Source organism: Burkholderia alba, from assembly GCF_034721475.1.
GTDB lineage: Bacteria > Pseudomonadota > Gammaproteobacteria > Burkholderiales > Burkholderiaceae > Burkholderia > Burkholderia alba.
In genome coordinates this window covers 113918-171043 of the sequence record NZ_JAWJWL010000011.1, presented here as the reverse complement: position 1 = coordinate 171043, position 57126 = coordinate 113918, and the positions used below count along the sequence as shown (strand labels likewise).

General features: G+C 68.3%; 49 protein-coding genes (2 of these 49 only partly in view). 15 read left to right on the top strand and 34 right to left on the bottom strand.

The window, feature by feature from the left end; all coding sequences use genetic code 11:
- The 5 genes from RZR99_RS14970 to RZR99_RS14950 form a co-directional block, all read right to left on the bottom strand.
- Positions 1-129 carry the start of an RbsD/FucU family protein gene (locus RZR99_RS14970; RefSeq protein ID WP_323120558.1) on the bottom strand. It extends 327 nt beyond the left edge of the window, so only the first 129 of its 456 coding nucleotides appear in the window; the start codon lies at positions 127-129; its stop codon lies beyond the left edge, outside the window.
- Between the two features lie 89 nt (positions 130-218).
- On the bottom strand, positions 219-1928 hold the full coding sequence (locus RZR99_RS14965; RefSeq protein ID WP_323120557.1) for a lactate permease LctP family transporter: 1710 nt from the start codon (positions 1926-1928) through the stop codon (positions 219-221).
- A 485-nt stretch (positions 1929-2413) separates the two neighbouring features.
- Positions 2414-3073 (bottom strand): LutC/YkgG family protein, encoded by a 660-nt coding sequence (locus RZR99_RS14960; RefSeq protein ID WP_323120556.1) that lies wholly within the window; start codon positions 3071-3073, stop codon positions 2414-2416.
- On the bottom strand, positions 3070-4512 hold the full coding sequence (locus tag RZR99_RS14955; RefSeq protein WP_323120555.1) for a LutB/LldF family L-lactate oxidation iron-sulfur protein: 1443 nt from the start codon (positions 4510-4512) through the stop codon (positions 3070-3072). The genes RZR99_RS14960 and RZR99_RS14955 overlap by 4 nt, the downstream gene beginning before the upstream one ends.
- Complete coding sequence (locus RZR99_RS14950; protein WP_323120554.1) at positions 4509-5291, bottom strand: (Fe-S)-binding protein; 783 nt, start codon at positions 5289-5291, stop codon at positions 4509-4511. Before RZR99_RS14950 ends, RZR99_RS14955 begins: the two co-directional genes overlap by 4 nt.
- A gap of 330 nt (positions 5292-5621) precedes the next feature.
- Here RZR99_RS14950 and RZR99_RS14945 point away from each other — a divergent pair, with 330 nt between their 5' ends.
- Positions 5622-6341: a FadR/GntR family transcriptional regulator gene (locus RZR99_RS14945; RefSeq protein ID WP_323120553.1), complete on the top strand. Its 720-nt coding sequence runs from the start codon at positions 5622-5624 to the stop codon at positions 6339-6341.
- A 149-nt stretch (positions 6342-6490) separates the two neighbouring features.
- A complete protein-coding gene (locus RZR99_RS14940) occupies positions 6491-7060 on the top strand; it encodes a hypothetical protein (protein ID WP_323120552.1) in 570 nt (189 codons plus the stop codon).
- A gap of 470 nt (positions 7061-7530) precedes the next feature.
- On the opposite strand, the gene RZR99_RS14935 is transcribed toward RZR99_RS14940, so the two are convergent.
- The 3 genes from RZR99_RS14935 to RZR99_RS14925 all read right to left on the bottom strand — a co-directional run bounded on the left by RZR99_RS14935 (position 7531) and on the right by RZR99_RS14925 (position 10135).
- Complete coding sequence (locus tag RZR99_RS14935) at positions 7531-8118, bottom strand: hypothetical protein (protein ID WP_323120551.1); 588 nt, start codon at positions 8116-8118, stop codon at positions 7531-7533.
- A gap of 775 nt (positions 8119-8893) precedes the next feature.
- Positions 8894-9199 carry an H-NS histone family protein gene (locus RZR99_RS14930; protein WP_323120550.1) on the bottom strand — a complete coding sequence of 102 codons (306 nt, stop codon included), beginning with the start codon at positions 9197-9199 and terminating at the stop codon, positions 8894-8896.
- 768 nt (positions 9200-9967) lie between these two features.
- The gene (locus RZR99_RS14925; protein ID WP_323120549.1) at positions 9968-10135 is read right to left on the bottom strand and encodes a hypothetical protein; all 168 of its coding nucleotides are present in this window, start codon (positions 10133-10135) and stop codon (positions 9968-9970) included.
- A 314-nt stretch (positions 10136-10449) separates the two neighbouring features.
- Here RZR99_RS14925 and RZR99_RS14920 point away from each other — a divergent pair, with 314 nt between their 5' ends.
- Positions 10450-11058 carry a helix-turn-helix domain-containing protein gene (locus RZR99_RS14920; protein ID WP_323120548.1) on the top strand — a complete coding sequence of 203 codons (609 nt, stop codon included), beginning with the start codon at positions 10450-10452 and terminating at the stop codon, positions 11056-11058.
- On the opposite strand, the gene RZR99_RS14915 is transcribed toward RZR99_RS14920, so the two are convergent.
- The 3 genes from RZR99_RS14915 to garD all read right to left on the bottom strand — a co-directional run bounded on the left by RZR99_RS14915 (position 11048) and on the right by garD (position 14875).
- A complete protein-coding gene (locus tag RZR99_RS14915) occupies positions 11048-11980 on the bottom strand; it encodes a VUT family protein (RefSeq protein WP_323120547.1) in 933 nt (310 codons plus the stop codon). The two genes, RZR99_RS14920 and RZR99_RS14915, sit on opposite strands and share 11 nt — an antisense overlap.
- A gap of 199 nt (positions 11981-12179) precedes the next feature.
- Positions 12180-12800: a cupin domain-containing protein gene (locus RZR99_RS14910; protein ID WP_323120546.1), complete on the bottom strand. Its 621-nt coding sequence runs from the start codon at positions 12798-12800 to the stop codon at positions 12180-12182.
- A 521-nt stretch (positions 12801-13321) separates the two neighbouring features.
- Entirely contained in the window at positions 13322-14875 is a 1554-nt protein-coding gene (gene garD, locus RZR99_RS14905; protein WP_323120545.1) for a galactarate dehydratase, read from the bottom strand.
- Between the two features lie 232 nt (positions 14876-15107).
- On the opposite strand from garD, the gene kdgD reads away from it, so the two are divergent.
- Positions 15108-16022 carry a 5-dehydro-4-deoxyglucarate dehydratase gene (gene kdgD / locus RZR99_RS14900; RefSeq protein ID WP_323120544.1) on the top strand — a complete coding sequence of 305 codons (915 nt, stop codon included), beginning with the start codon at positions 15108-15110 and terminating at the stop codon, positions 16020-16022.
- A gap of 1166 nt (positions 16023-17188) precedes the next feature.
- On the opposite strand, the gene RZR99_RS14895 is transcribed toward kdgD, so the two are convergent.
- Positions 17189-17866, bottom strand: a complete 678-nt coding sequence (locus RZR99_RS14895; protein ID WP_323120606.1) for a DJ-1/PfpI family protein — start codon at positions 17864-17866, stop codon at positions 17189-17191.
- Positions 17867-18103: 237 nt separating this feature from the next.
- The gene (locus RZR99_RS14890) at positions 18104-19681 is read right to left on the bottom strand and encodes an aldehyde dehydrogenase (NADP(+)) (RefSeq protein ID WP_323120543.1); all 1578 of its coding nucleotides are present in this window, start codon (positions 19679-19681) and stop codon (positions 18104-18106) included.
- A 277-nt stretch (positions 19682-19958) separates the two neighbouring features.
- Between RZR99_RS14890 and RZR99_RS14885 the strand changes: the two genes are divergently transcribed.
- The 3 genes from RZR99_RS14885 (at position 19959) to RZR99_RS14875 (ending at position 23372) form a co-directional block, all read left to right on the top strand.
- Positions 19959-21317, top strand: coding sequence for an MFS transporter (locus RZR99_RS14885; protein ID WP_323120542.1), 1359 nt, complete (start codon positions 19959-19961; stop codon positions 21315-21317).
- A complete protein-coding gene (locus RZR99_RS14880; RefSeq protein ID WP_323120541.1) occupies positions 21314-22411 on the top strand; it encodes a lactonase family protein in 1098 nt (365 codons plus the stop codon). The genes RZR99_RS14885 and RZR99_RS14880 overlap by 4 nt, the downstream gene beginning before the upstream one ends.
- Positions 22412-22631: 220 nt before the next feature.
- Positions 22632-23372 carry a hypothetical protein gene (locus RZR99_RS14875; protein WP_407655452.1) on the top strand — a complete coding sequence of 247 codons (741 nt, stop codon included), beginning with the start codon at positions 22632-22634 and terminating at the stop codon, positions 23370-23372.
- 38 nt (positions 23373-23410) lie between these two features.
- Here the strand turns inward: RZR99_RS14875 and RZR99_RS14870 are convergent, their stop codons facing one another.
- Positions 23411-23641, bottom strand: a complete 231-nt coding sequence (locus RZR99_RS14870) for a type II toxin-antitoxin system Phd/YefM family antitoxin (RefSeq protein WP_323120539.1) — start codon at positions 23639-23641, stop codon at positions 23411-23413.
- A 347-nt stretch (positions 23642-23988) separates the two neighbouring features.
- Between RZR99_RS14870 and RZR99_RS14865 the strand changes: the two genes are divergently transcribed.
- Both RZR99_RS14865 and RZR99_RS14860 read left to right on the top strand, forming a co-directional pair.
- A complete protein-coding gene (locus tag RZR99_RS14865) occupies positions 23989-24873 on the top strand; it encodes a bifunctional helix-turn-helix transcriptional regulator/GNAT family N-acetyltransferase (protein WP_323120538.1) in 885 nt (294 codons plus the stop codon).
- Between the two features lie 180 nt (positions 24874-25053).
- Positions 25054-26118 (top strand): alpha/beta fold hydrolase, encoded by a 1065-nt coding sequence (locus RZR99_RS14860; RefSeq protein WP_323120537.1) that lies wholly within the window; start codon positions 25054-25056, stop codon positions 26116-26118.
- Positions 26119-26223: 105 nt separating this feature from the next.
- Here the strand turns inward: RZR99_RS14860 and RZR99_RS14855 are convergent, their stop codons facing one another.
- From RZR99_RS14855 to RZR99_RS14835, 5 genes are all read right to left on the bottom strand, one after another.
- The gene (locus RZR99_RS14855) at positions 26224-27432 is read right to left on the bottom strand and encodes an acyl-CoA dehydrogenase family protein (protein ID WP_323120536.1); all 1209 of its coding nucleotides are present in this window, start codon (positions 27430-27432) and stop codon (positions 26224-26226) included.
- A gap of 356 nt (positions 27433-27788) precedes the next feature.
- On the bottom strand, positions 27789-28445 hold the full coding sequence (locus RZR99_RS14850; protein WP_323120535.1) for a methionine ABC transporter permease: 657 nt from the start codon (positions 28443-28445) through the stop codon (positions 27789-27791).
- Entirely contained in the window at positions 28438-29610 is a 1173-nt protein-coding gene (locus RZR99_RS14845) for a methionine ABC transporter ATP-binding protein (RefSeq protein ID WP_323120534.1), read from the bottom strand. Before RZR99_RS14845 ends, RZR99_RS14850 begins: the two co-directional genes overlap by 8 nt.
- A 19-nt stretch (positions 29611-29629) precedes the next feature.
- Positions 29630-31015, bottom strand: coding sequence for an LLM class flavin-dependent oxidoreductase (locus RZR99_RS14840; RefSeq protein WP_323120533.1), 1386 nt, complete (start codon positions 31013-31015; stop codon positions 29630-29632).
- Positions 31016-31026: 11 nt separating this feature from the next.
- On the bottom strand, positions 31027-31857 hold the full coding sequence (locus tag RZR99_RS14835; protein WP_323120532.1) for a MetQ/NlpA family ABC transporter substrate-binding protein: 831 nt from the start codon (positions 31855-31857) through the stop codon (positions 31027-31029).
- Positions 31858-32205: 348 nt separating this feature from the next.
- Between RZR99_RS14835 and RZR99_RS14830 the strand changes: the two genes are divergently transcribed.
- Positions 32206-32820, top strand: a complete 615-nt coding sequence (locus tag RZR99_RS14830; protein ID WP_323120531.1) for a spherulation-specific family 4 protein — start codon at positions 32206-32208, stop codon at positions 32818-32820.
- On the opposite strand, the gene RZR99_RS14825 is transcribed toward RZR99_RS14830, so the two are convergent.
- Entirely contained in the window at positions 32796-33938 is a 1143-nt protein-coding gene (locus tag RZR99_RS14825) for a hypothetical protein (RefSeq protein ID WP_323120530.1), read from the bottom strand. The two genes, RZR99_RS14830 and RZR99_RS14825, sit on opposite strands and share 25 nt — an antisense overlap.
- A gap of 533 nt (positions 33939-34471) precedes the next feature.
- Here RZR99_RS14825 and RZR99_RS14820 point away from each other — a divergent pair.
- The 3 genes from RZR99_RS14820 to RZR99_RS14810 all read left to right on the top strand — a co-directional run bounded on the left by RZR99_RS14820 (position 34472) and on the right by RZR99_RS14810 (position 37446).
- The gene (locus RZR99_RS14820; RefSeq protein WP_323120529.1) at positions 34472-35383 is read left to right on the top strand and encodes a LysR family transcriptional regulator; all 912 of its coding nucleotides are present in this window, start codon (positions 34472-34474) and stop codon (positions 35381-35383) included.
- Positions 35384-35587: 204 nt separating this feature from the next.
- Positions 35588-35833 (top strand): hypothetical protein, encoded by a 246-nt coding sequence (locus tag RZR99_RS14815; RefSeq protein ID WP_323120528.1) that lies wholly within the window; start codon positions 35588-35590, stop codon positions 35831-35833.
- Complete coding sequence (locus tag RZR99_RS14810) at positions 35830-37446, top strand: hypothetical protein (protein WP_323120527.1); 1617 nt, start codon at positions 35830-35832, stop codon at positions 37444-37446. Before RZR99_RS14815 ends, RZR99_RS14810 begins: the two co-directional genes overlap by 4 nt.
- Before the next feature lie 326 nt (positions 37447-37772).
- Here RZR99_RS14810 and RZR99_RS14805 read toward each other — a convergent pair whose 3' ends face one another.
- The 4 genes from RZR99_RS14805 to RZR99_RS14790 are packed head-to-tail and all read right to left on the bottom strand — an operon-like array spanning position 37773 to position 44679.
- The gene (locus RZR99_RS14805; RefSeq protein ID WP_323120526.1) at positions 37773-39302 is read right to left on the bottom strand and encodes an efflux transporter outer membrane subunit; all 1530 of its coding nucleotides are present in this window, start codon (positions 39300-39302) and stop codon (positions 37773-37775) included.
- 19 nt (positions 39303-39321) lie between these two features.
- A complete protein-coding gene (gene ceoB / locus RZR99_RS14800; protein WP_323120525.1) occupies positions 39322-42507 on the bottom strand; it encodes a multidrug efflux RND transporter permease subunit CeoB in 3186 nt (1061 codons plus the stop codon).
- Positions 42508-42566: 59 nt separating this feature from the next.
- Positions 42567-43784, bottom strand: coding sequence for an efflux RND transporter periplasmic adaptor subunit (locus RZR99_RS14795; RefSeq protein ID WP_323120524.1), 1218 nt, complete (start codon positions 43782-43784; stop codon positions 42567-42569).
- A 43-nt stretch (positions 43785-43827) separates the two neighbouring features.
- Positions 43828-44679: an alpha/beta hydrolase gene (locus RZR99_RS14790; protein WP_323120523.1), complete on the bottom strand. Its 852-nt coding sequence runs from the start codon at positions 44677-44679 to the stop codon at positions 43828-43830.
- A gap of 184 nt (positions 44680-44863) precedes the next feature.
- Here RZR99_RS14790 and ceoR point away from each other — a divergent pair, with 184 nt between their 5' ends.
- Complete coding sequence (gene ceoR, locus RZR99_RS14785; RefSeq protein ID WP_323120522.1) at positions 44864-45868, top strand: putative multidrug efflux transcriptional regulator CeoR; 1005 nt, start codon at positions 44864-44866, stop codon at positions 45866-45868.
- Positions 45869-46094: 226 nt separating this feature from the next.
- On the opposite strand, the gene RZR99_RS14780 is transcribed toward ceoR, so the two are convergent.
- From RZR99_RS14780 to RZR99_RS14740, 9 genes are read right to left on the bottom strand one after another with little or no spacing between them, the layout of a single operon-like run.
- Positions 46095-47450, bottom strand: a complete 1356-nt coding sequence (locus RZR99_RS14780) for a UDP-N-acetylglucosamine 2-epimerase (protein WP_323120521.1) — start codon at positions 47448-47450, stop codon at positions 46095-46097.
- Entirely contained in the window at positions 47438-48277 is an 840-nt protein-coding gene (locus tag RZR99_RS14775) for a glycosyltransferase family 9 protein (RefSeq protein WP_323120520.1), read from the bottom strand. The genes RZR99_RS14780 and RZR99_RS14775 overlap by 13 nt, the downstream gene beginning before the upstream one ends.
- Positions 48274-49458, bottom strand: coding sequence for a 2-deoxy-scyllo-inosose synthase (locus RZR99_RS14770; RefSeq protein ID WP_323120519.1), 1185 nt, complete (start codon positions 49456-49458; stop codon positions 48274-48276). The genes RZR99_RS14775 and RZR99_RS14770 overlap by 4 nt, the downstream gene beginning before the upstream one ends.
- A 3-nt stretch (positions 49459-49461) precedes the next feature.
- The gene (locus RZR99_RS14765; RefSeq protein ID WP_323120518.1) at positions 49462-50697 is read right to left on the bottom strand and encodes a DegT/DnrJ/EryC1/StrS aminotransferase family protein; all 1236 of its coding nucleotides are present in this window, start codon (positions 50695-50697) and stop codon (positions 49462-49464) included.
- 13 nt (positions 50698-50710) lie between these two features.
- On the bottom strand, positions 50711-51505 hold the full coding sequence (locus tag RZR99_RS14760) for a glycosyltransferase (RefSeq protein ID WP_323120517.1): 795 nt from the start codon (positions 51503-51505) through the stop codon (positions 50711-50713).
- A complete protein-coding gene (locus tag RZR99_RS14755; RefSeq protein WP_323120516.1) occupies positions 51486-52190 on the bottom strand; it encodes a PIG-L family deacetylase in 705 nt (234 codons plus the stop codon). Before RZR99_RS14755 ends, RZR99_RS14760 begins: the two co-directional genes overlap by 20 nt.
- On the bottom strand, positions 52187-53287 hold the full coding sequence (locus RZR99_RS14750; RefSeq protein WP_323120515.1) for a glycosyltransferase: 1101 nt from the start codon (positions 53285-53287) through the stop codon (positions 52187-52189). Before RZR99_RS14750 ends, RZR99_RS14755 begins: the two co-directional genes overlap by 4 nt.
- A 1-nt stretch (position 53288) precedes the next feature.
- Positions 53289-54107: a class I SAM-dependent methyltransferase gene (locus RZR99_RS14745; RefSeq protein ID WP_323120514.1), complete on the bottom strand. Its 819-nt coding sequence runs from the start codon at positions 54105-54107 to the stop codon at positions 53289-53291.
- A 12-nt stretch (positions 54108-54119) separates the two neighbouring features.
- Positions 54120-55178 carry a radical SAM protein gene (locus RZR99_RS14740; RefSeq protein WP_323120513.1) on the bottom strand — a complete coding sequence of 353 codons (1059 nt, stop codon included), beginning with the start codon at positions 55176-55178 and terminating at the stop codon, positions 54120-54122.
- Positions 55179-55457: 279 nt separating this feature from the next.
- Here RZR99_RS14740 and RZR99_RS14735 point away from each other — a divergent pair, with 279 nt between their 5' ends.
- The gene (locus RZR99_RS14735) at positions 55458-56327 is read left to right on the top strand and encodes a glycosyltransferase family 9 protein (RefSeq protein WP_323120512.1); all 870 of its coding nucleotides are present in this window, start codon (positions 55458-55460) and stop codon (positions 56325-56327) included.
- Between the two features lie 13 nt (positions 56328-56340).
- Here RZR99_RS14735 and RZR99_RS14730 read toward each other — a convergent pair whose 3' ends face one another.
- Positions 56341-57126 carry the 3' portion of an Ldh family oxidoreductase gene (locus tag RZR99_RS14730; protein ID WP_323120511.1) on the bottom strand. Its footprint extends 252 nt past the window's final position, so 786 of the gene's 1038 nt are visible here — the last part of the coding sequence; the start codon falls outside the window, past its right edge; it ends in the stop codon at positions 56341-56343.

The window sequence follows — 57126 nt, the reverse complement described above, 5'->3', positions numbered from 1 at the left end:
CGCGGTGCTGCGCGCGACCGAATCCGCCGGGAAATTGGCATCGCAGATCACCAGATCGTCGCCGTGCCCCATCGCGCGCAACGCGTGCAGGATGTCGGCATTCAACAGCGGATCGAGATTCTTCAGCATCGGTACGGCTCCATGATTGGGACACAAGGTGCATAACGCTACCTGAATCCTCGGCGTTGCGCACCCGCTGGAGCGGGCGCGCCGCCGCGCTAATGGACGATCATGCCGGTCAGCCAGTACGCCTGCAGATAGGTCAGCACGCCGACCAGCGACGCGAAGAACACGCTGTGCTTCAGCGTGAAGCGGAACAGGTCCGCTTCGCGGCCGACCAGCCCCACGGCCGCGCACGCGACCGCGATCGATTGCGGCGAGATCATCTTGCCCGCCACCCCGCCCGTCGAATTGGCCGCGACGAGCAGCGTGCTCGACACGCCGATCTGCTGCGCGGTGGTGGCCTGGAGCGCGCTGAACAGCGCGTTCGACGACGTGTCGGAGCCGGTCAGGAACACGCCGATCCAGCCGAGGAACGGCGAGAAGAACGGGAACGCGGAGCCGGTACCCGCGAGCAGCAGCGCGAGCGTCGTCGACATGCCCGAGAAGTTCTCGACGAACGCGAAGGCGAGCACGAGGCCGATCACGAGCACCGGGCGCCGGAGATCGCGCAGCGTCTCGCCGAAGGTCCGCGCGCCGACCCGCGCGGACACGCGCAGCACCAGCATCGCGATGAGCGCCGACAGCAGGATCGCCGTGCCGGTCGCGGCGAGCAGATCCCAGGTGAACACCGCCGGCACCGGCGTCGGGTGCGCGACGACGGGGGCGATCTTCTGCGTGAGCTTGTCGAGATAGGGCACGTGAAACGGCAGCGACGTGAACGCGAGCGCGCCGCCCTTCGCGAACAACGCCTTGAACGGCTTCACGCTCCAGAGCGTCACCATCACGGTCAGGATCAGGAACGGCGACCACGCCTTGAAGATCTGCGCGATCGGGTAGGGCGACGGCTCGCGGCCGGCGTCTCCCGCCTCGAACCGGTAGGGCGCGGCGGCCCCCCCGAACGCGGCGGTACCGCCGCCCACGGCCGCCCCGGCCGCCGCCACCGCCGCGCGCTTCGGCTGCCAGACCTTCAGGAACCCCGCGAGCGCGACGAGGCTCACCAGCGCGGACGTGACGTCCGGCAGCTCGGGGCCGATGTAGTTCGACGTGAGGAACTGCACGATAGCGAAACTGCCGCCCGCGACCAGCGCGGCCGGCCAGGTCTCGCGCACGCCCTTCCAGCCGTCCATCACGAACACCAGCCAGAACGGCAGGAAGAACGACATGAACGGCAGTTGCCGCCCGGCCATCGCGCCGACCTTCATCGGATCGATGCCGGACACCTGCCCGGCGACGATCACCGGGATCCCGAGCGCGCCGAACGCGACGGGCGCGGTATCGGCGATCAAGCACAGCCCGGCCGCGTAGAGCGGATTGAAACCGAGGCCGACGAGCAGGGCCGCCGTGATCGCGACCGGCGCGCCGAAGCCCGCCGCCCCTTCGAGGAACGCGCCGAACGAGAAGCCGATCAGCAGCATCTGCAGCCGCTGGTCGTTGGTCAGCGCCACGATCGAGCTGCGGATGATGTCGAACTGGCCGCTCTTCACGACGATCTTGTAGAGGAACACCGCCGTGACGATGATCCACGCGATCGGCCACAGACCGTAGCAGAAGCCGTAGACGGCCGCCGCGAGCGCGCGCTCCGCCGGCATCCCGTAGACGACGATCGCGATCACGATCGCCAACGCGAGCGTCAGGCCGCCGGCGACGTGCCCCTTGAGCCGCAGCACGGCCAGCGTGACGAAGAACAGGATGATCGGGGCGCCCGCCGCGAGCGCCGACCAGCCGATGCCGCCAAGCGGCAGATACACCTGGTTCCAGACCTGCACGGTCGTCTCCTTCCGTGAGCGCGGCTCGGGTCCGAAGGCTGCCCGGCCGTCGCGCCGGTCTCGGCCGGTGTCTTAGTTTTAGGACAAGATTGGCGCGGTGCGCGAGCTAAATGGCATGGGCGGGTCGGGAGGCGGGCGGGCCGGGGGGGCGGGGCTCCCGGTCGCACCAGCCGTTCGTTGCGTGATGCGCCGGCGATGCCGGTGCGGCTGCACGCGGGAGGCGGGGGGGTGTCCGGCTCCGTGCCGCCGCCCCTTGATCGCGTGACGTCGCCCACGGTCGCGTGAAATCCGCGCGTCCGTGGTTGGTACGGCGCCCCGCCTCAACCGGCCGTTCATTGCACAGCGCGAAGTGCAATGGACGGCGCCGGCTCGACCGGCCACCCCGGCCGCACGCGCGGCACCGCCGTCGTTCAGCGACGTATCGAATGCCTTACACCGCCGCTTCATTCACTTGACTGCTTGTCGGCCAGCCCCCCGCTGCCGCGCTACGCGTCGTCGCATACGATCAGATGCACGCGCCGCGGCCCATGCACGCCCACCTGCACCGTCTGCTCGACGTCGGCGGTGCGCGACGGCCCGGTGATCACGTTGACCGCGCGCGGCATCGCCCCGCCCGCCGCGCGCAGCCGCGCCCACGCCGCTTCCATCGTCGCGACGATCGCGCTCCGGCGCACCACCACGATGTGCTGTTCCGGGATGAAATTGAGCGCGGCCGGCGTCGCGGCCGACGACAGGCACACGACGCTGCCCGTCTCCGCGATCGCGGCGAACGACGGCGTGACGCTGGTCCAGCCGTCCAGGCGCCAATCGCTGCCCGCCGGCGCGCGCGGCACCGTCCACGGCAGCGCGTCGAGCGCCGCCGCGACGATCAGCGACGCCGGCGCAAGCCCGTGCTCGTGCAGATACGCATCGACCGCCGCCGGCACGTCGTCGAGCCCGGCCACGCGCACGCAGGTGGCCGACACCTGCCGCGCCTTCGCGACGAAGCGCGCGCCGAGGTCGGCATCGCCCTTCGGCGTCTCCGGACAACGCTGCGCCGCCGCCCAGGCGTCGGGCCCGAGCGGCGCGTCCGCCTCGGGAGACGCGGCGCGCTCCGTGGCCAGGGCCGCGCGAATGCGGCCGAGTATGTCGTCGCGCGCGCTCATCGGCGAGGCTCCTTCGCGCCGCGCGCGTCCCATTCGTCGAAGAAGGTGCGGCGAGGCGGCTTCGGCAGATCGCGCGCATCGGTCCAGCCGCGCGCGAACGGCACGCGCGACAGGCTGCCGCGCCGCCCGCCGAGGCCGCGCAACGCGCGCGCGCCGAGCCGCGTCAACCAGTGGTACAGACGCGGCCTGAGCGCGAGCGCGCCGAACGCGCGCAACAGGAAGCGCGTGCCGGGCGCCGTCAGCCGCGCATCGAACTGGATGCCGCGCAGCTTCTTCAGCAAGGTGGGCAACGGAATCTTCACCGGACAGACTTCCGCGCACCGGCCGTTCAGCGTGCAGGCGTTCGGCAGGTCGGGATGATGCTCGATCCCCTGCAGCAGCGGCGTGAGCACCGCCCCCATCGGCCCCGGATACACCCAGCCGTACGCATGGCCGCCGACCGCGCCGTAGACCGGGCAGTGGTTCATGCACGCGCCGCAGCGGATGCAGCGCAGCATGTCGCGAAATTGTCCGGCGAGCATCCGCGTGCGACCGTTGTCGACCAGCACGACGTGATAGTCGCGCGGGCCGTCCGGATCGCCGGACCGCTTCGGGCCGGTGCAGAAGGTCGTGTACGACGTGATTTCCTGCCCGGTCGCGCTGCGGCCGAGCAGGCGCACGAACAGCGCGACGTCGTCGAGCGACGGCACCACGCGCTCGATGCCCGCCGTGACGATGTGTACGCGGGCGAGCGTCGAGGTCAGGTCGCCGTTGCCCTCGTTCGTGCAGATCACGTTCGAGCCGGTTTCGGCCACCAGATAGTTCGCGCCGGTGATGCCGACGTCGGCGGCGAAGAACTTGCGCCTCAGCACCTGCCGCGCCTCGTCGACCACGTCCGCGACCGTGTCGCGCGGACCGTCGTACTGCTCGGCCGAATGATGGCTCGCGAACAGGTCCGTCACCTGTCCGATAGTCTTGTGCAGCGCCGGAAACACGATGTGGCTCGGTCCTTCCCGCGCGAGCTGCACGATGTATTCGCCGAGGTCGGTTTCGACCACGTCGAGGCCGGCGGCCTCCAGCGCCGCGTTCAGCCCGATTTCCTCGCCGACCATCGACTTGCCGCGCGTGACGGTTTTCGCGTCCGCGTCGCGGCAGATCTTCAGCACGATCTCGCGCGCCTCGGCCGCGTCGCGCGCCCAGTGGACGATGCCGCCCTGCCGCGTGACCGCCGCCTCGTAGCGTTCGAGGTAGGTGTCGAGATTCGCGAGCACATGGTCCTTCAGCGCCTTCGCGCGCTCGCGGAGCAGTTCGAACTCGGGCAGCAGCGCAACCACGCGCCGCCGCTTGTCGATCCAGCCCTCGCCCAGCAGGCCGAGCGCTTCCTGCAGTTGCGCATCGTGCAGCGCGGCGGCGGCGCGCGTCCTGAAGGTCGAGCCGGCGGCGGTCTGGGGCGCGCTCATGCGTCCTCCCCGCCGAGCGGCGCGACGGTCATGCCGGTCAGCACTTCCGCGATGTGATAGACCCGCACCGGGCTCTGCTCGCGCCTGAGCCGCCCGCCGATGTTCATCAGGCAGCCGAGATCGCCGCCCGCGAGCACGGCCGCGCCGGTTGCCGCGACGTTCGCGGTCTTGTCCGCGACGATCTTCGCGGAGATGTCCGGATACTTGACGCAGAAGGTGCCGCCGAAACCGCAGCACACCTCGGTGTCCTCCATCTCCTTCAGCGTGACGCCCTCGACGCGCGCAAGCAGCGCGCGCGGCTGCGCCTTGACGCCGAGGCCGCGCAGGCCGGAGCAGGTGTCGTGATAGGTCAGCGTGCAGGCCGGCACCCCGGCGGCCGGGCCGTCCCAGCGGAGCACGTCGGCGAGGAAGCTCGTCAGCTCGAACGCGCGCGCGGCCAGCCGTTCGGCGCGCGGCAGCCAGACCGGATCGCCCGCCAGCAGGTCGGGATAGTCGTGGCGCAGCGTGCGGATGCAGGAGCCGGACGGCGCAACCACGTAATCGAAGTCCGAGAAGATTTCGATCGTGCGGCGCGCGATGCGCCGCACGTCGTCGAAATCGCCGCTGTTCAGCGCCGGCTGGCCGCAACAGGTCTGCGCGCGCGGCGCCTCCACCGTGCAGCCGGCCTCCTCCAGCAACTGCGCGGCGGCAAGCGCGGTGCTCGGCCGAAAGAGATTCGCCAGACAGGTGACGAATAATCCGACGCGCGGCGATGCGCCGGTCTGCGGGGTGGGCTTCATCTGTTGTTCGTCCCGGCCGCGCGGCGGCCGTCCAGGGTGGCAGGGGAGATGCCGTGCACGGCCGCGCAGCGGCTTGCACGATTCTTCGGTCAACTTGGTCTGACCAAGCTGACCGAAGATAATGAGATCGTTCCGCGCTGTCAAGCCGGGGCCGCCCGGATGCCGCGCCGACGGGCGGTTCCGGGGCCGGCCGAAACCGCCGGGCGGGCGGCCGCCGCGTCCCTGCGGGCTATAATCGGCCCGCCGCATCGCCCGCGCGGGCCGCGCCCGAACGGGCGGGCCGTGTTCCAGCCCTCCGCGCCCCGCCTCCACCGTTCACAAGGTCCGTGCATGACGTTTCAGCCTGTCGAGTCCTATACCCGCGTCCGCCTGTCCGACGTGGTATCCGACCAGATCAAGTCGCTCATCTCGAACGGCACGCTGTTGCCCGGCCAGAAACTGCCGACGGAACGCGAGCTGGCGGCGCAACTGAGCGTGTCGCGGCCGTCGCTGCGCGAGGCGCTGGTCCGGCTCGAGGCCGACGGCTTCATCGGCTCGACGGGACGCGGCGGCTTCGTGGTCGCCGACATCACCGCGCCCGTGATTTCGAATCCGCTCGCGACCCTGCTGTTGCAGAATCCGGCAGCCAGCGACGACGTGCTGGAACTGCGCCACGGCCTCGAATCGATCTCGACCGCCTACGCGGCGGAACGCGCGACGCCCGCCGATCTCGATAAAATCCGCACCGCGTTCGACGCGCTCGCGAGCCTGTCGCTGCAGGACGAGCCGGACCGGCTCGCGGCCGTCGACGCCGCGTTCCACCTCGCGATCGCCGACGCGACCCACAACGTCGCGCTGATCCACGTGATGCACGGCATTCACGGGCTGATCCAGGAATCGATGCACAAGTCGCATCGCATCGTGAACCACAACGCTGCGATGGAGCGCGCGCTGCTCGCGCAGCACACCGAGATCCACGACGCGATCGTCGCGAAGGATCCCGCCCGCGCGCGGCAGGCGGCGGAACGGCATCTTCAGTACGTCCGCACGCTGTACGCGCGGGTCGCGTAACGCGCCTTCCCGAGGTCGCGACGCGCATGGCGGCCCGCGCCCGGACCGTGGCGCAACGGCTCGAACCGCCCATGCGCGCGGGGCCTCCGGACGGCCGCGGCAAGCGCGGGCGCCGGTGTTAAATTGGCGTTTTCGAACCGGGGGCCGTCATGCCGCTAGCAGGCACGCCGTGGAATTCGCTGGACGCCGTCAGGCTCGTCGTCGATATCCTGACGCCGCTCTCCGTCACCGCGCTCGGCTGGCTCATCAGCCGCCGGCTGAAGCGGCTCGAATTCGTCCAGTGGACCAACCAGAAGCTGATCGAGAAGCGCCTCGAGATCTACGACACGATCGCGCCGCAGCTCAACCGGCTGCTGTGCTTCTACACCTGGGTCGGCCACTGGAAGGACATCTCGCCTGACGACGTGGTCCGCACCAAGCGCGAACTGGACAAGACGATTCACATCTACCGCCACCTGTTCGACGACGACGTCTATCTCGCGTATCAGGGGTTCATCCACGCGCTGTTCGAAACACATGCCGGCGCCGGGCAGGACGCGAAGATTCGCTCGCATGTCGAAGGGCCGCACGGCGATCGCAGCCGGCACGGCAGCTATGCGTGGAACCCCGCCTGGACGGCGCGCTTCTCGAGCGTCGACGTGGCCGACCGGGAGGACGTCCGGTTGCGCTACTTCCGCATCATGGACAGGCTGCGCGCTGCGCTGGGCGCGAGCCGCTGACGAGCCGGGATCGATTCCGCCGCCGCGCGGGCGCGGGGTGGCGCGATGTTGCTTGCGTCCACGCCCATCGGCTGAAAACCCGCGTTGCATGAACCGGGCCGAAGTGGGTGTCGATAGCATGCAGCGGGCCGCGGGTTGCGTCCGTGGCGATCGGGTCCGGATACACCGGCGAGCCGTTCGCGTCTCGCTCGGGAAAAACCCATCGAAGGAACAAGCCAGTCCGCCGGCCTACACGCCCGCCATACGCCCTTCACGGATATCCGCGCGCCGAAGCGCGAAGCTGGCGCTCGAGCGCGCATGGCACGGATGCACGGCACCAAGGAACGGGCCGAGCGTCGCGCTCGAGCGCGGCGGACGATAGCGCGTGCGGCGAATCGGCGGGCTTCGCCGGCCATCGCGCCCCGGTGCGTCGCGCAGCCGGCGACGAGCCGAACCAAAATACGGGACGACGTTGCGGGCGACCGGCGAGTTCAGCGCCGGCTCACGAGAGTCCGCCGACGCCCGTGTCGCAGCAGGTCGCCGGACTCTCGTTTCGCCACTGCGGCGAGGCCCGCTCGCTCGAGTGCGCGCTCCGCATAATCCTTCGCCTCCTCCGCCCACTGAACGGCAAGCGCCGCTTGTTGCCGCGCCTGTTTGGCGCGCTCCCGGTAGTCAAGCGCCGCGCCATGCTCGGCAAGCTGCAGGTAATGCGCGTTACGTTCCGCGTGAGCCGCCAGCCGCTCCAGTTGCGTCGCGTCGGCGTCCGCGGTATAGGCCGCGACCGCCGCTCTGCGCGCGGCGGACCACGCATCCGCGGCAGCATGAGCGCCCGACGCGACCACGTGCCCGGCGATCGACAATCGCCGCGTCGCCGCCGCGGACTCAACGTACGGGCTCCGCCGAATCGGTCGACTGTTTTGCGTGGCGAGAGGGCGATACGCCATTGCAATGCTCCGCGCGTCCGGATCAGTCCGAAGACGCTCGGACGCTCCATCGCCGCGGCGCACGAGAAAGCAGCACGCCACGAAGCCGACGGCGAGCGCGATCAGGACGATGCAGAAAACGATGGGGTCATTCATCACGCTTCCACGCTCCGCGCGAAGCGTCCGTCGGCGGGAAAGGGAGTCCCGCCGGGAAGCGCGGCCCTGATCCGCTGCCCGCGCGATCGATGCCGCGCGCCTCGTCCGAATCGACGGACACGCGGCCGCCATGAATAAAAACGACGACCGATGGGGACCGGCCGCCAGTCCGCCTGCGCATAACCGAGGGCCAACCGAACGCAGACGGGACACGATACGCGGTAGCGACCGTGCCGGGAAAATGAAAAGCCATGAGCGGAGAAACCGGCGACATCGGAGTATCCGACGCGTGGGCCGTACATCGGCGAAAAACAAACCAACCTCCACGCGATTCGCACAACGATCGGGCAACGGGAGCCGGCTCGGCGCGACTCATGCGCATCCGGGCAGCATCGACATGCCCAACCTCAGCCGGATATCGAGCGGTCGTCGTCCTCCCTCCTTGCGGTTGCGCGCGACGTGATGCGCGCCCGGATGGCCGACCGGCATCAGACCGGAGCAAGCCCATCCGGCGCCCTGCGCGATGACGTTCGCCGGCCCGCCAACCGTCGGGATACGCCCGGCAGCCTGGCTGAGCGCGCCTGCCCGCCTCGACCGAGCGCCATCCGGGCCGCCGAGGTTCGTTACCGGTCAATACGCATGGGTGCCGAACGTCGGGAACGCTCATCGAATGAATCTCTCCGGCGCTCGCCATGCCGCCGTCAGTTCGCGGCCGCCCCCACCTCACAAAACGGTGTGAGCGACCGCGACATCGGCAGACGGCACGCATCGCCATTCACGGCGCACGCAAGATCAGAAAATCTTCGCGGCTCTCACCGACCAGCCACCGGGGAAGCCTCCCGCGCCCGCTCCACGATTCACCCGTCCGCGGATTGAGGTACTTGATGGGAACCGGGCCGCAACGCTTATCGCCGGACCGATGGGTCAGGCGGCTCCCGAAGATCTCTTCCGGCGTGATGTCATACTCGTTCACCAGCCTCATGATCTGAACGAGCGCCGCGGCTTTTTCCCTCTTTCGCGCGGCTTCGGCTTTTTCTTCAAGCTCTGTCAGCTGCGCCTTCAACTGCTGGTACGTCGTCACAAAAGGTCTCCCTGCGAAATAGCATTCAACGAGGGACGCCAGGCGCCCCCACAACGATTAGCGCGACGAGAAGCGGGCACTAAAGGATGCGGATCGATCTCCCGGACGGGAGCGAGCCGCGCCGACCCCGGCCGAGAAACACGCCGTACCGAGAACCGCACCCGCCGATCGCGGACAGCGCGCCAGCATCCAGGCCGTTTCCGCTCTCCCGTCAAGTCCGCCGTTCGCTGTCGGCCGCTCAGGCTGAACGATGACGAGTGCGGTTTCTTCCGTCCACGCTTCGCGCCGCCCTCTCCTCCCACCCCGGTCCGAATTGAATACTTTGAAGAGCGGATCGTCAGCGAACACCCGGGCAGCCTGCATGTCGTCGACATGGAACGCATCGCGGACGCGACGCGTTCCGCAAAATGGCAACGGCATCGACCTCGCTCGTCCTGCCCATCACAACATTGAGGAGTGCTTGACGCTTGTATCGAATCAAGAACATGAAGCACGCCATTCCCGGCTCACAACCGCACATCGAACATCCCGGTGAAACCCGGACCGCAACCAACGCGTTCAACGCCCGGTCCGTCACCCTCCATCACGTTATCGTTGATCGGAGTCCTCGGCGATGTGCCGGGACGGAGCGCCACCGCGCCGCATTTCATGGCCCAAGCATCGGAAAGCCGGATGCCTGGGAGCGCGTCGGAAGGCATCGCTTCGCCTGCAACTTGCAACCATGCAGAGCCCGCCATCGCATCGCCAAGCGGGAACGAACGCCCTTGCTCAGCGCATCCCCCACGCATCGATCGGCGAGACGCACACGCGCTCGATCTCCGAGCCGCATGCATCGGATGGGCCGGCCAGGACTTGGCCGCCCCAGTCGCCGACGCGCACCGGCAACACCGCTGCGAACCGCTCGCTCGCCACGCCTCCGGGGCGGCGTATCCGCATGCGAAAAGATTTCGCGCCATGCAGGGCGCACGCTACAATGCCGCCAGCCATGCCGGTATTCCTCGACAGTTGCCGCGTAATGGTCACGTAGTGTTCGGTGTTACAGCACCGATCTACCCCTTCCGGGGCTCAAGAGGTTCCTGAAACGATGCCCTCTGAAACGCTAGAGGGACCACCTGTCGGAAGGCTCCCAAGCATCAGCACCGAGCCATTTACTCCTGCTACTCGAGCCACCTAGTATGTGATCGACTGTAGCACTCGCCTTGAAAGTTTTCAACGATTTTGTCCGACAAAACAGGGGTCTAATCAGTCACGTGAGGAAGAAAGAAGATCTTGCGAGCTTGGCCGCCACATTTGTGGACACGGTCAGACGCCTTCAGAAGGAAGCGGGCGTCAACGACGCGGAATTGTCGCGCGCCATCAATCTCAACCAAGGTACGTTGAGCCGACTGTTGTCGGGTGAAACCATCGATCCCAGGCTGAGCACCATCTCGGCGCTTGCGAAATTCTTTGCTGTTTCGATCTCGACTTTATTCGGGGAAGAGGACCAGGGATTCGTGCCTGTCTTTGAGCAAGGCAAGCTTCAACACGCGTCCGCGGACAGGCTCACGGTTCGACAGGATCAATTCTGGATTAAATCATCCAAAATCAATATCAGCCAATTCGCCATCGTGCTCGAAAAGAAAGCACGACTCGATCCGTTGCCCAGCAACGCGATATTGATCATCGGTAATTTCAAATCACTGGATATCGGTGACCTGGTCGTGGTCGGCAGACCGGCCAACCCCTGCACATTGGCCAAGATATACGGCAAAGACCCCTTCACCTGTTACGACATAGAGTCGACGACGAAACGCCAGCCATTTCCAATCGAGCTGCGCGACGTCGTCGGCAAAGTCATAGAAATCATCGTCAAGCGCTAGTCTTGCCGGAAAAGACCTTGTAGTCGAAGTAATCCACACCGTCCCTGGATTTGATCCAGACAACGACTCGCCCAAAGAGTATGGAGAAGATCACCTCATAGGATATCTTCACAAAAATTTGAGCTGCAATCAGTCTCGCGATCCAGTCGATCGGCATTCTGCCGTAGAAAAGCAACGTGCAGAACAACACGCTATCCAGGATCGCGCCCACCGAATTTGCCGCGATGAAGCGAAGCACGAGCATTCTGCCTTTGAGCATGATCTTCAGCCGCGACACCACGAGCGAATTGGCAAGCTCGCCAACAAAATAACCCGTTGCCGAAGCCACCAATGCACGCGCCATTTGATCCGACACGCCCAGAATGCTCCCGGCCAGAAAGCCGGCCTTCGCGAGGGCCATGATGACGGCGACCACCACGATGTTGACTAGAAAGGCGCCCCAGATGACATGCCGGCTCACGACAAACCCATACGTCTCCGTTATGCAGGCGCCGAATCCGTAAGTCAGCGGAAACAGAACCAGTGCAGTCGGCACGGCAACATCGAATCCGATGAATGGAGACAGTTTGAACGTCGTGATGTTATCGCCGAGCAGATTCGCAACGACCAGCATCACGCTGAATAACGACGACAAATAGATGATTGCATACGGGAAAGCCGAGCGGTATCCCGTCACATTTTTCACATTTACGTCGTTCGCATTCACGTACGCCAGCAAAGCGACATCCTCGTTCGAGAATTTTTCGATCCAATTCTCTTTGAGTAATTCACTGATTGCGATTTTGAGAGAAACACCCGTGTTATTGACTCTTATTCTTGCGAATGACTGGCTCGCCTCGCTGGTTTTCGGCAGAATCGTCTCGATCTGGCAAGTCGGGGTATCGTTTATAATCGACATGATTGGATCACTTTTGTACACCATCGGACGCGATCGGAAGATCGCAATGATTCGGCAACGCCGCGTGCAAATATAGCACGGACCTTTCCAGGTTCGAATTCACCGGGATCCGAACCGTGTCAGATCATGATTAAAAGAAATCCACCCCGTATCTGGAATACCGTCTCTTTCGCTTGCATTCATGCCCGATCAGCGTGGAATCGGCACGAAATTCAGATTTTCATCACCGAGGGAGTACTCTATACGCCATTTTCATTATGATGTCCCGGTGTGCCGGATATGTTTTCAGCAGCTCCGCCTGCGTCACCAATCTGTAATCCGCATCGTCGTAGCCGGGCACGACCAGGCAACTGACCAGCCCATAATCTCCGGCATCGACCGACGATCCGAAGATCCATCCCGCCCGCATCACCACGGAAAGCACCTCTCCGCGATCCGGATCAGGACCGATGCGGGTCGTGTGATACTCGCCGTTTTCATCGATGACATGCATGGTCAGCGGCGCCCCCGCATGGTAATACCAGATTTCATCGGATTTCATTTCATGAAACCGCGAAGGACTGTCGTGCGTCACCATGAAATAAATACCGGAGTAATCTTTTCGCTCCGCGCCATGGGCGGTTTTACGTAATGTGCCGGAGCCGAATTCGTATTTAAAATACCCGCCCTCGATATGCGGAATCAAGCCGAGCTTCCGTATCCAGAAAGACTGAGTTTTATCGCCGTTCGCTTGTGCCATGACGCTATCGATATGAGCCGCGCCAAGCGCGGCGAAAACTACGGTTGCAATGATTTGCTTAAGTACTGCCGTCGATTTTCCGGCAATAAAATTATAATTGTACATTGACCTTGCTTATCAGGCATTCATCTAGTTTTTGTGCTTCGGAAAGGCAAGCGCCAAGGCGACGGCGACATGCCATGCCGATAAACAACACGTTCGTCTCTCGATATAGTTGATCACGGCCGCCGATCTATGCGGCCCGTTCGATTTATATCAGCGGCTCGCCGCCGCTACCTGCTGCCGCGGAACAATGAAGCGCTCAATATCCGCTGTCAAGAGATGTCCACCGAAAGCGAATGGGCTGCGATGGTCCATCCACGTTCTCCGCGGTGGATGCCGGAAGCGACACCGCCATGAACGCTTTCGACGTCCCGGCGATCGGCATCGATGGCAGGCAAGCATACGATGCGCGGAGCCGCAAGGGATCCGATCCGTGGCCATCGGCGCCTCCCGCCCGCCGCGCCGGACGAAAGGCCGCTTCGGCGTCCGCCCGGAAGGCCGGATGGCCAGGTGCGACACCGTCCATCGCTTCGGCAATCCGGATCGACGCACGCCGCAGCCGCGCTCATGCGTTCACGCCGATCTCACGTCACGGGCGCCGGGTTGAACAGCGTCAACGCGTTCGCGAGCTGCCACTGCTCGGCCCACGTGCGCCGCCTGCCGCTCGCGACTTCGAGCATCATCCGGAACAGTTCCCAGCCCACCTCCTCGATCGTCGCATCGCCGGTCGCGATGCGGCCCGCGTCGAGATCCATCAGGTCGTGCCAGCGTCGCGCCAGATCGCTGCGCGTCGCCACCTTGATGACCGGCACCTGCGCAAGCCCGTAAGGCGTGCCGCGCCCCGTCGTGAACACGTGCAGGTTCATCCCCGCCGCCAGTTGCAGCGTGCCGCAGATGAAGTCGCTGGCGGGCGTCGCGGCGTACAGCAGACCCTTGCTCCGCGCGCGCTCGCCGGGCGGCACGACGCCCGCGATCGGGGCACTGCCCGATTTCACGATCGACCCCATCGCCTTTTCGACGATGTTCGACAGCCCGCCCTGCTTGTTGCCCGGCGTGGTGTTCGCGCTGCGGTCCACCTGTCCGCGCTGCAGGTAGCGGTCGTACCACGCCATCTCGCGGATGATGTCGCGCGCGACATCGGGCGTCGCCGCGCGCGCCGTGAGCTGCGCGACGCCGTCGCGCACCTCGGTCACCTCGGAGAACATGATCGTCGCGCCCGCGCGCACCAGCAGGTCCGCCGCGAAGCCGACCGCCGGGTTCGCGGTCAAGCCGGAGAACGCATCGCTGCCGCCGCACTGCACGCCCACCACCAGTTCCGCCGCCGCGCACGGCTCGCGCCGCCGCCGGTTCAGGCGCTCCAGATGGGTGTCGGCCATCCGCAAGATCGACGCGATCATCGATTCGAATCCGACATGCTCGCGATCCTGCAGACACACGACGCCGCCGTTGTGCTCCTCGCCCGGCGCCGCGAGCGGAATCGAGCCGGGCGGCAGCAGGCGCTCCGGCTGCAGTTTCTCGCAGCCGAGGCTCACGATCATCACCTCGCCGCCGAAGTTCGGATTGAGGCTGATGTTGCGCAGCGTACGGACCGGCACGTCGGCGTCGGGCGCATCGATCGCGACGCCGCAGCCGTACGTATGCTCAAGACCCACCACGTCGTCGACGTGCGGATAGCGCGGCAGCAGTTCCTGCCGGATCCGCCGCACCGCGTGCCCGACCACGCCCGACACGCACTGCACCGTCGTCGTGATCGCGAGCAGGTTGCGAGTGCCGACCGAGCCGTCCGCGTTCCGGTAGCCGTCGAACGTATAGCCTTCGAGCGGCGCGAGCGCGGGCGCCGCGCGCGTCGCGAGCGGCAGGTCGTCGAGCCCGGGCGGCGCCGGCATCCGCAGCGTGCGCTCGTTGACCCAGCTGCCGCGCGGCAGGTCCGTCCGCGCATAACCGATCACGACGTTGTAGCGCAGCACCGGGTCGCCCTCGGCCAGATCGACGAGCGCAACCTTGTGCCCTTGCGGCACGCCTTCGCGCAGCCGCAGACCGTCGGCGAACACGGCGTCCGCCCGCAGGCCGCCGTCGTTGACGACGATCGCGACGTTGTCGGCGGGATGGACACGGATATACAGCGGGGCTTGGGTCATCGGCGCGGGTCCTCGTATGCGGCTTCATTCAATTGACAGTCATCATACAACATGATTTCCGATGATGGACATTGCGCATCAACCCTGACCGTTTCCCCTTATTTTGCTGATTCCAGGCGCGGCTTGCACTGCTTGATCACATGTTGTACGATGACATACGACGACATTGACAACCGGCTCGCATGCCGTTTCCCGACGAACCCAGCGCTCGCGCAATACGGACGATACCGACATGACTTCACCCCAAGAGCTCAAACAGATTATTTCGCACGGTCTGCTGTCGTTCCCGCTGACCGACTTCGACGAAGCGGGCAACTTCCGCGCGCGGACTTATGCGGAACGTCTCGAATGGCTCGCGCCCTACGGCGCGAGCGCGCTGTTCGCCGCCGGCGGCACCGGCGAATTCTTCTCGCTCACGCAGCGCGAGTATTCGGACGTGATCCGCGTCGCGACGGAAACCTGCAAGGGCAAGGTGCCGATCCTCGCCGGCGCGGGCGGCCCGACGCGCGTCGCGATCGAATATGCGCGGGAAGCCGAGCGGCTGGGTGCGAGCGGCGTGCTGCTGATGCCGCACTATCTGACGGAAGCGAGTCAGGAAGGCGTCGCCGCGCATGTCGAAGAGGTGTGCCGGGCGCTCGAGATCGGCGTGGTCGTCTACAACCGCGCGAATTCGAAGCTCAACGCCGACATGCTCGAACGCGTCGCGGACCGTTGCCCGAACCTGATCGGCTTCAAGGACGGCGTCGGCGACATCGAGAGCATGGTGACGATCCGCCGCCGGCTCGGCGACCGCTTCGCGTATCTCGGCGGCCTGCCGACCGCGGAAGTGTATGCGGCGGCCTACAAGGCGCTCGGCGTACCGGTGTATTCGTCGGCGGTGTTCAACTTCATTCCGAAGACGGCGCTCGAGTTCTACCACGCGATCGCGAACGACGATCACGCGACGGTCGGCCGGCTGCTCGACACGTTCTTCCTGCCGTACCTGCAGATCCGCAACCGGCGCGCGGGCTACGCGGTCAGCATCGTGAAGGCGGGCGCGCGGCTGGTCGGGCGCGACGCGGGGCCGGTGCGCGCGCCGCTCACCGACATGGCCGACGACGAAGTCGCGATGCTCGACGCGCTGATCAGGAAGATGGGACCGCAGTAATTCGATTCACGCGCCGCGCGGCGCGGCGCGGCGAATCAGGAAAGGCGGCTCGGCCGCCTTTTTTCATTTCCGTGAGCGGCGGCGGATTGCGCGGGCTGGGGACGTCGGCGAACCCTCGATGCGGATCGCCGCCGTTCCGTGTGTTCCGCGTGTTCCGCGTGTTCCGCGTGTTCCGCGTGTTCCGCGTGTTCCGCGTGTTCCGCGTGTTCCGCGTGTTCCGCGTGTTCCGCGTGTTCCGCGTGTTCCGCGTGTTCCGCGTGTTCCGCGTGTTCCGCGTGTTCCGCGTGTTCCGCGTGTTCCGCGTGTTCCGCGTGTTCCGCGTGTTCCGCGTGTTCCGCGTGTTCCGCGTGTTCCGCGTGTTCCGCGTGTTCCGCGTGTTCCGCGTGTTCCGCGTGTTCCGCGTGTTCCGCGTGTTCCGCGTGTTCCGCGTGTTCCGCGTGTTCCGCGTGTTCCGCGTGTTCCGCGTGTTCCGCGTGTTCCGCGTGTTCCGCGTGTTCCGCGTGTTCCGCGTGTTCCGCGTGTTCCGCGTGTTCCGCGTGTTCCGCGTGTTCCGCGTGTTCCGCGTGTTCCGCGTGTTCCGCGTGTTCCGCGTGTTCCGCGTGTTCCGCGTGTTCCGCGTGTTCCGCGTGTTCCGCGTGTTCCGCGTGTTCCGCGTGTTCCGCGTGTTCCGCGTGTTCCGCGTGTTCCGCGTGTTCCGCGTGTTCCGCGTGTTCCGCGTGTTCCGCGTGTTCCGCGTGTTCCGCGTGTTCCGCGTGTTCCGCGTGTTCCGCGTGTTCCGCGTGTTCCGCGTGTTCCGCGTGTTCCGCGTGTTCCGCGTGTTCCGCGTGTTCCGCGTGTTCCGCGTGTTCCGCGTGTTCCGCGTGTTCCGCGTGTTCCGCGTGTTCCGCGTGTTCCGCGTGTTCCGCGTGTTCCGCGTGTTCCGCGTGTTCCGCGTGTTCCGCGTGTTCCGCGTGTTCCGCGTGTTCCGCGTGTTCCGCGTGTTCCGCGTGTTCCGCGTGTTCCGCGTGTTCCGCGTGTTCCGCGTGTTCCGCGTGTTCCGCGTGTTCCGCGTGTTCCGCGTGTTCCGCGTGTTCCGCGTGTTCCGCGTGTTCCGCGTGTTCCGCGTGTTCCGCTCGTTCCGCTCGTTCCGCTCGTTCCGCTCGTTCCGCTCGTTCCGCTCGTTCCGCTCAGAGCGTCGCCGCCACCCGCGCGACGATCTGCTCGCGCCGCGCCCGCGACGCCGCGCTCCGCTGCCGCACCCGTTCGACGATGGCGGGCGGCGCGACATCCGGGCCGCCCACGTCGAACGGCGGCGCCGGCCGGTATTCGAGCCCGAGCTGAATCGCCTGCGCCTCGGTGGCGCCCACCAGTTCGCTCGCGAGCGTCAACGCGAAATCGATCCCGGCGGTGACGCCGCCACCCGTGACGAGATTGCCGTCGCGCACGACCCGGTCGTGGACGGGAATCGCGCCCAGCGGCGCCAGCAAGTCATGAAACGCCCAATGCGTGGTCGCGCGCCGCCCGCGCAGCAGGCCCGCCGCACCCAGCACGAGCGAGCCGGTGCAGACCGACGTGACGAACCGCGCGCCCTTGGCCTGAAGACGAATGAACGCCAGGACGTCCGGATCCTCCATCAATGCCCCGACGCCTTCGCCGCCCGGCACGCAGATCACGTCGAGCGGCAGACAATCGGCGAACGTCGTATCCGGCGTCAGCACCAGCCCGCTGCTGCTCGTCAGCGGGTCGAGCGTCTTCCAGACCAGGTGGAGCCGCGCGTCGGGCAGTGCGGCGAATACGTCGAAAGGTCCGCACAGATCGAGCTGCTGGACACGGGGAAACACAAGAAAACCAATGCGAAGCGACATGGCGCCGACCTCTCTGCGGAATGGGGCGATCAAGGGAACCCACGCGGCGGAACGTCTAGAGAATGACGGCCGCCGCGCCGTGACGTAACTGCATGTCATCGTAAGCGCGCCCGGGCGGGCACCCATGCCAATCCGGCATCATTTCCTGCCAGGGCAGCGCGCCGCCCGCGCGACGCCGCTACCGGCTTTCGCGCGCCCCTTGCGCCGAAGCACACGCACGGCGTACCGCCGCGCCGCCTACTCCCACGCGCCGTTGCGCAGCCGGACAAGATCGAGCGGGTTCGCATCCCGCAGGCTGTCGGGCAGCAGTTCGTCCGGAAAATCCTGATAGCAGACCGGGCGCAGGAAGCGCTCGATCGCCGTCGCGCCGACCGAGGTGAAGGCGGCATTGGACGTCGCCGGAAACGGGCCGCCGTGCACCATCGCGTCGCACACCTCCACGCCGGTCGGAAAGCCGTTGACGAGCAGCCGCCCCGCCTTCCGTTCGAGAACCGGCAGCAGCCCGCGCGCGAGCGCGTGATCGTCCGCGTCGATCTGCAGCGTGGCGGTCAGTTGGCCTTCGAGCGCTTCGAGCACGCGCGCGATGTCGCCCAGATCGCGGCAGCGCACGAGCAGCGACGCCGGCCCGAAAACCTCCTCGCCGAGCGCCGGCAGCCGCAGGAAAGTTTCCGCCGCCACGTCGAACAGCGCGCCGCTCGCCGCGCAGCCCTCCTCTCCCGCGCCGCCCGCGCCGAACTGGCGCACGCCCGATTGGCCCGCGAGCCGCGCGCGTCCGTCGCGGTACGCATCCGCGATGCCCGGCGTCAGCATCGTGCCGGCCGCCTTCGTCGCGAGCGCCGCCGCGGCGGCTTCGGCAAAGCGATCCAGATCGGGGCCGTCGAGCGCGAGAACGAGGCCGGGGTTCGTGCAGAACTGGCCGACGCCCATCGTCAGCGAATCGACGAAACCCTGCGCGAGCGCCGCGCCGCGCGCGCGCAACGCGGCCGGAAACACCAGCATCGGATTGATGCTGCTCATCTCCGCATAGACCGGAATCGGCTCGGGCCGCGCGTTCGCCAGCTTCACCAGCGCGAGGCCGCCTTGCCGCGAACCGGTGAACCCCACCGCCCTGATCGCCGGATGACCGACGAGCGCCGCGCCGATCACGCGCCCCGGGCCGATCAGCAGCGAGAACACGCCCGCCGGCATCCCGCAGCGCTCGGCCGCGCGCCGCACCGCCCGCCCGACCAGCTCCGACGTGCCCAGGTGCGCCTCGTGGGCCTTCACGACCACCGGACAGCCGGCCGCGAGCGCCGACGCGGTGTCGCCGCCCGCCACCGAGAACGCCAGCGGAAAATTGCTCGCGCCGAACACGGCCGCCGGGCCGAGCGGGATCTTCCGCAGCCGCAGATCGGCACGCGGCCGCGGCGTGCGCGCCGGCTGCGCCGGATCGATCGACGCGGCCAGCCACCGTCCGTCGCGCACGACCCGCGCGAACATCCGCAACTGGCCGACCGTGCGGCCGCGCTCGCCGGTCAGGCGCGCGAGCGGCAGCCCGGTTTCCGCGTGCGCGCGCTCGAGCAGCGCATCGCCGAGCGCCAGGATCTCGTCGGCGATCGTGTCGAGAAACGCCGCGCGCGCCGCGAGCGGCAGCGCGCGATAGGGATCGAACGCCTGCTGCGCGAGCGCGCACGCACGTTCGACATCGGCCGGCGCGGCCACGCCGAACGCCGGCATCTCGATGGTTTCGCCGCGCGACGGATCGAACGCGCGCAGCGTCCCGGCCGCGCCCATCACCGCGTCGGCGCCGATCAGCATTTCACCTGTCAATTGCATGGATGTACTCCGTGGTTCGAATCAGCCTGTCGATGCTGCATTGTAGCCCAACAGATACGACGACTGACTATTAGACGGAGCTGAGCATCGGATGACGAACGTCGAACCGGCAACGCGGAGCGCCCTCTCCATTTCAATTAACCCCTCAATATTCCGCGCATAGAAAGGGAAAACCCGAGTTCCTCCGGGCGCGTGCGGGTCATTAAACTGGCGCATCTTTGTTGTACGACGACTTACCTTAAACCGCTGACCCGCTGCCTTGCCGCCAGGAACCGCGATGGACATGACCCGCGCCGCCAGTCCGGCCGCCACCGGGAAGCGCACCGCCGTGCGCTACCGGATTCTGCTGATGCTGTTCGTCGTCACGACGCTGAACTACGCGGACCGCGCGACGCTGTCGATCACGGGCACGCCGATCCGCGAAGCGTTCGGCATCGGCGCCGTGCAGATGGGCTACATCTTCTCCGCGTTCGGCTGGGCCTACGTGCTCGCGCAGTTGCCGAGCGGCTGGCTGCTCGACCGCTTCGGCGCACGCCGCGTCTACGGCGCCAGCATCTTCCTGTGGTCGATGTTCACGCTGCTGCAAAGCGCGATCGGCATCGTCGGCGGCACCGCGCTCGCGGTCGCGATGCTGTTCGCGATGCGCTTCGCGGTCGGCATCGCGGAGGCGCCCGCGTTCCCCGCGAACGCGAAGCTCGTCGCGAGCTGGTTCCCGACTTCGGAGCGCGGCACCGCGTCGGCGATCTTCAACTCCGCGCAATACTTCGCGGCCGTGCTGTTCACGCCGCTGATGGCATGGCTCACGCATGCGTACGGCTGGCAGCACGTCTACCTGTGGCTCGGCGCCGCCGGCATCGGGCTCGCGTTCGTGTGGCTCGGCGTCGTCAGGAGTCCCGCCGAACATCGCGGCGTGAACCGCGCGGAGCTCGATCACATCGAGCAGGGCGGCGGCCTCGTCCACATGCGCGGCCGCGCGGCGGGCGAACCCGCGCCGAAGGTCGGCGGCTGGTTCTACGTAAAGCAGCTGCTGACCAACCGGATGATGCTCGGCGTCTATCTCGGCCAGTACTGCATCACCGTGCTCACTTACTTCTTCCTCACCTGGTTTCCGATCTACCTGGTCCAGCAGCGCGGCATGTCGATCCTCACGGCGGGGATGCTGGCGTCGCTGCCCGCGATCTGCGGCTTCCTCGGCGGGCTGCTCGGCGGCATGCTGTCGGACGGGATGATCCGGCGCGGCGTGTCGCTCACGTGGGCGCGCAAGCTGCCGATCATCGGCGGCATGCTGCTGTCGATGACGATCATCGGCTGCAACTATGTCGACAGCGCGACGCTCGTGATCGCGCTGATGGCGCTGTCGTTCTTCGGCAAGGGGGTCGGCTCGCTCGGCTGGGCGGTGGTCGCCGATACCTCGCCGAAGGAAGCGATCGGCCTGTCCGGCGGGCTGTTCAACATGTTCGGCAACACCGCCGGCATCGTCACGCCGATCGTGATCGGCTACCTGGTGGGCGCGACCGGCTCGTTCGACAGCGCGCTGGTCTTCGTCGGCCTGAACGCGCTCGTCACCGTGTTCAGCTACCTCGTGATCGTCGGCGACATCAAGCGCATCACGCTGCGCCATCGGGCGCCGCAATGAGCGCCCTTTCAGTCCGGAAGCGCGCACCGAGCGTTACCGCCCCGGCGTCGGCGCCGCACGGCGCACCCCGCGCGATCGCGCATGCTGTCGTGTCGAACGCGGACAGTCGCGATCTGTCGGTGTTCCGTCTCGATGCGGAGGGCGGCCTCACGCTCGTCGACACCGTGCCCGTCGAAGGCACGGCGATGCCCCTCGCGCTCTCCCCCGAGCGCACCCGGCTCTACGTCGCGCTGCGCTCCACGCCGTACCGCGTGCTGAGCTTCGCGCTGGACCGCCGCAGCGGCGCGCTGCGCCGGCTCGGCGAAGCGCCGCTGCCGGACAGCATGGCGTACCTGTCGACGGACCGGACCGGCCGCTTCCTGTTCGCCGCGTCGTACGGCGGCGGCCTCGTGTCGGTCAATGCGATCGACGCGGACGGCGTGGCGGGCGACGTCCGTCAGGTTGTCGCGACCGGGCCGAAATCGCATTCGATCGTCAGCACGCCGGACAATCGCCACGTCTACGCGGCGGTACTCGGCGACGACGCGTGGCTGCGCTTCGCCTTCGACCCCGTCACGGGACGGCTCGGCGAGCCGGCCGCGCGAACCGTCGCATTGCCCGCGCGGTCCGGCCCTCGGCATGCGGTGTTTTCCGCCGACGGCCGGCTCGCCTACCTGATCGACGAACTGGACGGCGGGCTGCATGTCGTCGCATGCGACGGCGACGCCGCATCGCCCCCTGCCGAGCGCATCGTGCAAACCGTGTCGATCCTCCCCGACGGCTTCGATACGCTCGACGGTCCGTGGGGCGCGGAATTGCGCATGACGCCCGACGGGCGCTTCCTGTATGCGTCCGAGCGCAGGTCGAGCACGCTCGCCGGCTACCGGATCGAACCGGCGACCGGCCATCTCTCGCGCATCGGCACGTGGCCCGCGGAACCTCATCCGCGTGGCTTCGGCATCGATCCGTCCGGACGCTACCTGATCGCGGCGGGCCAGTTGTCGCATCGGCTGCGCGTGTACCGGATCGGCGCGGCCGACGGCGGTCTGACGCCGCTCGGCGTCCACCGCGCGGGAGACAACCCGAACTGGGTGGAGATCGTCGCGATCGATTGATGACGAGGCATACCGCGCCCGGCGCCGCCGCATGACAAAACCGCGACCGGCTATGCGTCCACTTCGCGGAAACGGCGACGCACATCAACGTGTCACATCGCACGCGTCAGATGCCGCCGTACACCTCGTGGTTCATCGTCGCGACTGGCGATTGTCTACACTCGCCTGCGCCTTCTCCTCAACCCGGGAAAAGACCGGCACCGACATGAAAGAACGGCCGATGCTCGAACATGCGCTGCACCCGGTCGAGGATCGCCTGATCCACGTGGACGACCATTGCCGCGCCGATCCTGGCCCCCGCCAATGGGCGCGCTGCCCGCTGTGTCTCGAAGGGCTGCACGTCGTGCAGCTGCGCGACCGCGCCCGCACCCGCCGCTTCGTGCATCTGGCGGGCGACTACGCGCAGTGTCCGCTCGTCAACGACGCGCTGCCGAACCCGCTCGTCGTGCGCGTCGGGCCGCCGCTGAACGCACGCGCGCAACAGCGGCGCGCCCACTTCTTCCGGCATTGGCAGCGGCATCTGTCCACGATCCGGCAAACCGCGTCGACATTCAGCATCGCGCGTTTCATGCGGGTGATCGAACATGCCGACGTGCTGAAGCTGTGGGCATGGCCCACGCTCGCGCAGCACGACATCCCCTACATCCTGCTGGTGCTGGCGGAATTCATCGCCGCGCCGCCGGGCGGACGGGCGGCGATCTGGTCGCGCTTCTGGTTCGACGGCTCGGTGCAGCAGGTCGACGACCTGAGCAAGCCGCGCGGCATGCTGCCGAAGCTGTTCCGGCTGCGCTACCGGCCGCCGCGCAAATCGATGTTCCCGAACGCGCGGCATCTGATCGAATGCCTGCCGGTGCCGATGGAGGACGCGGGCTCGCAGGAGGTGCCGGAGCGGATACCGCGACAGGACGTCGCGGCGTTCGAATCGTTCGCGGCGGGCATGCTGCGCCGCCCGGCCGATTGACGGCCCGGCGCGAACGAGCGTCCGCGCCGGGCCGGCATTCAGGCGACGGGCTCCGGCGTCGGGTCGCGGGTCTCGACGCCGGCAAGGCAGCGGGCAAGCTCCAGATCCTTGAGGCGGCTCGTCAGCGCCACCCACTGCTCGATCGACACCAGGCACGCAACCGGTCTCTGGTGCCGCAAGACGACCAGAGGACGCGCGCCGACGTCGCGCAGCGCCTTCGACGGATTCCTGCTGAGATCACGGGTCGTGATCGCCGATACCCCCTGCATCGACCATTGTTCCATTCCAGCCCTCTCAAGCGGATGTGCATATCGCTTTCGCGCCGGTCCGGGACAGGCTCGGGGCCGAGTCCGACGCGCAGCGAATGCTGTATGGGTTAAGCAACGAGAAGCGGCATGGCGCGCGCGCCGCCGGCGGTCGGATCATGCGGCCCGCATGCAGCCGACTTGCTGTCATGCAGTGAAATAGTCTTGCAGGGAAATGGCAGGCGCGTGTCGGAATGTACTGAGCGGAAAGATTCCCGCCGACGCATCGAAACAGCCGGGCCTCGCGCCGCGACCGCGCTTCCACGCGCACGATCTTGACGCTCCTCCAATGTCTGACTAAAGTCAGACGAATGAACTCGACCGACATTCGGCAAATTCGCCGCTTCAACCGGATCGTGGCCGAAAGCATCGGCGCGATGGACGACAGCTTTCTCGGCCGCGGCCGCCCGATGGGCGAATCCCGCCTGTTGTGGGAGATCGGCGCGGAGGGCGCCACGCTCCGGACGCTACGCGCCCGCCTCGGTCTGGATTCGGGCTATCTCAGCCGCTCGCTCGCATCGCTCGACCAGCAGGGGCTCGTGGCCGTCGAGGCGCTGCCGGACGATCGCAGAGTGCGCCGCGCCAGCCTGACCGAAGCCGGCCGCGCGGAATACGCGGAACTCGAAAGGCGGTCGGATGCCGTTGCCCAGCGGGTGCTCGATCCCTTGAATCCCGAACGACGCGCGCAGCTGGTTGCCGCGATGTCGGAAGTGGAGCGGCTGCTGCAGCCGGCGATGATCCGCTTCGCCGTCGAGGATCCGGGCAGCGACGATGCGCGGCACTGTTTCGAGCAGTACTTCGCGGAGCTCGACGCCCGCTTCGACGCGGGCTTCGATCCGTCGCTCAGCCTGTCCGCGGATCCCCGCGAGTTGACGCCGCCGGAAGGCGCGCTGATCGTGGCGCGGCTCCGCGGCCATGCGCTCGGCTGCGTCGCGCTCAAGTTCCATGCGCACGCGCCGGCCGAACTCAAGCGGATGTGGGTCGGCCCGGAGGCGCGCGGTCTCGGCGTGGGGCGTCGCCTGATCGCGGAAGCGGAAACCCAAGCGCGGCAAATGGGCGCTCGCGCGATCCGGCTGGAAACGAACCGGTCGCTGCGCGAAGCCATCGCCCTCTATCGGCAATGCGGTTATGCCGAGGTCGATGCGTTCAGCGCCGAGCCGTATGCGCATCACTGGTTCGAAAAGCAGCTCACTTGAAGCGCGCGCTGCCACGCCGGCAGCCTGACGGGGTCTCCAAATGTCCGCATATGTATCGAATGTGTGCGGATGGTTCGCCACGATGCGGCGCACGGCCGAATCCCGCCAAATCGCTCAAACGCAATCGTCGAAGTTGGACAAGATAGCGGCTCACCGCTCCCCCTCCACGAGGTGTCCGACATGGCCGATCCGGTTTATCCCCACCCCTCGCGCCGCCGCTTGCTGGGCGCGCTCGCCGCCCTGCCGCCGGTGCTGGCGCTCGGCGGACTCGCCGCTTGCCGCGACGACGCGCCGGCCCATCCGGCCGCGCCCGTGGCGGACCGCCAGGTGGCCGTGGCGCCCGATGTTTCGCTGCATGTCCGCGATTGGGGCCGAACGGGCAACCGCGACGTCATCGTGCTGCTGGGCGGGCTCGGTTCGAATGCGTTCTACTTCGACGGCATGGCCGCCGCGCTCGCATCGCGCTGGCGGGTGCTGGCCGTCAGCCGGCGCGGCTTCGGACAGTCCGGCAAGCCGCTGCCGGACGCCACGCACCGTTACGACACCGATACGCTCGTACAGGATCTGAAGACCGTCCTGGATGCGCTGAACGTGTCGCGCATGGTGCTGGCCGGGCACTCGATCGCCGGCAACGAACTGACGCGGTTCGCGGGCCTCCATCCGGACCGGGTGCGGGGGCTCGCGTATCTCGACACAAGCTTCGACTACACCCTGCCGGACCCCGTGATTCCCGGGCTGCCCGACAACAATCCGGCGTTCCGGCAGCCCGACCCCACCGATGCCGATCGCGCGTCGATCTCCGCGGCCATTGCCTACGCGCGGCGCACGACCAAGAGCTGGTCCGCGCCGCAGGAAGCGAACCTGCGCGACATGCTCGCGGTCGGTCCCGACGGACGGCTGTCATTGAATACGCCGCCGATCGTGTTCGAGACATTCCAGAACACCGCGCACGCCTTCTCGCCGGACTACACGGCCGTCCACGCGCCCGCGCTCGTGATCGCCGCGCTGCCGCACGACGCGCCCGATCTCTATCCGTGGCTGCCCGCGCGGCCGGATCCGCAAACGGCCGCGGACCTCGTCACGATGATCCGCGTGCTGCGCCATTACCGTCTGCTCGACATGGAGCGCCTCGCGAAGGCGGTGCCGACGCGCCGCCAGATCATCTTCGACCGGAGCGCGCACGAAACTTTCATCATCGAGCACGAGGCCGATATCGTGCGGGAAATCAATGCGATCAGGCTCTAACGCGGTACGGCGCGGAGGCAGGCGCTCAGCCGGCCACGTCGTGCCGTACCCGGCGGGAGCGGGACCGTTGCGGGCCGCAGCCGGCCGGCAAACGCTGCCGTCGCCTCAGGTATACAACGACGCCTCCGGCAGCACGCCCGTCAACGCATACCGCCCCACATCGCGCAACCGATAGTCGAGCGGATCGTGCAGCGTATGCGTGCGCGCATTGCGCCAGAAGCGATCGAGTCCGAGCGATGCGGCCGTCGCGCGTGCGCCGCACGCATCGAACAGCGCCTCGCTGACGTCGAGCGCCGCGCGCTGCGCGACGATCTTCGCCTCGGACACCGCGAGCGCGACCTCGGCGCGCGCGTCGGCCGTCAGTGCGTCGTGCAGCGTCCACGCGCCCTGCAGCGCGCGCGCCGCGCGATCGGCCAGCGCTTCGGCCGCGATCGCCTGCACGCGCATTTCGCCGAAGCGCTGCAACGTGTACGGATCGTCCGCCGCGTTCGCGACACCCGAATGCACCCACGGCCGGCCATGCCGGTTCACATAGCCCCGCGCTTCCGCCAGCGCGCCTTGCGCGATGCCGACGAACAGATTCGTGAGCACCAGCTGCGACACCAGCGTGCGCAGCGTCGCACGCGGCGTCGGCGGCTGGGCCGAGCGATGCAGCACCTCGTCCGGTTCGAGCCGCACGCCGTCGAACGACACGCTGCCGCTGTCGGTCTGCCGCTGGCCGATCGGGTCCCAGTCGTCGTGCACGGTGATCCCCGCGCGCGCGGTCGGCACGACCGCGAACACCGGCTTGCCGGTCTCGGGATCGTGCGCGGATACCGTCATCCGCTGCGATCCGCGCGTGCCGGAACAGAACCCCTTCACGCCGTCGAGCCGGTAGCCGCCGTCCGGCGTCGCCCGCGCAATCAGACGGGCATCGAGCGGGTTCACCGCATTGCCCCACCACCATCCGTGCTCGACCGTGCCGCGCAGATAGCGTTCGCGCTGCGCGTCGCTGCCCCACACGTCGACGCTCACGATCTGCAGGCACTGGAAGCCCAGCAGATGCGCGAGCGCGCTATCGACTCGCGCAATCGCACGGATCGCGTGATAGATCGCCGGCCAGCCGACCTCCTGGCCGCCGTACGCGCGCGGCACGGCGAGCGTCAGCAGGCCCGCGCCGGCGATCCAGCTTTTTTCCTGCTCGGCGTGGCCGCCCGCGCGATCGCGCTGCGGCGCGCTCGCGCGCAGCGCATCGAGCAGCGCCGCCAGCGTGCGCGGCGGCGCCGGGGAATCGACATCGGCCGTCAGCGCGGCCGGCGCGCGTGGATCGTTCATGCGGCGTTCTCCAGCGTAGCGGACGCGGCTGCCGATGCGACCGCCGCGCCCAGGGTTCGGCGGCTCGGTGAATGCCTCGGCATCCCGTTCCGCCCGTTGTTGAAAATCGTCCGATCGCGACGGATCGCAACGCCGGCCGACCGCACGCTCGACCGGCCGCGCGACGCTCCTCTCGTGGCGTCGCCCGGGCAGGCCCCCGGCGGCGCGCAACGGTGAGCTTTTCCAGGAACGCGCACGCATGCCGCCGCACGCGCCCGACACGCTGCGCTTCGCGCGGCAAACGCCGCATTTCGCCCGTCTCGAGATCAACCGTCATCGCACCGCGTCGTGTTGCGTTGCCGGCGCGGCACCGACACTCAGGTTCGCCGGATCAGGCGCCGCACCAGACGGTCGCCCGTGAACTGCACGGCGCTCACGAGCACGATCAGGATCGCGATCACGGTGGCCATCACCGTCGTGTCGAAACGCTGGTAGCCGTAGCGGATCGCCAGATCGCCGAGCCCGCCCGCGCCCACCGCGCCCGCCATCGCGGTCGAGCCGATCAGCGCGACCACCGTGATCGTGAAGCCGCCCAGCATGCCGGGCAACGCCTCCGGCAACAGCACGTGCCGGACGATGTGACGGCGTTCGGCACCCATCGCCTGGGCCGCCTCGATCAGCCCGCGATCGACTTCGCGCAGGCTCACTTCGGCGATGCGCGCGAAGAACGGAATCGCGGCGATCGACAGCGGCACGATCGCCGCCCACACGCCGATCGTCGTGCCGATCAGGCATCGCGTCAACGGCAGCAGCGCGACCAGCAGGATGATGAACGGGGTCGAGCGGAACGCGTTGACCAGCGCGCCGAGCGGCGCATTCAGTCCGCGCCGTTCGTAGATGCCGCCCGGCGCGGTCGTGACGAGCACGAGGGCGAGGGGCACGCCGATCAGCGCGGCGGCCGTCGCGGACGCGGCAACCATCCACACCGTGTCGCGGATCGCGTCGGCCAGTTCGGGCAGCCACAGTTCAAACATAGCCCAGCACCTCCACGCGGCCGGCATGCCGCCGCGCGCCGTCCAGCAGCGCGGCGATCCGCTCGGGCGATGCGGCGTCGCGCGCGGCAAGCGACGCCGCGAGCACGAGCCGCCCTTGCGAGCGCCCCTGAATCCGGTCGAGCCCGCCATGCACGAAACGCACGGCGACGCCCGCCGCCGCGCCGAGCGCCGCCGTCAGCGCGCCGAGATCCGGCTCGCCCGCTTCCGCGCCGGTATAACGCACCTCCAGCAGCAGCTGCGCGCCGGCGGGCAGCGACGCCGGCTCCGGCAACGGCCGCACCCGCGCCGCGAGATCGGCGGGCAAATCGCGCACGAGCGTGCGCAGCAGCGCGCGCGTCGCGCCGTGCCCGGGCTCGCCGAACACGCGCCATACCGGCCCGGTCTCGACCACCTCGCCGTGCTCGATCACCGCGACCGTATCGCACACCGCGCGGATCACTTCCATCTCGTGCGTGATCAAGACGATCGTCAGCCCGAGGCGCCGGTTGATGTCCGCCAGCAGCGCCAGAATCGACTGCGTGGTTTCCGGATCGAGCGCGGACGTCGCTTCGTCGCACAGCAGGATGTCGGGATCGTGGACCAGCGCGCGCGCAATGCCGACCCGCTGCTTCTGCCCGCCGGACAGGCTGGCCGGATACGCGTCGCGCTTCCCGGTCAGCCCGACCAGTTCCAGCTGCGCCGCGACCCTGCGCGCGCGTTCCGCCTTGCGCACGCCCGCGATCTTCAGCGGCAGGCCGATGTTCTCGCCCACCGTCTTCGCCGACAGCAGGTTGAAATGCTGGAACACCATGCCAGTGCGGCGGCGCAGCGCCACGAGCGCGCCGCGTTCGAGCGCGCCGACGTCCGCGCCGTTCACGCGCACCCTGCCCGACGACGGCGTTTCCAGCCCGTTGATGAGCCGCAGCAGCGTCGACTTGCCCGCGCCGCTGCGGCCGATGATGCCGAACACCTCGCCGCGCGCGACGTCGAGCGTCACGTCGCGCAACGCGACGCTAGGCCCGTGCGGGCCGCCGAACGTCTTGCCCGCCTGCTCGAACGATACGGCCGACGCGCTCGGCAGCGCCGCGCGATCGCCGAGGCCGGCGGCCGCGCCGGCCGCCGCCGAACGCTCGATGAAACCGGGAGAATCAAGCCATTGCGCCATCGGATCGCCTCGCCGCACGTCAAGCCTGGATCGCGGCCGCCGGCCGGTGCAGCGCGCCCGCGTGCCGCGCGGGCAGCCGCCCGCCCGCGCCGAACAACTTGCCGCGCAAGGTCGGTTCGGACGCGTAGTCCTCCTTGTAGCGCCCCCGGTTCTGCAGTTCCGGGACCACCCAGTCGACAAAATCCTCGAACGATTCGGGCATCACCGTCCGCGTGAGGTTGAAGCCGTCGATGCCTGTTTCGTCGATCCACGCGGCCAGTTCGTCGGCGACCTGCGAGGGCGACCCGACCACCGGGTGATAGCGACCGCCGAGCGACATCTGTTCGAGCATGCGCCGGACCGTCCACGCGCCCGTCGTACTCTTCTTCGAGATCGCATCGACTGCCGACTGGATCGAATCGGTCTTCACATACGAGATCGGGTCGTCGAGACCGTAGCGCGAGAAGTCGATGCCGGTGGAGCTGGCGAAGTGCGCGAGTCCCGCCTCCGGATTCGCGTAGCGCCGGTACTCGTCGAATTTCTCGCGCGCGAGACGCTCGGTCTCGGCCGTGACGACCGTGATGCCCGCGAAGATCCTGATCGACGCCGGATCGCGGCCGATGCGCGCCGCCGCCGCGCGGATGTCGGTGACCGCCGCGCGCGCGGCCGCCTTGCTCTGGCCGTTCACGAACACGCACTCGGCATGCTTCGCCGCGAACTCGACGCCGCGCGCCGACGAGCCCGCCTGGTACAGCACCGGCGTGCGCTGCGGCGACGGCTCGCTCAGATGGATCGCATCGACCGAGTAGTACGGACCGTCATGCCGCACGCGCCGCACCTTGCCGGGCTGCGCGAACACGCGCGCCTGCGCGTCGCGAATCACCGCGTCGTCGTCCCAGCTCTGCTCCCACAGCTTGTAGACGACGTCCATGTAGTCGTCGGCGCGCTCGTAGCGGTCGTCGTGCGCGATCTGCTGCGCGAGGCCCATGCCGCGCGCCGCGCTGTCGAGATAGCCGGTGACGATGTTCCAGCCGACCCGCCCCTTGGTCAGGTGATCGAGCGTCGACATCCGCCGCGCGAACAGGTAGGGCGGCTCGTAGGTCAGGTTCGCGGTCACGCCGAAGCCGAGGTGCCGCGTGACCTGCGCCATCGCCGGCACGAGCAGCAGCGGATCGTTGACCGGCACCTGCACCGATTCGCGCAGCGCCGTGTCCGCGCTGCCCTGGAACACGTCGTACACGCCGACGATGTCGGCCAGAAAGATCCCGTCGAACTTGCCGCGCTCCAGCGTGCGCGCGAGATCGGCCCAGTAGTCGAGATCGGTGTAATGCGCGGAACGGTCGCGCGGATGCGCCCACAGTCCATGATTGATGTGGCCGACGCAATTCATGTTGAACGCGTTGAGCAGGATCTGCTTGTTCGCCATCGCCGCCTCCGTTACCAGGTGACGGCGTACAGCGTGCCGAACGCCTGGTCGAGCGCCCGGCGCACCGCCGGCGACTGCTGGTAGATCGCGATGAACTTGCGGATGCGCGGATCGTTCGCGCTGTCCGGGCGCACCACCCACTGGATCGCGAAATTCTTGTTCTCGGTGCCGTCGAACAGCAGCGCGCTGTTCGGATCGGTGGTGCCGGCCAGCTTGATGAAGCTCGGGTAGCCCTGCGCGAGATCGACGTCGTCGAGCGAGCGCGCGAGCTGCGACGCTTCGAGCTGCACTATCTTCAGATGCTTCGGATTCGCGACGATGTCGAGCGTCGTCGCGCGGTAGTCGGCGCCCGGCTTCAGCGTGATGAGCCCGGCGCGCTGCAGCAGCAACAGCCCGCGCCCGCCGTTGACGGGGTCGTTCGCGATCGCGACCGTCGCGCCGTCCTTCAGTTGATCGAAGCGCTTCACCTTCTTCGAGTAGAGGCCGATCTTCATGATCGTGCCGGGCGCGATTGCGACGAAGTCGTAGCCGCCCTGCCGTTTCGCGTTCTCGAGGAACGGGAGGTGCTGGAAGTAATTGACGTCGATGTCCTTGTTCGCGAGCGCCGCGTTCGGCGTATTCCAATCGGTGAACTCGATGATCTTCACGTCGAGGCCCTGCGCCTTCGCTTCCTTCGCGGCGATCTTCAGCGCGTCGATCTGCGGACTCGTGGCGATGCCGACCTTGAGCGGCGCGGGGTCGGCGTGCGCGGCCGGCGCGACGAGCGCCATGCCGAGCAGCGCGGCCGCGATCGCGCGCGCGGCGCGCCGGACAGGGTCCGCCAGGGAAAAACGATGCCGCATGGGAAGCACTCTCTTCAGGAATGAACGATGCCGGAGGATGACCGCGGCCGCGATGCGCGTGGCGCATCGATGCGGCGTCGCGAGGGAAAGGGTTCCGGTCGATGATAGGACCGCGCGGCGGCGGCGGTCTACGAAGCGATTTTGCAAAGTAAATCGCGGCGCGCGATATAGCGGCACGGCGCGCACCGCTCGACCCGCGACCGCGCGGCGGCGCGCTCGCCCCCATTGTTCCGCCCGGGAAAAACGGCTATTTCTCTCGCATCGGCGCCCCCGCGCCGGCATCGCCTGTCTGTTCGTTGTGCCATTCGATTTCCGGGTCCGGCGACCCGCCGAATCAATGAGGTCCACATGAACGAGTCGACTCATGCGACGGCTGTACGGCTTGCCCGCGCGGCCCCGATCGATCCCCCCGGGCGCGATGCACGCGCACCACGGCGCCGCGCGGACCGGGCCGCCTCGCGATGGCGCCCGTTGCTGGCGGCCGCGCTCTGCGCGTGCGGCATCGCCCGGGCCGCCGATCTCGTCGTGCCCGCGTACTGCTATCCGTCAGGCGCCGGCGCCACGGCCTCGCGCACCTTCGCCGCCAACGCGCCGTCCGTCCGGCTGACCGCGATCCTCAATCCGGACAGCGGCCCCGGCAGCGCGGCCGATCCGGCCTACACGGCGGCGGTGGCGGCGCTGCGCGCGGCGGGCGGCAAGGTGATCGCCTACGTGCATACGTCCTACGGCCAGCGGCCGCTATCGGCGGTGACGCGCGGCATCCATGCGCGCGAAGACGATTTCGGCACGCCCGCCCGCGCAGGTTCGCCGGATGAGCCGGATGCGCTCTTCCGCGCTCCGCCCCGTATCGCTCATCCGGCCCGCGCCGGTCTGCCCGCCGTCCCTGCGGCGAAGGCTCGCCGATCCGTGCGCCCCCCGAGCGCCGCCGTGCGCGACGGCTACGCCGGATGCGCCGACGTGTAGCTCCGGTAAGCCGCGTACGCGGCTTTCTTCGTCGTGCCGTCGGCCTGCATGATCCCCCAGTTCATCGCGAGCGTTTCGCCCTGGTCGGCCGGGTTCGGAAACAGCGCATAGAAAGACGCGGCGGCGATGTTGTACTGGGTCCGGTGGGTCCGCCATACGTCGAACTGGCTCGTCAGGTATTGCGCCTGGTTCGCCGCGGTATCCCAGGTGCCGAACTCGGACACGATGAGCGGCTTGCCGGGCATCACGACGTTCAGCTGCTGCAGCACGTTCACGAACTGGTTCGTGTGCGTCGACGGCCCGGCCGCGAGGACGTCGTTCTCGCCGGCATACCAGTGCACGCCCATGAAATCGAGCGCGATCGGCGGCTGCGTCGTCGCGCCGGCGATGTCCTTGCCGTTGTACAGCATGTCCGCGACGACGTAGCTGTACGCGACCCCCGATGCGTAGCCGCATTTCGCGGCCGGTATCACCGTCTTGATCCCCGTGCTCATGCCTGCCGTCCAGCCGCGCATCGCCTCGATCGCGGCGGGAACGTAGTCGGTCGGAACGGACCCGTCGACGGGCTTCCCGTCGACCGGATTCGGCGTGGTCCATCCCGGATAATCGACCCGGCAGGTGATGTCGACTTCATTGCCGCATTCGAAGTAGCTGCAGTATCCGTTCAACGCCCGGGCAATGCCGCTGCCGAGCGTCCACGCGGCGCTGTAGTTGGCCGCATAGGACTGGGTAACGTCGACGCCCATGTCGATGACGACCAGCGGCGCGATGCCGTTCGCGGCGAACAGCTTCAGGAACGGCACCAGCGCCGACGCCGCCGTCGGATCGGCGACGTTGGTGCGCACCCACTGCACGCCGAGATTCTTGAACGTGCTGACGTAGGTCGACGTCGTCCACGCCGGCACCGGCGCGTAGTCGTATGTCAGGTGCGCATTGATGCCGTAGAACGGCAGCGATGCCGACGCCGCTGCCGCCTGCCGTCTCAGGCTGTCGTCCACCGCGGCCGTCGAAGCGGCATTGGATGAAACACTCGGCTGACCGTCGCCGCCGCAGGCGGTCAGCATCCGTGACGCCCCGACCGCGCTCACGGTCAATAGGAACTGCCTTCGCGTTGCCATGATTTACCCCCGTCCGTCAAATCATGCAGATCGAATGTCGCCGGAAAAAACCGGCCCCCGGTCCCGTTGAAGGGATCGACTCGACGTACCCCGGATACGTCGATCTGAATATTATTTTTGGATCGGGAGAAGTAAATGGGACGATGACCCCGAGACGTCCTAGATCGCGCGGAGTCGCCTGAAACGAACGTCGGACCCGGCACCCGGATCGGACCTACGTCCAGCTGTCTGCCGGCATGCAAGCGGCCGCGATGGGCATCGGCGACAGGCGTTCATTCGGGATATCGCCGACGGGAAAACGCGCATGCGCCGCCGTCATTCGCAACATCGAGTCGCGAATGACCGGGAAGCACCGCGATTTCATCGGGATTCGCGGGGGTGCCCGGCTTGCGCGACGCGCGCGGCCGTCGCCGGCGCCCGCCGCGCGCAGTACCATCGAAGCCGGACGCACCGGCCCGTCCCCACCACCCGACGCCGCGACGCGTCGACAAACGCCGTCCGGCGGCGAACCGCGCGGCCGCGAGAGAGACGAAGTGAACCTGAGATTCCTGGAAACCTTCATATGGGTCGCCACGCTGCGCAGTTTCAGCCTGGCGGCCGACAAGCTCAACACCACGCAGGCGGCGGTATCGAGCCGCATCTCCGCGCTCGAGGACGATCTCGGCACGAAGCTGTTCACGCGCGACCCGAAGGGGATCGCGCTCACGCAGGCGGGCGAGCGCGTGCTGAAGCACGCCGAACAGGTCAGCACATCGATCGCGCAACTGCGCGCGTCGCTGCGCGACGACACGCTGGCGTTCGGCAACATCCGCATGGGGGCGATGGAAAGCGCGATCCATTCGTGGTTCATCGACTTCGTCACCGACGTCGCGTCGCGCTATCCCAACCTCGACATCGAGATCGTGTCGGACACGGCGCTCAATCTCAACGAGAAGCTGCGCCGCGGCATGCTCGACATCGTGATCCAGACCGACATGCTGCGCGACGAGACGATCCGCAGCCTCGAACTGATGACGCTGCCGCTCGGCTGGATCGCCACGCCGGAGTTGACCCGCCGGCACGCGGGCGACACCCTGCGCACGCTCGGGCACGCGCGGCTCATCACGTTCTCCCGCCATTCCCGCCCTCACCAGGATCTGCTGCGGCTGATGCAGTCGCACGGCATCGGCGACGCGAAGGTGTGCTGCGTGAATTCCGTCACAGCGATGATCCGGCTCACGCAGGCCGGATTCGGCATTGCCGCGATGCCGGCGGCCTTCGTGCCGGATCTGCTCGACCGGGATGCGCTGCGTATCCTCGACGTGCGCGACACGCCGCCGCCGATGCCGTTCGTGATCGCGTGGCGCGCGGGCGCCGACTGGTCCGAGCGGCTCGTCGCGCTCGCGCTCGAATCGACGCACCGCTATCAGGAGCGGCTCGCGTGCCGGCGCGACCTGCGCGTTTAGTTTCGATAACGAAACATGCTGCACCCGCGCATGCGATTTTCTTGTCCGGCGGATTTATTTTTCTTGTTAGACCGGCCTTCCCCCCTTCCATTACAAATGAACGGGTTCCGCGCGACCGGCACGGAACATCCATAGCCGGGGCGCGGCGGGACACGCGACGCAGGCGGCACCGCACCCGGCAGACGATCGTTCATAGGGGGTTCCATGTCGAAACACAAGCTGATGCTAGCCGCGCTCGCCGTCGCCAGCACAACGGCGTTCGCCCAATACGACGGCGCGTACTACACCTGGCGCGACGGCAGCCAGACCGCGTGCGCGCCCACCGCGCCCAACCCGGCGTGGCAGCGCGTCGACGGACCGTACTTCGACGGCGACTGCACGCGGCGGCTGCCGGCGCGTCCGGCGCAATCGGCGCCCGCCGGCGCGTCCGCCGGGAGGACCAACGGATGAACCGCCTCCCGCTCGCCACCGCCGCCTACGTCGCCGCCCTGCTGCTGAACGGATGCGGCGGCGACACCAGCTCGCCCGCCGCCGTCACCGCGCAGACCGCGCCGACCACCCCCGCCGCGACACCGGCTTCACCCGCCACGCCCGCCAGCGCGCCGCTCGACCCGCCGGCCGCGCTGATCCCGCCGGCCGGCGCGACGAACCCGCCCGCGCCGACGCGCGCGGCCTACGCGGGCTGCATGAACACCGGCATCGCGCTGTCCTACGAGGAGCAGCGGCTCGTCAACACGCTGCCGGGCGTGAGCACGCCGTTCGCGGATCAGATCCTCGCCGCGTCGGGTTTCGACCGCTTCGGGCCGAACTTCGCGACGCAGCTCTGCACGGACGGTGCGATCAAGTCGTTCGCCGATGCGGTGCGCACGGTGAAGATCGCGGGCGAAACGCTCTGGAACGCGGCGGTCGACCGCGTGCAGGGACGCAAGGTGTCCGGCACGCTGCCGCAAAGCGACGACCGGATGCTGTACTGGGCACGCCTGAAGATGACGCAGGCGTTGCGGCAGTGGGTGCCCCAGGCGACGCTCACGTCGCTCGAGCGCGCCCAGCTCCAGTGGGTGCTCGAACGGGCATCGCGCGGCCAGTACGCGCTGCAGTTCCCGGCCGGTCCGGGCGTGAGGCGGATCGTGATCAGCGGCTTCGATCCGTTCACGCTCGGCACGCCCGGCGCCGCGCGCGCGTCGACCAACATCCGGATCGGCAATCCGTCGGGCGCGATCGCGCTGGCGCTCGCCAACCGGCGGATCGCGCTCGCGGACGGTTCGACCGCGGTCATTCAGACCTATCTGCTGCCGGTGAACTACAACCCGTTCCGCAAGGGCATGCAGGAGCACACGCTCGCGCCGTTCTTCATCGGCAACGAGCGGGTCGACGCGTCGATCACGATGAGCCAGGGCGGCCCCGGCGCATTCTGGATCGAGAACTGGCACGGCCGCTATCACGCGGCGGCGTTCGCGGACAACCTCGGCACGACGATCGGCGATCCGTTCGGCGATCCGATGCTGCCGGCGATGCAGGATGCCGACATCTACCCGCCCGACGACGTGCTCGGCTACGATCCGCAACCCTGGCAGCGCGATCAGCCCGCCCAGTACACGACCACCACGCTGCCGGTCGCGAGCATCATCGCGGGCAATTCGGGCGCGGCCGTCACGGTCCCCGGCGCGTCGAAGCCGGGCGGCTATGGCGTGATCTGGCATACGAACCATTCGGATTTCGCGGATTGCGGCACGGCGTCGGTCACGTCGTTCAACGACGACACGGAGACGCAGCCCTATCCGCCGACGTCCGCGCCGGTGCCGCCCGCGGCAACGTCGTGTGCGTATGAAGGCGGGGGCGGCAATTACCTGTCGAACGAAAGCGGCTATCGCAACACGCTGCTGCGCGATACGCTCAATCCGCAGCGCTCGATCTTCGCGGGTCACCTGCACGTGCCGGTGATGACCTACTTCTCGAACGGCGACAACGCGAAACTCACCGACAGTTTGTTCGAATCGTATCGGGATACGATCGTGCAGCAGGCGAGCCGGATCGTGACGACTATCGCGGGGGCGATTCGGTGATTGGTTGGCGCGGGACATTCAGCTGAGATTTTCGGAGAGCGGGATATATTTGTTCGGGTTGCGGCCAACCATGATCGGGCGTGGTTGGCCGCAGCCGATCCGAAGCGGAAGTTGGATAGGCCGAGGGAAAGTACCGGGAATCGGACATTCTCGCAGTCAGTGCGTTGAAGGCGAGCGCAACTTGCCCGTGAAAATGCAATAGCAGACGCTCACGGTCGGCCGCTCGTTGGCCGATAGACCCCAGCTGCCCCCCGAAAGCATCGAAGAAAAAAGGGGCGCACGACCTACGTGCGCCCCTTCCCCGGCTCAACCCGACACCGCCCGCCTCAACGTTGCGCGACCCGCTCCCCCTGCGCCGGCGTGCCGCTGCCGACCGCCTGCGGCGCATCGCCCCAACCGCCACCCAACGCGCGGATCAGGTTCACGGTCGACACCGCCTGCGTCCCGGTCAACTGATTCGCCTGCAACTGCGACACCAACACCGACCGCTCGCTATCGATCACATCGAGATAACTAACCTGCCCTTCCTGATACTGCGTGCGCGACAGCTTCGCGGCGCGGCGCGACGCGTTGACCGCGTCGTCCTGCGCACGAATCTGATCGTCGAGCAGACGCAGATCGGCCAGGTTGTCCTCGACCTCGCGGAACGCCACCAGCACCTGCTGGCGATAGTTCGCCACCTGCTCGTCGTACTGCGCGCGCGCCTGCTGCACGCCCGCGCTGCGGCGGCCGCCGTCGAACAGCGGCAGCGTGAGCGCCGTGCCCGCGAACGGCCCGAGCAGGAAGGTCCGGCTCGACCACATGAACAGGCTGCCGAGCGTCGACGCCTCATAGCCGAACGCGCCCGTGATATCGAGCTTCGGGAAGTACGCGGACTTCGCGAGACCGACCCGCGCGTTCGCCGCCGCCATCGCCCGCTCCGCCGCCGAGACGTCCGGGCGGCGCTCCAGCAGCGCGGACGGCAGACCCGGCGGCACCCTCACCGTCACCGGCACGATCGGCGTTTCCTTGAACCCGAAATCGGCCGGCGCCTTGCCGAGCAGGATCGCGAGCGCATGCTCGGACGCGGCGCGCCGCCGCGCGACGCCGACCGCGTCGGCCTGCGCGGTGGCCAACTCGTTCTTCGCCCGCGACACGTCCAGCTCGCCGATGTCGCCCTCGGTGAAGCGCCGCTGCGCGAGCTTCAACGCTTCCTGACGCAGATCCACCGTGCGCCGGTACAGATCCTGATCCGAATCGAGCTGCCGCAGCTCGAAGTAGTTCTGCGCGACGTCCGCCTGCAGCGCAAGCTGCACCGAACGGAACAGCGCTTCGCTCTGCGCGGTGTCGGCGCGCGACGCCTCGACGTTGCGGCTCACGCGGCCGAACAGATCCGCCTCGTACGACACCGAGCCCTGCGCGCGCCACAGCGTCGCGTTGGTCGGGCCGGTCCCCTGCGGCTGGAACTGCGACGCCGACGAGAGCCCTTCCCGCGTCGGGCCGAAGCCCGCGCCGATCTGCGGGAACCACGACGAGCGCGCCGCGCGGGTCGCCGCGCGTGCTTCCTCGACGCGCGCGGCCGCCGCCTTCAGGTTTTGGTTGGCGTCGAGCGCCTGCTGTTCGAGCCCGTCGAGCACCGGATCGTTGAACACCTTCCACCACTCGCCGCGATGCAAAGCGTCGGCGGGCTCGGCGGTTTTCCAGCTACCCGCCTGTTCGCCGGCGGCGAGCGTCGGCGCTTCCTTGAACGCGGCGGGCGTCGTGACGTCCGGCCGCTTGTAGTCCGGCCCGACCGCGCACGCGGCGAGCAGCGTGACGAGCAGGGTGCTCGCCGCCGCGATCTTCGCGAAGCGGGCCGTGCCTTTGATGGTCATCATGTTGTTCATCGTCATATCCTCAAGCGTCCGGCGCCGGCACCGCGTAGCCCGCCGAATCCTTCTGGGCGACGTGGATCTTGCCGCCCGCCAGCGTACGCAGCACCACATAAAACACCGGTGTCAGCATCAGGCCGAACAGCGTCACGCCGAGCATCCCGAAGAACACCGCGATCCCCATCGCGTGCCGCATTTCCGAACCCGCGCCCGTCGACAGCACGAGCGGCACCACCCCCATGATGAACGCGATCGACGTCATCAGAATCGGCCGCAGCCGCAGCCGGCTCGCCTCGATCGCCGCCTCGAGCGGCGTCTTGCCGTCGTGCTCCAGCTCGCGCGCGAATTCGACGATCAGGATCGCGTTCTTCGCCGACAGCCCCACCAGCACCATCAAGCCGATCTGCGTGAAGATGTTGTTGTCGCCCTGCGTGAGCCACACCCCGGTCAGCGCCGACAGAATGCTCATCGGCACGATCAGGATCACCGCGAGCGGCAGCGTCAGGCTTTCATACAGCGCGGCCAGCACCAGGAACACCAGCAGCACGCTGATCGGGAACACCCAGAACGCGGAGTCTCCCGCCAGGATCTGCTGATAGGTCAGGTCGGTCCATTCGAACTTCACGCCGCGCGGCAAGGTCTGCGCGGCGATCCGCTCGACCGCCGCCTGCGCCTGCCCCGACGAGTAGCCGGGCGCCGGGCCGCCGTTCACGTCCGCCGCGGTGTAGCCGTTGTAGCGCACCACCATTTCCGGACCGAAGGTGGGCGACACCGTCACCAGCGACGACAGCGGCACCATCTCGCCCGCGGCGTTGCGGGTCTTGAGCTGCAGGATGTCGTCGGCGCGCTGACGGAACGGCGCGTCCGCCTGCACCCGCACCTGGTACACGCGGCCGAAGCGGTTGAAGTCGTTCACGTACAGCGAGCCCAGATAGATCTGCATCGTGTCGAACACATCCGTCACGTTCACGCCGAGCTGCTTCGCCTTCACGCGGTCCAGGTCGACGTTCAGCTGCGGCACGTTGATCTGGTAGCTGGTGAACAGCGGCCCGAGTTCGGGCGCCTGCTGCGCGCGCTTGATGAAATCGTTGGTCGCATCGGCGAGCCGCGCGTAGCCGACCGCGCCGCGGTCCTCGACCTGCAGCTTGAAGCCGCCCAGCGTACCGAGGCCCAGCACCGGCGGCGGCGGGAACACGGCGACGAACGAATCCTTGATGGCGCCGTACTTCTGGTTCAGCGCGCCCGCGATCGCGCCGGCCGACAGCGCCTTGCCGTGCCGCTGGTCGAACGGCTTCAGCGTCACGAACACGATGCCCGCGCTCGAGCTGTTGGTGAAGCCGTTCACCGACAGGCCCGGGAACGACACCGCGCTCTCCACGCCGTCCTGCTTCAGCGCGATCGCGCCCATCTCGCGGATCACTTTCTCGGTGCGGTCGAGCGACGCGCCGTTCGGCAGCTGCGCGAACGCGATCAGGTACTCCTTGTCCTGCGCGGGCACGAAGCCGCCCGGCACGACCCGCGACATCATCACGGTCGCGCCCACCAGCACCAGATACACGCCGAGCATCACCGCCTTGCGCGACAGCACGCCGCGCACGCCGCGTCCATAGTTCTCCGCGCCGCGATGGAACACCTTGTTGAAGCCGCGGAAGAACGGACCGAGCACGCGGTTCATCACGCGCGTGAGCCAGTCTTCCTTGTCGCCGTGGCCCTTCAGCAGGATCGCGGACAGCGCGGGCGACAGGGTCAGCGAGTTGAACGCCGAGATCACCGTCGAGATCGCGATGGTCATCGCGAACTGCTTGTAGAACTGGCCGGTCAGGCCCGACATGAACGCGAGCGGCACGAACACGGCGACCAGCGTCAGCGCGATCGCGATGATCGGCCCGCTCACTTCCTGCATCGCCTTGTACGTGGCGGCGCGCGCGGACAGCCCGCTCTCGATGTTCCGTTCGACGTTCTCGACCACGACGATCGCATCGTCCACCACGATCCCGATCGCGAGCACCATCCCGAACAGCGACAGCGCATTGATCGAATAGCCGAACAACAGCAGCAGCGAGAACGTGCCGATGATCGACACCGGCACCGCGATCAGCGGAATGATCGACGCGCGCCAGGTCTGCAGGAAGATGATCACGACGATCACGACGAGCGCGATCGCCTCGAGCAGCGTATGCACCACCGCCTTGATGCTCGAGCGCACGAACTGCGTCGGGTCGTAGACGATCTTGTAGTCGACGCCCGCCGGGAAATCGTGCTTCAGCTCCGCCATCGTCTTGCGCACTTCGTCGGAGATCGCGAGCGAATTCGCGCCCGGTGACTGGTTGATCGCCATCGCGACCGCCGGCTTGTTGTCGAGCAGCGAGCGCAGCCCGTACTCGGAGGCGTCGAGCTGGATCCGCGCGATGTCGCGCAGGTGCGTGACGCCGCCGTCCGGCGCGGTCTTGACGACGATGTCGCCGAATTCGCCCTCGGACTGCAGACGGCCGCGCGCATTCACCGACAGCTGCAGCGGCGTGCCCGGCTCCGACGGCGACGCGCCGATCACGCCGGCCGCGACCTGCACGTTCTGGTCGCGGATCGCTTTCACGACGTCGTCCGCGGTCAGGCCGCGCTGCGCGACCTTCTGCGGATCGAGCCAGATCCGCATCGCGTAGTCGCCCGATCCCCACAGCTGCACCTGGCCGACACCCTGGATCCGCGACAGCCGGTCCTTCACGTTGATCAGCGCGTAGTTGCGCAGATACGTCATGTCGTAGCGGTTGTCCGGCGAGATCAGGTGGACCACCATCGTGAGGGTCGGCGAGCTTTTCACGGTGGTGATGCCGAGCCGCTGCACGTCTTCCGGCAGACGCGGCAGCGCCTGGTTCACGCGGTTCTGCACGAGCTGCGTGGCCTTGTCCGGATCGGTGCCGAGCTTGAACGTGACGGTGATCGTGAGGTTGCCGTCGCTGTTCGCCTGCGACTGCATGTACAGCATGTCCTCGACGCCGTTGATCTGCTCCTCGATCGGCGACGCGACGGTTTCGGCGATCACCTTCGGGTTGGCGCCGGGATACTGCGCCTTGACGATCACCGACGGCGGCACGACCTCCGGGTACTCGGAAATCGGCAGCATAAACATCGCGATCACCCCGCCGAGCAGGATGATGACCGATAGCACCCCTGCGAAGATCGGTCGATCGATAAAGAATTTGGATATGTTCATGAAAGGCTCTGTCTGTTTGGGCGCGAAGGCGCGACGGGCTCGCTGGAATCAGCGGCCGGTCACGAATTCGCCTTGGCCGACGCCTCTTTCGCGTTCGCGGCCACCGGTGTCGCGGGCGCATCCTCGCTGCCCGTCATCGGCACCATGTGCGGTTTCACCTGTTCGCCGGGGCGCACGAGCTGCGTGCCGCTCACGACGATCCGGTCGGTCGCCTGCAGGCCGCCGACGATCACGCGCTGGTTGCCGTGCTGCGCACCGAGCTGCACCTCGCGGTACGACACGCGGCCCTGCGCATCGACCACGAACACGAACTTCTTGTCCTGGTCGGTGTTGATCGCCGCGTCGTCGACGAGCAGCGCCGGATGCGGCTCGCTGCCGCCCACCTTCACGCGCGCATAGAGGCCCGGCACCAGCGCGCCGTCCGCGTTGTCGAAGCGCGCGCGCACCCGGATCGTGCCGGACGACGTGTCGAGCCGGTTGTCGACCGAATCGATCACGCCCTGCCGCGAGTAGCCGGACTCGTTCGCCAGCCCGAGCTCCACCGGCACCTTGCGGCCGTCCTTCGCGCCGCCGATGTACTGGAGGTAGGTCTGCTCGTCCGCATCGAACGACGCGTAGATCGGCGACACCGATACCAGCGTCGTCAGCGGCGCGGCCGATGCGCCCGCCGACACCACGTTGCCCAGCGTGATCTCCGCGCGCGACACGCGGCCGGCGACCGGCGCGACGATCCGCGTGTAGCCGAGGTTGATGCGCGCCGTTTCGAGCGCCGCGGCGGCGGCCTTGAGATTGGCGTTCGCTTCGCGCGCGGCGTTCTGCTTCTCGTCGAAATCGCGCTTCGCGATCGCGTTGTCGCCGATCAGCCGCTGCGCGCGCTGCCAGTCGCTTTGCGCATAGCCGTCGCGCGCCTGCGCGGCGGCAAGCTGCGCGGCAGCGCGGTCGACTTCGGCCTGGTACGGACGCGGGTCGATCACGAACAGCGTGTCGCCCTTCTTCACGAGCGCGCCGTCCTTGAAATTGACCGACACGATCGTGCCCGACACGAGCGGCCGGACATCGACCTTCTCGACCGCCTCGAGGCGGCCCGAATAGCTCTGCCAGTCGGTGACGGTCTTCGACAGCACGGTCGCGACGTCCACTTCGGGCAGCGGCGCCGCCGCCTTGTCGGGCGAGCTGGCGTTCACGCGAATGGCGCCGAACGTGCCGAGGCCGACGACGACGAGCGTCGCCAGCGCGGCGGCCGCGAGGCGCGAACGGGGGGTGCGCAGGATAGACATGTGGATCTCCGGTAGCGTAAGTCGGTTGGTATCAGGTATCGGGTCAGGTCGCGGTGCGCGCCTGGAAGCGGCACTGGAAGAAGCGCACGGCCTCTTGCAGCGCGGGGGTGTACTCGGCCAGCGTCGCGTGCGTGATGTCGGGATAGCGGACCACCTGGGTCAGCACGCCCGAGTCGATCAGGCAGCCGGCGTACTTCTCGGCTTCGACGTGCAGCACGTCGTTCTGGGCCGTGGCGATCAGCGTGGGCGGCAGCCCCGCGAGCCGCACCGATTCGATCGGCGCGGCATACGGATGCATGCGCTGCGACGGTTGCGGCAGGTACGCGCGGTAGCAGGCCGCACATTCCCGCGCGGTGATGTCGGACGACAGCCGCTGCTCGTCGCCGATGCGCGTCATGCTCGGGTCCAGCATCGGCCCGAACAGCGCCTGCGCGGCGATCGGCACCTCGCCCCGGTCGCGGGCGATGAAGGCCAGGCAGTTCGCGAGCTGGCCGCCCGCGTCGTGGCCGGCCACGCCGATCTTCTTCGGGTTGCCGCCGAACGCGCGGGCGCGGGCTTCCACCCAGCGGGCCGCTCGAAACGCATCCTCCGGCGCGGCCGGAAACGGATACTTCGGCGCCAGCGAATAATCGACGGAGACGACGAGCGCTGGTAAGTGTTCTGCTAAAAAGCGCGCGGCGAAATCGGCGTCGGCGAGCGAACCGCGCACAAAGCCGCCGCCGTGAAAGTAAAGCACTACCGGCAGTCCGGTTTTATCGGGCCGGCGGTAAAGCCGCAGCACGATGTCCTTCGCGTATCCCTCGATTTCGACGTCCGAAACCGCGAGAGCCGCGCGCGTGCGGGCTGCGCCGGCCGGAGCCGGGGTCAGCAGATTGCGGAAGTCTGAAGCGTCCATGACGGTCACGTGCGGCAACGCACATCCATTTCGAGATGGATCGCATTCTGGCTCCGGCAGACATCCGGATAAATGCCTATAATCCGGCAACACAATTCACCGCCTCTGAACAATCGACGGCTGCGTGCGCCTAACGGGCGTCGCGGCCTGCTGTTGTTCCGGCTTCCTTTTTCCGGAGGTAGTAATGGACCGGCTTCAGGCCATGCAGGTGTTTACGCGGGTCGTCGATACGAACAGCTTCACCAAGGCGGCCGAGACGCTCGGTCTGCCGCGCGCGTCGGTCACCACGATCATCCAGAATCTCGAAGCTTTCCTCGGCGTGCGGCTGATGCACCGGACCACCCGGCGCCTGTCGCTGACGCCGGACGGCGCCGCGTACTACGAGCGCTGCGTGCGGATCCTCGCGGACGTCGAGGAAACCGAGGCGAGCTTCCAGTCCAACAATCGCAAGCCGCACGGCAAGCTGCGGGTGGACATGCCGGGGTCGATCGGGCGGCTGCTGGTGATCCCTTCCCTGTGCGAATTCCATACGCGCTACCCGGATATCGATCTGCAGCTCGGGCTGTCGGACCGGCCGGTGGATCTGCTGCAGGAAGGCGTCGACTGCGTGATCCGGGTCGGCGCGCTGCAGGATTCGTCGCTGGTCGCGCGCCGCATCGGGCTGTTCGAAGGCGTGTCGGTGGCGTCGCCCGCGTATCTGGAGAAGTACGGCGAGCCGATGACGATCGAGGATCTCGGCCAGCACAAGGCGGTCAATTATTTTTCGAGCCGCACCGGACGCATGATCGACTGGGCGTTCCTGATCGACGGCAAGGAAGTCGAGATCAAGATGGAGAGCATCGTGTCGGTCAACGACGCGGATGCCTACGTCACCTGCGGCATCGAAGGCTTCGGGCTGGTCCAGCCGCCGCTGTTCATGGTGCTGCCGCATTTGCGCGCCGGCACGCTGAAGGAGGTGCTGCCCGGCTACAAGCCGCTGCCGATGCCGATTTCCGTCGTGTATCCGCACAGCCGGCATCTGTCGCCGAAGGTGCGGGTGTTCGTCGACTGGATCGCCGAAGTGTTCGATCGCTGCCCGCTTCTGAGCGGACGCGGCACGCTCGATGCCACCTGCAGCAAGCGGACTTTCGAGGATGCCGAGCGGGCGCCGGTACTGGATACGCCGGTGCTGAACGAGTGGGTCGCGTAGCGAAGCACGCACATACGCGATGGGTGCCGGGTGCCGAAGCATCGCGACGCGCGGCACGTCGCGCAGCCGATGAAACCCGGTACCCGTCCCCACCGGATTCGCTCGACGCTCGAGCGCGCTCCCGGGCGCGGTCTCCGGTTGCCGATCATCCACCTCGGCCGGCTCGAAGCGGTTCGAGCATCCTGAGCAGGCGACGGGACAGGCCGCCCGCCCAGGCCGGCGCCCGTCAGCGCCGTTCGAAGCGCGCGCCGGCTCCGGCCAGCGGCGCGGCGGGCTGATAGTCCGCCAGCCGCCGCGCCATGGCGGCGCCGACCGACTGGCCGTAAAACTCGCCGCCCCGCGATAGCCCGGGCCAGCTCGCCTCCGGCGCCTCCCGCAACAGCACGCTCAGCTGCGCGCAAACGAACGCCGCCGACAACGGCGGCACGAGCAGGTTGGTTTGCGCATCCAGCACGGTTTCCGGGCGATCGGTGCTGAACCGGCACGTGATGCACGGTACGCCGAGCACGGCCGCCTCCTCCTGCAGGCCGCCGCTGTCGGTATACACCGCATGGCAATGCGGCGACGCGAGAAACGCGATCACGTCGACATAGCTCGGCCACAGTTCGTGGATCATCACGCCCGCCCTCGCCGCGTCGTCGAGCATCCCCTCCAGCCGATGCTGATGCAGCGCGCCGAGCAGCGCATTCGTTTTCACCAGCACGACCTGCACACCCGCGACGCTCAGCCGGGCCACGCCCTCCAGCACCGCCCGCAGCCGCTCGGGCGTCATGTTTTCCCGGCGATGCAGATCGACCCTGAGCCAGCGTCCCGACTCCAGCCGGGGATACCGGTAGAACAGCGATGCCGACGCGGCCGCCGCTTGCGCGAGCCGCACCGCGTCGCTGCTCAGCGAACCCACGCGGGCGATCCTTTCGGCCGGATACCCCTCCCGCACCAGTTGATCCACGTTGCGCTCGACGGGTGCGAGCAGCAGATCCGACGCGACCGACGCCAGCCGGGTATCGATACCTTCCGGAAACGGCTCGTCGTGAAACGGCACCCATGCGCAAGTCCGCTGCGCGCGGATGTCGTCGCCCAGCGCCTCCCAGCCGCCGGGACATGACGGCCCGAGGCTGCGCAGCCCCGCTTCGACGTGCACGCTGCGCAGGCCGTTCGCGAAATACCAGTACTGCGGAAACAGCGCCGCCGTCGACGTGTCGCCCGAGATCACCGGCACGACGGCGGTCCGGCTGCCGCACTGCGCGAGCAGCGCGCCCAGCGCGTCGATGCCCCGCGCGAGATGCGCGGCGCGCTCGAGCAGCGTGCCGCGCACGCCGAACACCACCGCGACGTGCGCTTCGTAACCCAGCTCCCGCTTCGCGCCCGTCAGCTCGGGGTCGTAGTGCTGGCCGCTGTCGACGAGCAGGAACGGCACGTCCTGCGCAAGGCACGCGTGCACCAGGCTCGCCAGCTTGATGTAGCAAGGCTTGGTCGCCAGCACGATCAGATAGAGCGGCCGCGCCCGCGCGTTGGCTCTGGACACGGCGGCGTCGATCAGCGCCAGGTCGACATGCGCGAGCGCCTCGTTCAATGCAGACATGCGGGCACCTTGATGCGGAGGATTTCTCGCTGGGCGAGCCGTTCGATCGACGCGAGCGCGTCGATCACCTGTTCGGGCGCGATGTGCGCGAGGCACGGATAGCGACCCGCGCAGGTTTCCGCCTTGTTGCAGGGACAGCAGTCGAGTTCGGCCTGCAGAACCCGCACCCGCTGCTCGCGGGTCGCGCGAAAGCGCGGATCGATGCCGCCGAAGATCGCCAGCGCCGGGATCGAGCGCGCCATCGCCAGATGCAGCATGCCCGAATCGAAGCACAGCACCGCGCGCGCATGATCGAGCAGCCCGAGCAACTGCGGCAGGCTCAGCCGGCCGCGCAGATCCGCGCGGCACGCCAGCGCGGGCGCGGGGCTCAGGCCGCTCAGCACCACGTGCTCGCGTTCGCGTTCGAGCAGCGACGCAAGCGCCTGCAGATGCGCGACCGGCCAGCTCCGCGCGGGATGGCCGGATTCCGGCGCGATCACCAGCGCGCCCGCGTGTCCGGCGAACGGCTCGCTCCACGCCGTCGGCACGTGCAGGCGCGGCGCGTCGAACGGGCCGGCCACGCGCAGCAGGTGGGCGAACTCGAGCGTCCGGTGCATCGTCGGCGCGAGCGTGCAGGTGGCCGCGTCCAGATCGATCGTCCCGGCGCGCGCCGTCGCCGAACAGGTCACGTCGGGCCGGCCCGCCTGAACGGCCTCGATCCAGTCGGGCCGGGTCACGAGATGCACGTCGATGCCCTGCGCCGCGAGCTTGTCCACGACGGGCAGCAACATGACGAGATTCCCGAGCCCGTGCGTGCGCTTGATCGAAATGCCGGATGCCCGCCTCATCGCGCACCTCCGACGTCGGCATAGTGACCGGACGCGAGTTTCGCGAAACCGTCGAGCAGCTCCGCTTCGTCGACGGGCACGAGCGGCAGTCCGCCGGTCACGGCCGGCCGGCCGAGGTGCTTCAGCAGCACGAACGCATGCTCGCGCGGCTTCAGCGCGATGCGGCCGCGCTTGTTGTCGCGCCGGACGCGCTCGACCACGGCCGCCGCGTCGACCGGTCCCGGCAGGGTCACGGGCGCGCGGGCGCGGCACAGCAGATCCGCGTGGCGCGCTTCCTCCTCTTCCGTCAGCCAGCCCCGCGCGCGCGATATCGCCGCCGCGACCAGCATGCCGAGGCCGACCGCGTGGCCGTGCGTCAGCGTGCCCGTCTCCAGCTCGAGCGCGTGGCCCACCGTGTGGCCGTACTCGAGCACGACGCCCCGATGCTGCTCGAACGGGTCCTCGTCCAGCAGCCGCTGCTTCGCGGCGACGCCCAGCTTGACGAGCGCGCACCACGCGGCGGGGTCCGCGCGCGCCGCGATCGCGTCGTAGTACGGCAGCGACGCCGTATCGAACGCCAGCCCGTTCTTGCACAATTCGACCACGCCCGCGGAGAACTCCGTCTGCGGCAAGGTCTGCAGGTATTGCACGTCGACGCAGCTCAGCTGCGCGGGATGGTAGAGACCGTACAGATTCTTCGCGTGCCGGCCGTTGACGGCCTGCTTCTGCGACAGCACGGAATCGGACATCGCCAGCAGGGTCGTCGGCACGTGCACCAGCCTCACGCCGCGAAACAGCAGCCCGGCGGCCAGCCCCGCGAGATTGCCGGTCAGGCCGCCGCCGAACGAGACGACCACCGAGCGGCGCGTCGCGCCCGCGTCGACCGCCTCGTCGAGGATCGCCTGCACACGGTCGAGCGACTTGCCGGTTTCGGCCGCCTCGACCCGGATGCACGACACCCCGACCTGCGTCCGCAGCGCGCGGATCAGCTCCGCGCCCCACAGCGCATGCACGCGCGCGTCGGCCACCAGCACGACGTGGTCGGTCAGTCCGGCGATCTGCTCGACCAGCGCGCCCGTGCATCGGTGGCCGAGCAGGAACCGCATGTCGCGATCGCCGAAACGGAAATCCATCGTATCGATGGCGCCGGGCGCTGCCGCCGCCTCGTCGTCGCGCAATTCGCAACCTAGCGTCTGTCTCATGATTCAGGCCCGGAGTCGGTGCGCGTGGCGCTTGAGCTTGTAGAAGGCGGCCGCGAGATCGTCGATGTCGGCTTCGTCGCCGAGAAACAGCCAGTGCGGCAGCACGACATGCCGGCGATGCGCATCGAGCGCATGCGGCAACGGCCCGCGCGCGGCCGCCGTGCCGGGCGGGAGCAGCGCATGCCGGTCGAGCGGCGCGTAGGGGGGATGAACCCAGCAGCCCAGCTCGGCCGACAACGCGGCGCCGAACCGCGCCGCCTCGACGCCGTCGAACGCCGGCTGCTCGAGGCGCACCGGAAAGTGATAGAGGGTCGTCGCGTCGCTGCCGGGCGCGCTCTCCTGAAAGCCGAAGCCGCCGATCTCCGTCAGCGTGCGGCGCAATCGCTGCGCGCGCTGCGCCCGCAGGCGATTCTCGTCGTCGAGGTCGGCGAGCCGCACATGCAGCACCGCCGCCTGCAATTCGCTCAGGCAAAAATTCTGCGCGAAGACCCCGCCGGCTTCCTCGAGATCCATCCGCCCTTGCGGCGCGCGCTGCGCCGCGAGCCGGCGTCCGTCCGACCGCGCGCGATAGATCCGGTCGGCCAGCGCGCTGTCGCGGCAGATGCACGCGCCGCCCTCGCCCGCCGTCAGCACCTTGCCGTTCTGCATGCTGAAGGTGCCCACCGCGCCGATCGAGCCGACGCGCCGGCCGCGCCAGCGCGCGCCGTGCGCCTGCGCGCAGTCCTCGATCAGCGCGATGCCCGCCTGTTCCGCGAGCGCGGTAAGCGCGTCGAGATCCGCGATGGCGTTGTACAGATGCACCGCCATCACCGCGCGCGTGCGCGGCGTGATCGCGTCGCGCGCCTGCCGCGGATCGATGCAGAGCGACGCCGGATCGACGTCGACCAGCACCGGCGTCGCGCCGACCGCCGCCACCGCGCTCGCGCAGGCCACCCACGTCAGCGCCGGCACGAGCACCTCGTCGCCGCTGCCGATCCCGAGCGCGCGCATCGCGCACATCAGCGCGCTGGTGCCGTTCGCCGTCGGAATGCAATGCTCGACGCCGTTGTACGCCGCGAACGCATGCGCGAAGCGCGTGTCGTACGCATCCTGCGGCCCGCTCGACAACCCGCTGACCGCCCAGCGGCCGCTGCGCAGCACCTCGACGACCTCTCGCTCCAGCGCATCCGTCGTGCGCGGCCAGCGCGGCCACGGCCGATTGCGTATCGCGTGCCCGCCTTCCCAAGCCAGTTCGCTCATTCGATGCTCTCCGTCAACGATCGAGGGTCGGGCCGCTCGTCACGCGCAGGTTCGACACGCCCCCCAGGTAGTACTGCACGCTCGGCCGGCGGCTGCACGCGAAGCGGACGGCCGCGTCGACGCAGCGCCGGTAGAGCTTGTCGTCCTCGCCCACCCGCATCCGCAGATCCGTCGCGCTGAAGGCGGTGTCGAAGCCGACTCGCCGCAGCACGTCCGTCCTGAACAGCCATTCGTTCATGTCCACCGTCGCCCAATCGGCGTCCTCCGCCGCGGCCGACGCGCCGTCGCGCATCACCGGATCGCCCGGAACGATGACGCCGCGCTCGACGCACGCGCGATACAGGCGCGCGGCAATGTCGGGATCGTCGTGCCACGGGTAGCGATCGAACCCGAACGGCGAGCCGTCCGGATTCCTGACGAACCGCCATGCGTGCGCGGCATCGAGACCGTCCCGTTCGATCAGGGCCAGCAGCGACTCGACGTGATGCGGATCGACGGCGTTGTCGTCGTCGAGAAAGCAGACGAACGGGGTGTCGACGTCGTCCAGCGCCGCCGCGCGCAGACGCGCGATGCGCGGCGACGACGCCCCCTGGAACGGCGCGCCGTCGAGCGCGCGCCATTCGACCGCGTCGCGCCAGCGCGCGAGCGGCGCGGCGGCGCGCAGCGCATCGGCCCGCTCCGACAGCACCCGGTGCCGCACGCGGTGCGCGACGGATTGCGCCGCGACGCTCGCGATGCAACGCGCGAGCGCCTCCGGACGATCGACCGCGAAGGTCAGGACACAAACATCAGCGACAGCACCAGACACGCTCGCCTCCGATTCGATGGGTATGCGCGACGACCGCGCACAAATCCTTGCGCGCGACTTGCGAGGCGTAGCCGGCCAGCACGCGCAGCTTGTCCGTCAGCCACGCGCCGTTCGGCGTCAGTGCCGGCCGGGCCCGCCCGGTCCGGCGCGCCAGCTCCGCCCCGTACGCGTGCTCGTCCAGCTCGCCCGCATAAGGCAGATCCTCGTACAGCCACACCGGACACTGCGACGCGAACGCGGCCTGCGCGGCGACGCGGGTCACCAGGTGATCGACATGTCCGCCGATCCCGAGCGGCGCATAGACCGCGCGCGGCCGGAACATCGCGTTCAGCGTCGTCAGGCACCGCACCAATGCGTCGACGACCGGATCGCGCGTCGCGACGGCGTCGTCGACGAACAGCGCATCGGTCGTCCGGTAGCCGCGCAGCGGCGCTTCGGCGAACGGCAGCGACAGGCTGCGCAGGCGCAGCGCGCGGCACGCACGGGATTCCTCCGCGCCGCGCAGCCGCGTGATCGCGGCGGTGTCGAGCCCCGGCCGCGCGTACGGCGCGAAGTTGCTGCGCGTGAACACGGCGACGGCAACCCCGGCGGCGCGCGGCGCGGCCGCGCCGAGGATGCGGCCCGCGAGCGAATACGCGATGTCGTCGCGATGCGGGGACAAATACAGGACAGGCGCAGCGCTCATTCGACGGCCACGCGTCCGAGCATCGCCGCGTAGGCCGCGCGCAACGCCCCGACCGATTGCTCGGGCGAGAAGCGCCGCGCGAAGCGGGCCGCGAGCCGCGCGCCCGCATCGCGGCGCGACGCATCCGACGCGAGCAGAGCCGCGAGCGCGTCCGCGAGACCGCCGGTATCGCCGATCGGCACGATCCACTCGTAATCCGCGCCGCAGATCCAGCGCGCGCCGGCAGTCGCCGTCGCGGCGACGGGGCGGCCTCGCGCCGCCAGTTCGAGCAGCGCCACCGGCGCCCCCTCGAACAGCGAGCTGGACACGAACACATCGGCCGCGTGCGCGATATCGTCGATTGCGCTGAACGGCGCGAACGCACCATGAAAATCGACCTGCCCGGCAATCCCGAGCATCGTCGCCAGTTCGCCCAGCCGATCGCGGTCGCCGCCGTCCCCCCAGATCGCGAGCCGGGCCGCCGGCACGCGCCGCAGCAAGAGGCCGAACGCGGCCAGCAGGAATTCGAGCCCCTTCTCCGCCGAGAGCCGCGCGATGCAGCCCACCACCGGCGCGGCACCGCCGCGCACGGACGGCACGCGCGGCGCGGCGGGCATCACCGTGTTGGGCACCACGTGAATCCCGCCGCGATAGCCGTAGCGGCGCACCGCATGGCCGGCCGCGTCGGGATTGAAGACCAGCAGCGCGTCGAGCCGATGAATCAGCGCGCCGAGCGCATCGGACAGCCACCAGCAGCGCGGACTCAGATCGGTCGGCTCCCAGCCCGCGACGGGCAGCGCGGGCGCATCGCTCAACCACGCGAGGCAATGCGCCTCGATCGGCATGAACTGGATCAGATCGGCCGGCGCCGCCTGATGCAGGCGGCGCGCCAGCGCACACAGCGCCAGCGGCGAATCCTGCTCCGCCTCGATCAGCGCAAGCCGCCCGGAGCCGTCGTCGCGCAATCGCGCGCGCCAGTCAGGATGCGCGCCGCGGCCGGTGACGAAGCGCAGCCGATGGCCGTCGGCCACGATCAGCTTCGCAAAGGTCACGGCCGCGTACTCCGTGCCGCCGAGATTGGCCAGCGACGGCACGACCCAGATCAGATCGAACACCATCTCAGGCCGCCCGGCGCCGGCGCAACCGGAAGTAGCCGCCCTGATCGCCCAGCGCGCCTCCGCCGGCGCGGCCGGCCGCCGATTCCAGCGCGAATCCCGCCAGCTCGGCCGCGCCGATCAGCACCGCGTTCGAGTGGTTGTACTGAACGATCGTCTTCCAGACCCGTTGCGCCTCGCGGCCGTCGGCATCGATGAAGCTGTAGAGCTGATGACTCACTAGACGGCTGCTGACGGGGTCGTATTCTTCCCATCCCATCATCGCGGCATGGCGCATGCCGTCCTCCGTGCGCACGCCCTCGGTGAGACCGTAGCTCATCATCGGTTTCGGAAAACCCGCCGCCGCCGCCGCGAGACGGCCCGCGTCGCGCACCCGCAGGTCGGCGAGCAGCAGGCCGTCCGGCTTGAGCCACGCGTGCGCGACCTGGAAGAAGCGTTCGAGCAAACGCACATTGAAGTGGCTGACGAAATCGTCGGCGGCGATCAGCGCGTCGAACGGCTCCGGCGGCGCCATGTCGAGCACGTCGCCGTGCTGCCAGTCGAGCCGCCCGCGCACCGCGCGCGGCAGGCTCTCGGCCTTGCGCCGCAGGTGCGCCAGCATCGTCTCCGAGGTGTCCACGCCGTACACGCGATGGCCGTCGTCGATCAGCGGCAGCGCGATCCGTCCCGTGCCGCAGCCGATGTCGGCCACGTGCCGCGCGGCGTCCGCGAGCTGCGCGCGGTAGTGCGAGACGGTTGCCGTCGAATCGCTATCGCCCGCGCCCGCATCGAACAGCGCGGGGTCGTAGAAATTGCCCGCCCAGGGCACGTCATTTGTCAGCATCCCGATCTCCGTTTACACCGTGACGCGATAAGCCGACCAGTCCGGCGCGATCCAGTCCTCGAGGTCCATGTAGCGGCGCTCGTAACACCAGTTGCAATCGACGCACTGGGTGATCGCATCGCCGGCCAGCCGGCGCAAGTGCTCGGCGCGCAGCCGGCGCATCGCGGCGCCGTTCCAGAACGCCGCGAAGCCGTCCGCCTGCCAGTCGCCGAACGTGTATTCCTCGCGGCCGTTGAGGTGATCGCAGAAACCGAGACGACCCCGGCTGTTCACGTACAGGTATTCCCACGGATGGATACAGGTCTTGCGAACCGCGTCGTCGCGCGTGCCGGCGGGCAGCAGCGACGCCGACAGCTCGATCAGCAGGTCGTGCTCGCGACTGAGCGCGGCCAGCCGCGCAAGCGCGGGCGGGATCTTCTCCGCGTGGCGTTCGAGACGGTCCGGATCGTCGTCGCCGGCGCGCAGCGGTTCGATCTTGAAACGCCGCACGCCGAGCGCCATGCCGGATTCGACGATCCGGTCGAGCTGCGTGACGTTGCGCCCGCTCGCCGTGACGCAGAAATAGAGGCGCTCGCCCGGATCGTGGCCGGCGGCGCGCTGCGCGTCGGCCACGATCCGCAGATTCGCGCTCACCTGGGCCAGGTCCGCGCCGCCGCGCAGTTCGCGGAACAGGTCCGCGTCGGCGGCGTCGAACGACACGCCCACCGTGATCCCGTCGCGGCCGAGCCTCGACCACAGCCCCGGCCGCCGCGCGACGCCGTTCGTGATCAGCTTGATCCTGACCGGATAGGCCTGCGCGACATCGAGATAGCGTTCGAAATCCGGAATGATCGTGCTTTCGCCCCAGCCGCGCAGATCGACGAATTCGGCGGACGGAAACAGCTCCGCCGCGATCTCCGAGAACAGCGGCAGCGGCAGGATGTTGCCCTTGACCGGATTGCAGCGGCACATCGGGCAAGTCAGGTTGCACAGGTCGGTCAACTCGACGTAGATCGCGCGCGGCAGCCCCGCATGCACCTCCGGCGCGGTGGAAGCACGGGCATCGTGAAAGCGAACGGTCTGGGTACGCATGATCTCTTTTCCCGTTGGGGATCGAGTGGGGATCCGGGTGCCGGAAGCGCGGCCCCGCGTCCCGCCCGCGTGCCGGGCCAGCCGGACACGCATGCGTCTTCGCGGTGCAATCGCGTGCATCGTCGATGCCGTGCGGTGATTGCAACCCGTTTTCCCCCGACGCGTAACTACCTGAATTGGTAGTTGTCCCGGCGAATTCGCGAATGCTTAGATATCCGTCGTTTGAGCCGATCGTCGACGTCGCCTCGGCGGTCTCGCGACCCTTCCTCGCGGAGCGCGATGGATTCGACCGTCTATTACTTTCCGCCCGACATCACGAAGATCGGCGACAACCTGTTGACCTGGGACATCGCGCACGAGGCGAGCCGCGCGCATGCGCGGCTGATCTATGTCTCGACGCCGACCGTCGCCGGCGTGCTGGAGCGCTTCGGTATCGACAACATCGAGTTCCGTCACGTGGCGTCCGAGCCCGCATCGTTCCGGCTCGCCCGTTCGCTGCGGCCGCGCGGCGGCGTGATCGATCTCCAGCAGTTGAACGCGTGGCTCGACTGGCCCGCCTACCGTCATCTGTTCGATACGCCGATCCATCCGCGCGCGACGCGCGAATGGGACGATCCGGACAGCGTGCGGCGCTGGGGCAGCGCGCACTTCGCGGAGATCTTCAGGGACATGCTGGATCTGCCCGACCAGGGCCGATCGAGGCCGGCGCTGCGCACGACCGGCACGCCCGGCGCCCGCCTGCTGCTGTTTCCGCATGCGATGACGGGCAGTCAGCAGCTCGGCTGCTGGCGGGACGTCGCCGCGCTCGCTTCGACGCGCGCGCCGACCGCCGTGGTGGGCCTGTCCGCCGTGCGCGAGCAGGCTGCCTGGCCGCCCGGCGTCGACGTGCTGACCGATCTGGCCGGCGGCGAGCTGGTCGACCTGATCGCGAGCGCGCGTGCCTGCATCGGCGGGTCCACGGGGCTCAGCCATGTCGCGGCGGAACTGGGCCGCCCCGTGTTGTTCGTATGGGGATGCGATACGTCGACGACATTCCGCCCGGTCCGCACCGCGACGGCGCGGCATCTGCTTGCCGGTCAGCTCACGGACGACCAGCTCCTCGCGGCGATCGGGGCGTTCATCGACGCCGAGATGGCGCCGGCGCATTGATGCGCGAGCCGCGTCATGCGGGCGCGCGATCCAGCAACGCCAACACGTCCCGATGCAGCGCGCCCGGAATCCGCACGCCGTTCGCCTCGCTGCGCACCCGCGCCTCGAAGCGCCGCTGCGACGGCAGGCGTGCGCCCTGGGACGCGATCGCTTCGAGCACGCTTTCGCCGCGCGCCAGCCCCGCGTCGTAGCCCTCGCCGAGAAACACGCGCGGATCGAGCGCCAGCACCAGTTCGCCGTGGCAGGGCGTCGCGCCGACCCCCGCGTCGAAGTCGAGCGACTCGCGGCTCGTCAGATCGCCGATCAGCGCGCCCGCGAGCAATTCGACCATCGCGGCGAGCGCCGATCCCTTGTGGCCGCCGAAGGTCCGCATCGCGCCCTGCAGCGCCGCGCGCGCATCGGTCGTCGGCTGGCCGTCCGCGTCGACCGCCCAGTCCGGCGGAATCGGCAAGCCCCGCCGCGCATGCAGTTCGATATCCCCACGCGCGATCGCGCTCGTCGCGAAATCGAACACGAACGGCTGCCCGCCCGGCCGCGGCCACGCGAACGCGAGCGGATTGGTACCGAACACCGGCCGGGCGCCGCCGGCGGGCGCGACCCAGCTGTGGCTCGGGCACATCGCGAGGCCGACCAGCCCCTGCGCCGCGATCGCCTCCACCTCCGGCCACAGCGCCGAGAAATGGAAGCAGCGGTTGATCGCGAGCGCCGCGATGCCTTGCGCGCGCGCCTGCTCGACCAGCACCGGCAACCCCAGTTCGAAGCCGGGCAGCGAGTACCCGTAGTGCGCATCGACCTTCAC

What these genes read in the sequence shown, in the direction of transcription:
- RZR99_RS14960 (WP_323120556.1), bottom strand. Translation starts at nt 3,073, where the DNA reads ATGAGCGCGCGCGACGACATACTCGGCCGCATTCGCGCGGCCCTGGCC.
- RZR99_RS14955 (WP_323120555.1), bottom strand. Translation starts at nt 4,512, where the DNA reads ATGAGCGCGCCCCAGACCGCCGCCGGCTCGACCTTCAGGACGCGCGCC.
- RZR99_RS14950 (WP_323120554.1), bottom strand. Translation starts at nt 5,291, where the DNA reads ATGAAGCCCACCCCGCAGACCGGCGCATCGCCGCGCGTCGGATTATTC.
- RZR99_RS14945 (WP_323120553.1), top strand. Translation starts at nt 5,622, where the DNA reads ATGACGTTTCAGCCTGTCGAGTCCTATACCCGCGTCCGCCTGTCCGAC.
- RZR99_RS14940 (WP_323120552.1), top strand. Translation starts at nt 6,491, where the DNA reads ATGCCGCTAGCAGGCACGCCGTGGAATTCGCTGGACGCCGTCAGGCTC.
- RZR99_RS14935 (WP_323120551.1), bottom strand. Translation starts at nt 8,118, where the DNA reads ATGAATGACCCCATCGTTTTCTGCATCGTCCTGATCGCGCTCGCCGTC.
- RZR99_RS14925 (WP_323120549.1), bottom strand. Translation starts at nt 10,135, where the DNA reads ATGCGGATACGCCGCCCCGGAGGCGTGGCGAGCGAGCGGTTCGCAGCG.
- RZR99_RS14915 (WP_323120547.1), bottom strand. Translation starts at nt 11,980, where the DNA reads ATGGTGTACAAAAGTGATCCAATCATGTCGATTATAAACGATACCCCG.
- RZR99_RS14910 (WP_323120546.1), bottom strand. Translation starts at nt 12,800, where the DNA reads ATGTACAATTATAATTTTATTGCCGGAAAATCGACGGCAGTACTTAAG.
- garD (WP_323120545.1), bottom strand. Translation starts at nt 14,875, where the DNA reads ATGACCCAAGCCCCGCTGTATATCCGTGTCCATCCCGCCGACAACGTC.
- kdgD (WP_323120544.1), top strand. Translation starts at nt 15,108, where the DNA reads ATGACTTCACCCCAAGAGCTCAAACAGATTATTTCGCACGGTCTGCTG.
- RZR99_RS14895 (WP_323120606.1), bottom strand. Translation starts at nt 17,866, where the DNA reads ATGTCGCTTCGCATTGGTTTTCTTGTGTTTCCCCGTGTCCAGCAGCTC.
- RZR99_RS14890 (WP_323120543.1), bottom strand. Translation starts at nt 19,681, where the DNA reads ATGCAATTGACAGGTGAAATGCTGATCGGCGCCGACGCGGTGATGGGC.
- RZR99_RS14885 (WP_323120542.1), top strand. Translation starts at nt 19,959, where the DNA reads ATGGACATGACCCGCGCCGCCAGTCCGGCCGCCACCGGGAAGCGCACC.
- RZR99_RS14880 (WP_323120541.1), top strand. Translation starts at nt 21,314, where the DNA reads ATGAGCGCCCTTTCAGTCCGGAAGCGCGCACCGAGCGTTACCGCCCCG.
- RZR99_RS14875 (WP_407655452.1), top strand. Translation starts at nt 22,632, where the DNA reads ATGCTCGAACATGCGCTGCACCCGGTCGAGGATCGCCTGATCCACGTG.
- RZR99_RS14870 (WP_323120539.1), bottom strand. Translation starts at nt 23,641, where the DNA reads ATGCAGGGGGTATCGGCGATCACGACCCGTGATCTCAGCAGGAATCCG.
- RZR99_RS14865 (WP_323120538.1), top strand. Translation starts at nt 23,989, where the DNA reads ATGAACTCGACCGACATTCGGCAAATTCGCCGCTTCAACCGGATCGTG.
- RZR99_RS14860 (WP_323120537.1), top strand. Translation starts at nt 25,054, where the DNA reads ATGGCCGATCCGGTTTATCCCCACCCCTCGCGCCGCCGCTTGCTGGGC.
- RZR99_RS14855 (WP_323120536.1), bottom strand. Translation starts at nt 27,432, where the DNA reads ATGAACGATCCACGCGCGCCGGCCGCGCTGACGGCCGATGTCGATTCC.
- RZR99_RS14850 (WP_323120535.1), bottom strand. Translation starts at nt 28,445, where the DNA reads ATGTTTGAACTGTGGCTGCCCGAACTGGCCGACGCGATCCGCGACACG.
- RZR99_RS14845 (WP_323120534.1), bottom strand. Translation starts at nt 29,610, where the DNA reads ATGGCGCAATGGCTTGATTCTCCCGGTTTCATCGAGCGTTCGGCGGCG.
- RZR99_RS14840 (WP_323120533.1), bottom strand. Translation starts at nt 31,015, where the DNA reads ATGGCGAACAAGCAGATCCTGCTCAACGCGTTCAACATGAATTGCGTC.
- RZR99_RS14835 (WP_323120532.1), bottom strand. Translation starts at nt 31,857, where the DNA reads ATGCGGCATCGTTTTTCCCTGGCGGACCCTGTCCGGCGCGCCGCGCGC.
- RZR99_RS14830 (WP_323120531.1), top strand. Translation starts at nt 32,206, where the DNA reads ATGAACGAGTCGACTCATGCGACGGCTGTACGGCTTGCCCGCGCGGCC.
- RZR99_RS14825 (WP_323120530.1), bottom strand. Translation starts at nt 33,938, where the DNA reads ATGGCAACGCGAAGGCAGTTCCTATTGACCGTGAGCGCGGTCGGGGCG.
- RZR99_RS14815 (WP_323120528.1), top strand. Translation starts at nt 35,588, where the DNA reads ATGTCGAAACACAAGCTGATGCTAGCCGCGCTCGCCGTCGCCAGCACA.
- RZR99_RS14810 (WP_323120527.1), top strand. Translation starts at nt 35,830, where the DNA reads ATGAACCGCCTCCCGCTCGCCACCGCCGCCTACGTCGCCGCCCTGCTG.
- RZR99_RS14805 (WP_323120526.1), bottom strand. Translation starts at nt 39,302, where the DNA reads ATGATGACCATCAAAGGCACGGCCCGCTTCGCGAAGATCGCGGCGGCG.
- ceoB (WP_323120525.1), bottom strand. Translation starts at nt 42,507, where the DNA reads ATGAACATATCCAAATTCTTTATCGATCGACCGATCTTCGCAGGGGTG.
- RZR99_RS14795 (WP_323120524.1), bottom strand. Translation starts at nt 43,784, where the DNA reads ATGTCTATCCTGCGCACCCCCCGTTCGCGCCTCGCGGCCGCCGCGCTG.
- RZR99_RS14790 (WP_323120523.1), bottom strand. Translation starts at nt 44,679, where the DNA reads ATGGACGCTTCAGACTTCCGCAATCTGCTGACCCCGGCTCCGGCCGGC.
- ceoR (WP_323120522.1), top strand. Translation starts at nt 44,864, where the DNA reads ATGGACCGGCTTCAGGCCATGCAGGTGTTTACGCGGGTCGTCGATACG.
- RZR99_RS14780 (WP_323120521.1), bottom strand. Translation starts at nt 47,450, where the DNA reads ATGTCTGCATTGAACGAGGCGCTCGCGCATGTCGACCTGGCGCTGATC.
- RZR99_RS14775 (WP_323120520.1), bottom strand. Translation starts at nt 48,277, where the DNA reads ATGAGGCGGGCATCCGGCATTTCGATCAAGCGCACGCACGGGCTCGGG.
- RZR99_RS14770 (WP_323120519.1), bottom strand. Translation starts at nt 49,458, where the DNA reads ATGAGACAGACGCTAGGTTGCGAATTGCGCGACGACGAGGCGGCGGCA.
- RZR99_RS14765 (WP_323120518.1), bottom strand. Translation starts at nt 50,697, where the DNA reads ATGAGCGAACTGGCTTGGGAAGGCGGGCACGCGATACGCAATCGGCCG.
- RZR99_RS14755 (WP_323120516.1), bottom strand. Translation starts at nt 52,190, where the DNA reads ATGAGCGCTGCGCCTGTCCTGTATTTGTCCCCGCATCGCGACGACATC.
- RZR99_RS14750 (WP_323120515.1), bottom strand. Translation starts at nt 53,287, where the DNA reads ATGGTGTTCGATCTGATCTGGGTCGTGCCGTCGCTGGCCAATCTCGGC.
- RZR99_RS14745 (WP_323120514.1), bottom strand. Translation starts at nt 54,107, where the DNA reads ATGCTGACAAATGACGTGCCCTGGGCGGGCAATTTCTACGACCCCGCG.
- RZR99_RS14740 (WP_323120513.1), bottom strand. Translation starts at nt 55,178, where the DNA reads ATGCGTACCCAGACCGTTCGCTTTCACGATGCCCGTGCTTCCACCGCG.
- RZR99_RS14735 (WP_323120512.1), top strand. Translation starts at nt 55,458, where the DNA reads ATGGATTCGACCGTCTATTACTTTCCGCCCGACATCACGAAGATCGGC.